The 56,076-nt window shown below is 69.3% G+C and carries 44 protein-coding genes; 21 read left to right on the top strand and 23 right to left on the bottom strand.

Features of this window, described 5'->3' with window-relative positions; all coding sequences use genetic code 11:
- Positions 1-188 precede the first annotated feature (188 nt).
- The gene (efp, locus tag ENSA7_RS26145; RefSeq protein WP_106092073.1) at positions 189-749 is read right to left on the bottom strand and encodes an elongation factor P; all 561 of its coding nucleotides are present in this window, start codon (positions 747-749) and stop codon (positions 189-191) included.
- A 195-nt stretch (positions 750-944) separates the two neighbouring features.
- Between efp and ENSA7_RS26140 the strand changes: the two genes are divergently transcribed.
- The 7 genes from ENSA7_RS26140 to ENSA7_RS26110 all read left to right on the top strand — a co-directional run bounded on the left by ENSA7_RS26140 (position 945) and on the right by ENSA7_RS26110 (position 5,633).
- On the top strand, positions 945-1,355 hold the full coding sequence (locus tag ENSA7_RS26140) for an RrF2 family transcriptional regulator (protein WP_106092072.1): 411 nt from the start codon (positions 945-947) through the stop codon (positions 1,353-1,355).
- 16 nt (positions 1,356-1,371) lie between these two features.
- Positions 1,372-2,379: a cysteine synthase A gene (gene cysK, locus ENSA7_RS26135; protein WP_106092071.1), complete on the top strand. Its 1,008-nt coding sequence runs from the start codon at positions 1,372-1,374 to the stop codon at positions 2,377-2,379.
- 67 nt (positions 2,380-2,446) lie between these two features.
- A complete protein-coding gene (locus ENSA7_RS26130) occupies positions 2,447-3,235 on the top strand; it encodes a HesA/MoeB/ThiF family protein (protein WP_181234117.1) in 789 nt (262 codons plus the stop codon).
- A gap of 13 nt (positions 3,236-3,248) precedes the next feature.
- A complete protein-coding gene (locus tag ENSA7_RS26125) occupies positions 3,249-3,527 on the top strand; it encodes a MoaD/ThiS family protein (RefSeq protein WP_106092069.1) in 279 nt (92 codons plus the stop codon).
- A gap of 18 nt (positions 3,528-3,545) precedes the next feature.
- Complete coding sequence (locus tag ENSA7_RS26120) at positions 3,546-4,571, top strand: PLP-dependent cysteine synthase family protein (RefSeq protein ID WP_106092068.1); 1,026 nt, start codon at positions 3,546-3,548, stop codon at positions 4,569-4,571.
- On the top strand, positions 4,561-5,031 hold the full coding sequence (locus ENSA7_RS26115) for a M67 family metallopeptidase (protein ID WP_106092067.1): 471 nt from the start codon (positions 4,561-4,563) through the stop codon (positions 5,029-5,031). Before ENSA7_RS26120 ends, ENSA7_RS26115 begins: the two co-directional genes overlap by 11 nt.
- A gap of 23 nt (positions 5,032-5,054) precedes the next feature.
- The gene (locus ENSA7_RS26110; protein ID WP_106092066.1) at positions 5,055-5,633 is read left to right on the top strand and encodes a YcbK family protein; all 579 of its coding nucleotides are present in this window, start codon (positions 5,055-5,057) and stop codon (positions 5,631-5,633) included.
- Positions 5,634-5,811: 178 nt separating this feature from the next.
- Here the strand turns inward: ENSA7_RS26110 and ENSA7_RS26105 are convergent, their stop codons facing one another.
- Positions 5,812-6,294: an NUDIX domain-containing protein gene (locus ENSA7_RS26105; protein WP_181234116.1), complete on the bottom strand. Its 483-nt coding sequence runs from the start codon at positions 6,292-6,294 to the stop codon at positions 5,812-5,814.
- Positions 6,295-6,355: 61 nt separating this feature from the next.
- Between ENSA7_RS26105 and ENSA7_RS26100 the strand changes: the two genes are divergently transcribed.
- The 6 genes from ENSA7_RS26100 to ENSA7_RS26075 all read left to right on the top strand — a co-directional run bounded on the left by ENSA7_RS26100 (position 6,356) and on the right by ENSA7_RS26075 (position 12,387).
- Positions 6,356-6,868: a DUF507 family protein gene (locus tag ENSA7_RS26100; RefSeq protein WP_106092065.1), complete on the top strand. Its 513-nt coding sequence runs from the start codon at positions 6,356-6,358 to the stop codon at positions 6,866-6,868.
- Positions 6,868-7,743, top strand: a complete 876-nt coding sequence (locus tag ENSA7_RS26095; RefSeq protein WP_106092064.1) for a hypothetical protein — start codon at positions 6,868-6,870, stop codon at positions 7,741-7,743. Before ENSA7_RS26100 ends, ENSA7_RS26095 begins: the two co-directional genes overlap by 1 nt.
- A gap of 114 nt (positions 7,744-7,857) precedes the next feature.
- Positions 7,858-9,561 (top strand): acetate--CoA ligase family protein, encoded by a 1,704-nt coding sequence (locus ENSA7_RS26090; protein ID WP_181234115.1) that lies wholly within the window; start codon positions 7,858-7,860, stop codon positions 9,559-9,561.
- A gap of 367 nt (positions 9,562-9,928) precedes the next feature.
- Positions 9,929-11,125 carry a tryptophan dimethylallyltransferase family protein gene (locus ENSA7_RS26085; protein ID WP_106092062.1) on the top strand — a complete coding sequence of 399 codons (1,197 nt, stop codon included), beginning with the start codon at positions 9,929-9,931 and terminating at the stop codon, positions 11,123-11,125.
- A 92-nt stretch (positions 11,126-11,217) separates the two neighbouring features.
- The gene (locus ENSA7_RS26080; protein WP_181234113.1) at positions 11,218-11,682 is read left to right on the top strand and encodes a hypothetical protein; all 465 of its coding nucleotides are present in this window, start codon (positions 11,218-11,220) and stop codon (positions 11,680-11,682) included.
- Positions 11,683-11,709: 27 nt separating this feature from the next.
- Positions 11,710-12,387 carry a heme oxygenase-like domain-containing protein gene (locus tag ENSA7_RS26075; protein WP_106092060.1) on the top strand — a complete coding sequence of 226 codons (678 nt, stop codon included), beginning with the start codon at positions 11,710-11,712 and terminating at the stop codon, positions 12,385-12,387.
- A 4-nt stretch (positions 12,388-12,391) separates the two neighbouring features.
- On the opposite strand, the gene ENSA7_RS26070 is transcribed toward ENSA7_RS26075, so the two are convergent.
- From ENSA7_RS26070 to ENSA7_RS26055, 4 genes are all read right to left on the bottom strand, one after another.
- A complete protein-coding gene (locus tag ENSA7_RS26070) occupies positions 12,392-13,699 on the bottom strand; it encodes an FAD-binding protein (RefSeq protein WP_106092059.1) in 1,308 nt (435 codons plus the stop codon).
- A 55-nt stretch (positions 13,700-13,754) separates the two neighbouring features.
- Positions 13,755-16,082 carry a 2OG-Fe(II) oxygenase gene (locus tag ENSA7_RS26065; protein WP_106092058.1) on the bottom strand — a complete coding sequence of 776 codons (2,328 nt, stop codon included), beginning with the start codon at positions 16,080-16,082 and terminating at the stop codon, positions 13,755-13,757.
- A 96-nt stretch (positions 16,083-16,178) separates the two neighbouring features.
- Positions 16,179-17,465 carry a CCA tRNA nucleotidyltransferase gene (locus ENSA7_RS26060; RefSeq protein ID WP_106092057.1) on the bottom strand — a complete coding sequence of 429 codons (1,287 nt, stop codon included), beginning with the start codon at positions 17,463-17,465 and terminating at the stop codon, positions 16,179-16,181.
- A gap of 57 nt (positions 17,466-17,522) precedes the next feature.
- Positions 17,523-18,401 carry a PorT family protein gene (locus tag ENSA7_RS26055; RefSeq protein WP_146158139.1) on the bottom strand — a complete coding sequence of 293 codons (879 nt, stop codon included), beginning with the start codon at positions 18,399-18,401 and terminating at the stop codon, positions 17,523-17,525.
- 114 nt (positions 18,402-18,515) lie between these two features.
- Here ENSA7_RS26055 and ENSA7_RS26050 point away from each other — a divergent pair, with 114 nt between their 5' ends.
- The gene (locus ENSA7_RS26050; RefSeq protein WP_106092055.1) at positions 18,516-19,460 is read left to right on the top strand and encodes a hypothetical protein; all 945 of its coding nucleotides are present in this window, start codon (positions 18,516-18,518) and stop codon (positions 19,458-19,460) included.
- Here the strand turns inward: ENSA7_RS26050 and ENSA7_RS26045 are convergent.
- Positions 19,417-20,415, bottom strand: a complete 999-nt coding sequence (locus ENSA7_RS26045) for a COX15/CtaA family protein (RefSeq protein WP_106092054.1) — start codon at positions 20,413-20,415, stop codon at positions 19,417-19,419. The two genes, ENSA7_RS26050 and ENSA7_RS26045, sit on opposite strands and share 44 nt — an antisense overlap.
- A 2-nt stretch (positions 20,416-20,417) precedes the next feature.
- Positions 20,418-21,494 carry a ribonuclease H-like domain-containing protein gene (locus tag ENSA7_RS26040; RefSeq protein ID WP_106092053.1) on the bottom strand — a complete coding sequence of 359 codons (1,077 nt, stop codon included), beginning with the start codon at positions 21,492-21,494 and terminating at the stop codon, positions 20,418-20,420.
- A gap of 107 nt (positions 21,495-21,601) precedes the next feature.
- Here ENSA7_RS26040 and ENSA7_RS26035 point away from each other — a divergent pair, with 107 nt between their 5' ends.
- Positions 21,602-22,456 carry an immunity protein Imm33 domain-containing protein gene (locus ENSA7_RS26035; protein WP_106092052.1) on the top strand — a complete coding sequence of 285 codons (855 nt, stop codon included), beginning with the start codon at positions 21,602-21,604 and terminating at the stop codon, positions 22,454-22,456.
- Positions 22,457-22,782: 326 nt separating this feature from the next.
- Positions 22,783-23,445 carry a nucleotide-binding protein gene (locus ENSA7_RS26030; protein WP_106092051.1) on the top strand — a complete coding sequence of 221 codons (663 nt, stop codon included), beginning with the start codon at positions 22,783-22,785 and terminating at the stop codon, positions 23,443-23,445.
- 174 nt (positions 23,446-23,619) lie between these two features.
- On the opposite strand, the gene ENSA7_RS26025 is transcribed toward ENSA7_RS26030, so the two are convergent.
- The 3 genes from ENSA7_RS26025 to ENSA7_RS26015 form a co-directional block, all read right to left on the bottom strand.
- Positions 23,620-25,473: a metallophosphoesterase family protein gene (locus ENSA7_RS26025; RefSeq protein WP_181234112.1), complete on the bottom strand. Its 1,854-nt coding sequence runs from the start codon at positions 25,471-25,473 to the stop codon at positions 23,620-23,622.
- Positions 25,474-25,678: 205 nt separating this feature from the next.
- Entirely contained in the window at positions 25,679-29,623 is a 3,945-nt protein-coding gene (locus ENSA7_RS26020; protein ID WP_106092049.1) for an AAA family ATPase, read from the bottom strand.
- A gap of 7 nt (positions 29,624-29,630) precedes the next feature.
- Positions 29,631-31,025 (bottom strand): exonuclease SbcCD subunit D C-terminal domain-containing protein, encoded by a 1,395-nt coding sequence (locus tag ENSA7_RS26015; protein WP_106092048.1) that lies wholly within the window; start codon positions 31,023-31,025, stop codon positions 29,631-29,633.
- Positions 31,026-31,313: 288 nt separating this feature from the next.
- On the opposite strand from ENSA7_RS26015, the gene ENSA7_RS26010 reads away from it, so the two are divergent.
- The gene (locus tag ENSA7_RS26010; protein ID WP_181234111.1) at positions 31,314-32,375 is read left to right on the top strand and encodes a M28 family peptidase; all 1,062 of its coding nucleotides are present in this window, start codon (positions 31,314-31,316) and stop codon (positions 32,373-32,375) included.
- Between the two features lie 10 nt (positions 32,376-32,385).
- Here ENSA7_RS26010 and ENSA7_RS26005 read toward each other — a convergent pair whose 3' ends face one another.
- The 7 genes from ENSA7_RS26005 to ENSA7_RS25970 form a co-directional block, all read right to left on the bottom strand.
- On the bottom strand, positions 32,386-33,294 hold the full coding sequence (locus tag ENSA7_RS26005; protein ID WP_106092046.1) for a LysR family transcriptional regulator: 909 nt from the start codon (positions 33,292-33,294) through the stop codon (positions 32,386-32,388).
- A 70-nt stretch (positions 33,295-33,364) separates the two neighbouring features.
- The gene (locus ENSA7_RS26000) at positions 33,365-35,824 is read right to left on the bottom strand and encodes a YncE family protein (protein ID WP_181234110.1); all 2,460 of its coding nucleotides are present in this window, start codon (positions 35,822-35,824) and stop codon (positions 33,365-33,367) included.
- A gap of 151 nt (positions 35,825-35,975) precedes the next feature.
- Positions 35,976-36,215 (bottom strand): (Na+)-NQR maturation NqrM, encoded by a 240-nt coding sequence (gene nqrM, locus ENSA7_RS25990; protein WP_106092043.1) that lies wholly within the window; start codon positions 36,213-36,215, stop codon positions 35,976-35,978.
- Positions 36,216-36,267: 52 nt separating this feature from the next.
- A complete protein-coding gene (locus tag ENSA7_RS25985; RefSeq protein ID WP_219908056.1) occupies positions 36,268-37,395 on the bottom strand; it encodes an FAD:protein FMN transferase in 1,128 nt (375 codons plus the stop codon).
- A 31-nt stretch (positions 37,396-37,426) separates the two neighbouring features.
- Positions 37,427-38,185 (bottom strand): SpoIIAA family protein, encoded by a 759-nt coding sequence (locus tag ENSA7_RS25980; protein ID WP_106092042.1) that lies wholly within the window; start codon positions 38,183-38,185, stop codon positions 37,427-37,429.
- A 102-nt stretch (positions 38,186-38,287) separates the two neighbouring features.
- Positions 38,288-43,513 carry a translocation/assembly module TamB domain-containing protein gene (locus ENSA7_RS25975; RefSeq protein ID WP_106092041.1) on the bottom strand — a complete coding sequence of 1,742 codons (5,226 nt, stop codon included), beginning with the start codon at positions 43,511-43,513 and terminating at the stop codon, positions 38,288-38,290.
- Complete coding sequence (locus tag ENSA7_RS25970) at positions 43,510-45,597, bottom strand: BamA/OMP85 family outer membrane protein (RefSeq protein ID WP_106092040.1); 2,088 nt, start codon at positions 45,595-45,597, stop codon at positions 43,510-43,512. The genes ENSA7_RS25975 and ENSA7_RS25970 overlap by 4 nt, the downstream gene beginning before the upstream one ends.
- Positions 45,598-45,754: 157 nt before the next feature.
- Here ENSA7_RS25970 and ENSA7_RS25965 point away from each other — a divergent pair, with 157 nt between their 5' ends.
- Complete coding sequence (locus ENSA7_RS25965) at positions 45,755-46,744, top strand: YihY/virulence factor BrkB family protein (protein WP_181234109.1); 990 nt, start codon at positions 45,755-45,757, stop codon at positions 46,742-46,744.
- Positions 46,745-46,833: 89 nt separating this feature from the next.
- On the opposite strand, the gene ENSA7_RS25960 is transcribed toward ENSA7_RS25965, so the two are convergent.
- From ENSA7_RS25960 to ENSA7_RS25950, 3 genes are read right to left on the bottom strand one after another with little or no spacing between them, the layout of a single operon-like run.
- Positions 46,834-47,214, bottom strand: coding sequence for a VOC family protein (locus ENSA7_RS25960; protein ID WP_244923910.1), 381 nt, complete (start codon positions 47,212-47,214; stop codon positions 46,834-46,836).
- Positions 47,195-47,587, bottom strand: coding sequence for a DUF1398 domain-containing protein (locus ENSA7_RS25955; RefSeq protein ID WP_106092075.1), 393 nt, complete (start codon positions 47,585-47,587; stop codon positions 47,195-47,197). The genes ENSA7_RS25960 and ENSA7_RS25955 overlap by 20 nt, the downstream gene beginning before the upstream one ends.
- 31 nt (positions 47,588-47,618) lie before the next feature.
- On the bottom strand, positions 47,619-48,080 hold the full coding sequence (locus ENSA7_RS25950) for a MarR family winged helix-turn-helix transcriptional regulator (protein WP_106092037.1): 462 nt from the start codon (positions 48,078-48,080) through the stop codon (positions 47,619-47,621).
- Positions 48,081-48,427: 347 nt separating this feature from the next.
- Here ENSA7_RS25950 and ENSA7_RS25945 point away from each other — a divergent pair, with 347 nt between their 5' ends.
- The gene (locus tag ENSA7_RS25945; protein ID WP_181234108.1) at positions 48,428-51,691 is read left to right on the top strand and encodes a WD40 repeat domain-containing serine/threonine protein kinase; all 3,264 of its coding nucleotides are present in this window, start codon (positions 48,428-48,430) and stop codon (positions 51,689-51,691) included.
- The gene (locus ENSA7_RS25940; protein ID WP_106092035.1) at positions 51,688-52,476 is read left to right on the top strand and encodes a sigma-70 family RNA polymerase sigma factor; all 789 of its coding nucleotides are present in this window, start codon (positions 51,688-51,690) and stop codon (positions 52,474-52,476) included. The genes ENSA7_RS25945 and ENSA7_RS25940 overlap by 4 nt, the downstream gene beginning before the upstream one ends.
- 21 nt (positions 52,477-52,497) lie before the next feature.
- Here ENSA7_RS25940 and ENSA7_RS25935 read toward each other — a convergent pair whose 3' ends face one another.
- Positions 52,498-53,631, bottom strand: coding sequence for a HEAT repeat domain-containing protein (locus tag ENSA7_RS25935; RefSeq protein WP_146158138.1), 1,134 nt, complete (start codon positions 53,629-53,631; stop codon positions 52,498-52,500).
- Positions 53,624-55,300, bottom strand: coding sequence for a sigma-54-dependent Fis family transcriptional regulator (locus tag ENSA7_RS25930; RefSeq protein ID WP_106092074.1), 1,677 nt, complete (start codon positions 55,298-55,300; stop codon positions 53,624-53,626). The genes ENSA7_RS25935 and ENSA7_RS25930 overlap by 8 nt, the downstream gene beginning before the upstream one ends.
- Positions 55,301-55,437: 137 nt before the next feature.
- On the opposite strand from ENSA7_RS25930, the gene ENSA7_RS25925 reads away from it, so the two are divergent.
- Positions 55,438-56,076, top strand: a 639-nt coding sequence (locus ENSA7_RS25925) for a pirin family protein (RefSeq protein WP_106092033.1), incomplete at its 3' end; no start/stop codon positions are given.

Here is a 56,076-nt window from a genome sequence, read left to right as displayed (position 1 = left end):
GGAGCGAGCGAAGCGAGTGACCGCGCAGTGCGAAACCGCCTGTGGGGGTCATATCAAGCCCCCTTCCAGGGGGCCACACATGCGGTCGCAAACAGCCAGCCCGATGGGAGCGAGCGAAGCGAGTGACCGCGCAGTGCGAAACCGCCTGTGGGGGTCATGAAACCGCCTGTGGGGGTCATTGAAACGCACTACTCGTTGACGCGCTCGACGTAGGCGCCGGTCCGCGTGTCGATCTTGAGCTTGTCCCCGACCTTGATGAACAGGGGCACCTGAACCTCGTAGCCGGTCTGCAAGGTCGCGCCCTTGGTCGCGCCGGTCGCAGTGTCACCCTTGACGCCAGGCTCGCACTCGGCGACCTCCATGGTCACGTGGCTCGGCAGCGTGAGCCCGACCGGCCGACCGTTGTAAAACAGGATGTCGACGGCGAGGTTGTCCATCAAGAACTTGGCCTCGTCCCCGGCGAGATCGGCCTGCAGCTCGACCTGCTCGTAGGTCGCGCTGTCCATGAAGGTGTACGCCTCGCCCGTGGAGAACAAGAACTCGAACTTGCGCGACTCGACGTCGGCGTCGGTGAGCCTCTCACCCGAGCGCCAGGTCCGGTCGATGACCGCGCCTGTGATCATGTTCTTGATCTTGCACTTGTAGAGGCCCTGCCCCTTGCCGGGCTTGACGAACTGAAAGTCCGTCACCACCCAGGGCTGACCATCTATCTCCAGCTTGGAGTTCTTTTTGAGATCAGAGACGTCCATCGGCGCTGGCTCCCTAACGCTGACGGCCGAAACAATCAAGCAGCCGCCGTCGCCGCGCCTGCGCCGATCCCAGGCTGTGGGCTCCGGATTACACGGTAACATATCGTAGTAAATGTTCGTGTGGGCCCGAGGGCTGGCGCGAACCGGCTTCGTGTGGCAGGCTCGCCGGAGATTTCCAGCGAGGGTTCCCGGTAAATGCGACTGTCGACCAAAGTCCGATACGGCCTGCGAGCGCTGACCCATGTGGCCTACAGAGGCTACGCCAGCGCCCACGTGATCGCGGAGCAACAAGCCATTCCCTCGCGCTACCTCGAAGAGATCATCGGCGAGCTCCGAAAAGCCGGGTTAGTTGTGGGAAAAAGGGGCCCCCGCGGCGGCTACCGGCTCGCCAAACCCGCGGCGGAGATCGCCGTCGCCGAGGTCATCAGCGTGCTGAGCACGGCATCCACCAACGACACAGGCCACCCCCAAGACGAGATCACCCGCCTGGTCGAGGACTCGGTCGACCAGCGGTTCGAGTCGGCGGTGGGTGAGCTCAACCTCGAGCAGCTGATCGGCGAGGCGCGCGAGCGCTATCGCCGACAAGCAGCCGACTACGTGATCTGATTCGATCGGGACCATCATGCAGCGACCCACACTGGTCGAGAACATCCTGGGCCTGATCGGCAACACGCCGCTGGTCCGCATCAACCGTCTGACCGAGCACCCTGATCATGGCGAGGGTCATGGCAAGGGTCATGGCGAGGGTCATGGCGAGCCCGATCGCGCCGCCACCGTGTGGGGCAAGTGCGAGATGATGAACCCCGGCGGCTCGGTCAAAGATCGGATCGCGCTCGCCATGATCGAGGCGGCCGAGCGCGACGGGCTGATCTACCCGGGCAAGAGCACGCTGGTCGAGCCGACCTCGGGCAACACCGGGATCGGGCTCGCGCTGGTCAGCGCGGTCAAGGGCTACCGGTTGATCCTGACCATGCCCGAGAGCATGAGCCTCGAGCGCCGCAACTTGCTCAAGGCCTACGGCGCCGAGATCGTGCTGACGCCCGAAGATCGCACGATGGAGGGCGCGGTCTCGCTGGCCCAGGAGCTGTGCAGCGCGCCCGACCACGTGATGCTGCAGCAGTTTCAAAACCCGGCGAATCCGCTGATCCACAAGCTCACCACCGGGCCCGAGATCATCGAGCAAATGGACGGGTTGAGCATCGACGGCTTCGTCGCAGGCGTAGGCACCGGCGGGACGGTGACCGGAGTCGGCCTGGCCCTGCGCGCCCACAACCCCCACGTGCAGATCGTCGCCGTCGAGCCCGACAACAGCGCGGTGCTGTCGGGCGATGACCCCGGGCCGCACAAGATCCAGGGGATCGGCGCTGGCTTCGTCCCCGACGTGCTCGACACCACGATCTACAATCGGGTCGCGCGGGTCCGTGATGACGACGCCTACCGCATGCGCCAGCGCCTGGCCCACGAAGAGGGGCTGCTGGTCGGGATCTCGGCGGGCGCGGCCATGGTCGCCGCCCTCGAGCTCGCGCGCGAGCTCGGCCCCGGCAAGAACGTCGTCACCGTGCTGTGCGACACCGGCGAGCGCTACTTCAGCCTCGACGCCTTCTTCACGCCCGAGGGGGATCGGCGCTGACATGTTCGCGCCGCCGCCACGACCGCGAGCGAGCGCTGCTCGTCGGTCACGGCCCGTGGCGCCAGCCGTGAAGTCGCACGCCGTCATGATCTCGCCCATGCAGTTTCTGGTGATCGGCGCGGGTGGGCTGGGCTGCCCCGCTCTGCTGGGCCTGCAGGCGGGCGGCGCTCGACGCATCACGATCGTCGACGACGATCACGTGGATCTCAGCAACCTCGCCCGCCAGGTGCTGTTCAGCGGCGCGGACGTGGGGGTGAGCAAGGTCGACGCCGCGCGCCAGGCCCTGCTCGGGCGCTGCCGCGACAGCCCCCCGCCAGCCGAGATCACGCCGCTGCGCCGACGTTTGCGGGCGGACGACCTCGACGGCTTGCTCGCCGAGCTCACCGCCGGCTCACCGCGCTCGTGGGTGGTGCTCGAGTGCAGCGACTCCCCTGCCCTCAAGTTCGCCGTGCACGACGCGTGCGTGCGCGCGGGCCTGCGCGTGGTCGTTGGTGGTGTGGTCGGCTGGCACGGGCAAGCCATGGCGGTCGATCCAGGCCAGCGCGAGGCCGCGTGCTACCGCTGCCTGTTCGAGGCGCCGCCGCCACCCGAGCTCGCGCCCGCCTGCGCGACCGTCGGGGTCGCCGGCCCGGTCGCCGGGGCGGTCGGTCACGCGATGGCGGGTCTGGCGATCGGCCTCGCCGGTCCCCACGCGCTCGACCGGTCCCCCGCCGGGGTCTGCCTCCACTTTGATCTGCTCCGCGGGGGCGTGCGGCGACTCGCGCCCACCCCCCGACCCAGCTGCGTAACTTGTTCGACCGCGATCGAACTACACGGCGGCGCTCCGTCGCCAGACCACTCGCCCCAAGACCGCTAGGAACACACCCACCATGGCAACCGTTCGGATCCCCACCCCGCTGCGCAAGTACACCGAAGGCAAAGGTGAAGTCACCGTCTCCGGCGCCAACATCCGCGAGCTGCTCGACAACCTCGAGGGCAGCCACGCTGGGATTGGCGAGCGGATCCGCGACGACACCGGGGCCGTGCGCCGGTTCGTCAACATCTTCGTCGCCGGCGAAGACATTCGCTTCCAGGACGGGCTCGACACCCCGATCGCGGACAGCGACGAGGTCTCGATCATCCCGGCGATCGCGGGCGGGCTCGGCTGAGATGCGCCGGAGCCCGACATGAGCGCCCGACACGTGCGAGACCAGCTCCGCGACACGGGCGGGGTCAGTGGCGCCGAGCAGCTCGCCGCCCAGCGCCTGGTCCGACCGCTGCGCGTCGATCGGATCACCGATCTGATCGGCCGCACGCCGCTGGTCCGACTCCACGGGATCGAGGCCGACTGCCCCGGCGTCGAGCTGTGGGCCAAGTGCGAGTTCACCAACCCGGCGGGCTCGGTCAAAGATCGGCCCGCGCTGCGGATCATCGAGGACGCGCTCGCCCGCGGCGATTTGGCCGGCAAGCGGCTGATCGACAGCACCAGCGGCAACACCGGGATCGCCTATTCGATGGTCGGCGCCGCGCTCGGGATCCCGATCACCCTGGTCATGCCCAGCAACGTCTCGGCCCCGCGCAAGCAGGTCAGCGGCGTGTACGGAGCCGAGATCATCTACTCGGACCCCATGGAGGGCAGCGACGGGGCGATCATGCTCGCGCGCGAGCTAATGACCGCGCACCCGGATCGCTACTACTACCCCAACCAGTACGCCAACCCGAGCAACCCCCTGGCCCACTATCACGGGACCGCGCCCGAGATCTGGCAGCAGACCCAGGGCCGGGTGACCCACTTCGTGACCGGGATCGGGACCAGCGGCACGATCGTCGGGACCTCGCGGCGGCTCCACGAGCTCGGTCGCGCGTGTGGTCGCGACGTGACGTGCGTGGCGATGCAGCCCGAGGACGGGATGCACGGGCTCGAGGGCCTCAAGCACCTGCCGAGCAGCCTGGTGCCCGAGATCTACGACGAGTCAGCGCTCGACGCGACGATCTGGATGCCGACCGAAGAAGGCTGGGACATGGCCGAGCGGCTGGCCGAGCGCGAGGGCCTGTTCGTCGGGCACTCGAGCGGAGCCAACGTCGCGGCCGCGCTGCGTGTCGGTCGTGAGCTGAGCCAGGCCGACACGCCCGGGGTCGTCGTCACCGTGCTGTGTGATCGCGGCGACCGCTACTTCGCGCCGCTCGAGTGGGAGAAGCACTATGTCTGGTGACGCGGCGGTACCCCAGCTGCCTGCGGCGGTCCTCCACGCGATCTATCGCCACGCCCGCGCCGTGTTCCCCAGCGAGTGCTGTGGCTTCGTGATCGGCAGCGGCGAGGGTGCCCAGCTGATCGAGTGCGAGAACATGCAAGACCGCTACCACGCGGTCGATCCGGAGACCTACCCGCGGACCGCCGCGACCGCCTACACCTTCGGGGGCAAGCACCTCCAGATGCTCGCGGACAGCCTGGACTCGGACGCGCCCGCGACGATCGTCTACCACTCACACCCGCGCGTGGGCGCGTACTTCTCGGCGGAAGACGCCCGCGCGGCGCTCGGCGCCGGGTGGCCCGTGGACTACCTGGTGGTCGACTGTCAGGACCATGAAATCCGCGAGGCGCTGCTGTTTCGCAAGCACCCGACCGACGAGGCCTTCGTGGAGATCGCCCGCTTTGACGGGGCGAAGATCTGAGCCGGCTGGAGTAGCATCCACCCGTGCTCACCCTCGCGCTCGCGGCCGTGCTCGCCCAGGCCCCCCAGGCCCAGGTGAGCTCCAAGAAGGAGGCCTACCTCGCCGACAAGCAGGCGGCGCGGACCGGTCGGCCCGCCCGGGCCGGGCAGCGGGCCGATCAGCCCGTGTGGGCCAACAACCTGCGCACCCACGAGATCCGGGCGCTGACCGGTCCAGCCGGGGTCGCCGACGGTCCGGCCGGCCAGGCCGATCGCAGCGGGTTCTTCCGGTGCTGGTTCACCCACGGCCAGGGCCCGATCCCCGCCGCGCTCGTCGCCAGGATCAACGCCGCCGCCGCCCACTTCGACGTCCGCGAGGTCAGGATCATCTCGGGCTACCGCGCGCCCAAGTACAACCTGCTGCTGGCGAAGAAGGGCCACGAGGTCGCCAACAACAGCCAGCACACCGACGCCAACGCGATCGACTTCTTCTTGCCCGGCGTCGAGACCCGCGCGCTCTACGACTGGCTGCTCGCCGTCCACCCTGGCGGGGTCGGCTTCTACCCGGTCAGCGAGTTCGTGCACATCGACCTCGGCCGCAAGCGGACCTGGCGAGGCACCTAGGAAGTACATGACCCCCACACAGACCGGTGCACTTCGCCGACTGCAGCCGCTGGCGCGTCTGGTCGCTTCGCTCCTCGGGGCTGTTTGTTCGCAGGCGCATGTGTGGCCCCCTCGGAGGGGGCTCTGAACACATTTCCTGTGTCCATGGGTCGCACGACGTGCGGAAAAATCTAGGAGCCTACCCGCGCTGGAGCGCGGCCAGGAACGGTCGGTCCGCGGCCAAGAACTGGTCGAGCGGCAGCTCGGCGAGCTCGAAGGCCAGCACCTCGACGCCCGGCTCCGGCTCGATCTGCTCGCGCCACGATGCCGACCACCTGCGCGCGTCGACGTCCAACACGATCAAGATCACCTCGGGGCCCGGCGGCGGATACACGTGATGCAGGACATCCGCGACCGCCCCGATCTCGAGCTCGCGCGCTCGCGGGCCCCACTCTTCGACGAGCTCCCGCGCGAGTGCGGCCCGCGGCCCCTCGCCTGGCTCGAGCTTGCCGCCCGGCAGCTCGAGGGCTCCAGCCCCGTGCCTGGCGGTCGCTGGCCGACGCTGGACCAACAGCCGTGAACCCTGCCACACCAGCCCCGCAGCCACGACCAGGCGCTGCTGGGCCGGGCCTGCGGTCGCGGCGTGCCTGGTCACCCGATCGGCCAGCGTAGATCCCGTCACGGGCCGATGTTGCCCGAGCCTGGACGCGGTGCAACCCAGCGCCTATCCTCGGCTTTGACTCATGCGTCTGTACGCCAGCAAAATCCCGGCGATCCTCGACTCGATCCTGCAAGCGCTCGTGGAGCCGGGTGACATCGAGACGAGCAACCGCGAGGAATTTCAGAACGACGTCGAGTCGATCCTGAAGGAGTACCTGCGACTCAACCGCGAGATCTCGGAGCGGTCCAAGGACATCCTCGAGCAGCGCGGCCTCCCCTACTCGGAGCTCTATCGGATCCGGCGGCAGCAAGCGGAGCTGCTCGACTTCGGGATCGGTGACGACTCGATCACCTGGATCGCCAACCAGATGGTCGAGCTGTTCATGCGCTCGCAGTTCGTCGACGAGATCTACGTCGACGACGCGACGCTGCGACGCAAGATCAAAGACATCCTCCGCCGGCACATGCAGCACGACGAGGACCTCGACCGCGAGGTTCGGCGCCATCTCAAGCACCTGCAAGACGGCACCGACAGCTTCGAGATCGAGTATCAAAAGCAGCTCGATCTGGTGAAACGCAAGCATGGTCTGAGCTGATGGCCCACGTCGTCGTCTATCTTCAACGAACAACCCGCGGGCCGCACCCTGGCAGCCTGGTTGCCCTGTGTCTCGCGCGCGACGTCGCCAACGCCCGCGGCGCCTCGGTCTTGACCTTGTGCCTGGGCGACGCGGGTGGGTTCGACGACCGCCTGATCGTGGAGGCCAGCCGCTGCGGCGCCGATCAGATCGTGTTTCTCGGGCCAGAGGGCATCCAGAAGCTGTTTCGGAGGCTGTCCCCTCGCCACGTGTTCGCGCCCTACACCCGCGAGGCTGGATCGGTGCTGGCCCAGGCCGGGATCGGGCCCATGGTCGGCCGCTGGATCGGCGGCCCGGCCGACAATCCCAACAAGCTCGAGCCCGTGATCGGTACGATCGCGGGCACCTTGCCGTGGCACCAGGCGCCGCTCCACATCGAGCCCGAGTACGAGGCCGACGTGACCCAGGTCGAGCTCGAAGATTGGCTGGTCACCGCCGCCGAGCAGGCCGCCGATCTGTCGACGACGGCCGAGCAACCGCCACTAATTTATCTGCACGCGCATGGCGGGCCGGACGCCGATGGCGGGTCGGAGACCACCCTCGACGCCGAGACCAAGGCGGCGCTCGACAGCATCGGCGCGCACCCGGTCTCGGCCGACGAGTACGCCACGTACCAGGAGGGCACGCTGGTGTGGCTGGACGCATCCGGTGAGGGGCTGCCGCTGACCCTGGTCGAGCGCAGCCCGGGCCTGCGCGTGATCCTGTTGATCGGCGAGCGCGAGATCAGCGGGCCGCTCGATCCCAGCTGGGGCCTGGCCGACTTCGTGTTGCCGGGCAAGTGGAGCGAGGTGATCGGGCGGTTCGGCGACACGCCGTGGAAGAGCACCTTTGTCTGACGAGCCGGGTCTGAAGCTAGAACTGAAGCTGGGACAGGGGCGCCGGCTCATGCGGCCGCATTCATGACGGGCAGGCAGCAACGCAACCGCCGAACGGACGGCCCGCTTGCTGCCTTGCTCGGGCCCGTCGACGCGGCTCAACAGTCGGTGCTGGTCGCCCGCTCGGTGGCCGAAGATCCGAGCGTGTGGACGAGCGGACCGGACCACGCCCGCGGCCGGGTCGTCGATGATGCCCAGCTCGGGCGGGTGGTCCGCGAGCTCGGCGATCGAGTCGAGCTGGTCGCCACGCGCGACGTGGATCCCAGCTTGCTGCGGGCGCTCACCGATCGGCTCCCGGCGCTGTTGGTCGTGACCGGTGAGCCGGAGCCCTCGCTGCTCGCCGAGCTGCGTCAGCTGTCGCTGCGTCAGCGCACCACGATCCTCGGGCCCGCGGCCGCGCTGTGGGTCGGGGCGCGCGAGCTCGAGGACGGCCAGGCCGCGCCGCTCGCCTGCGCCGCCCACCGCGACGAGCTCGCGCCGCTGTGTCACGCGATCGGACCCACGCGCCTGGCGATCGCGCCCACGCCCAGCTGGCTGCCGCGCTGGCTCGCCGGGCCGATCTTGCTCGCGCACGACGTCGTCGGCTACGTCCCCGCTGCCGCGCTGGAGCTCGGGTGGCTCGACTGGATCGACTGGATCTCGAGCCTCGGCCCTCGCGAGCTGCGCCAGCTGCTGGTCCCGCTCGGGGTCCCGCGCGTCGAGCTCGAGCCCCACGCGCCGATGCTCGAGGCCGCGACAGTGGCCCACACCCTCGAGCGGCTCTCGGGCCCGACCTACCCGGCGCCGCAGGTGCTGGCGCTGCTGCGCGAGGGCGTTCGACGCCAGCTCGAGCCCCACGCCGAGGCCCTCGCTGACGTCGGACACGACGTCGAGGCCGCCCGCGCGCTGTGGGATCAAGCTCGGCGGGCGCTCCCCCGGGTCGGCGAGCTCGTCGGCATGCAGGCGCCCGATCCCGCGCTGTCGCTGCGGGTCCCGACCGCGGCGTTCTTGGCTCAGCGCGGGCTGCTGCGGTTTCGCGCCAGCGAGGCGCTGCTGGCCAGCGCGTTCGAGGCCCCCGAGCTGCCCGAGCCCGAGCTGCTCGAGCGCGCCGACGCGGTGCTCGAGGGCGCGAGCGAGGTCCTCTCGGATCAAGAGAGCAAGGTGGTCTTGCGCGGCCACGGCATCGAGGTCACCCGCCAGGCGTTCGCCAACTCGGCCAGCGGCGCGGCCAGCTTCGCCGACAAGATTGGCTACCCCGTCGTGCTCAAGGCCCTCAGCCCCGAGCTTCGACGCAAGCGCGAGCTCGGGGCGGTCGAGCTCGACGTCGCCAACGCGGCCGCGGTCAAGCGCGCCTACGCGAACATCGTCAACAACGTGGAAGAGCGGGCCCCCACCGTGCAGCTCGACGGGGTCGTGGTCGCCGAGATGATCGAGCCCGGCCTCGACCTGCACTGCGGCGCGCTGCGGCTGCACAGCGGCTCGGGCGTGGTGTTCGTGCGGGCGCTGCTCGACGTCCCGGCCGAGCCAGTGTTGGCCGCTTCACCGCTGTCGAACGCCGACGCGCTGCTGCTCGCCGAGGCCGCCTTGTCTGCCGTGCCGCTCCCCGCCCGACGCCGCGCGAGTGACCCCGACGTCAACGTGCTCGCCGGGTTGCTGCTGCGGATCGACGGGTTGTTTCGGCACACGGGGGAGCGGTTGTTGTCGGTTGATCTGAGCCCGGTTCGGCTCGTGGACTCGGATCGGCAGTACGTCACCCTCGACGCGCGCATTGTCCAGCGGCCCCACCTCGAAGGTGCCTAGGGCATGTGTGGCCTTCGATGGAGTGGGCTGCTTATCAAACGAAATTTAAAGTAATGAGAATAACGTTCTAAGGGAAAGACCACGGAGTAGCACCGGACCGGTGGCTTCATGCCGAGCCACGTTGCCGCCAAGGATGAGCGAAATCGACCTCCACGGTACCTGGGGGCCGCCTGCTTCGATCCTGGAGCGCAGATGCAGATGGTTTTGCCACCGATTGCGATTGGTGCTTTATGCCCCAAATACGCCGTATGTCGATCTAAAGACCCATATTCATGAAAAAAATCCAGTCATACTATAAAAATTCTGTTGCATTTCGCCCCAGGCACGCAGAAACTTCCGGTGTCACTGGAATTTCGAGGTGCCGGCCATGCTTAGTCTCCACTCATCCATCGTCTCCGATACCGCGCAAAACCTTCAATTCAAACGCGAGGTGTCGCGTCCGAGGCGGGATCCCAACCAGACCTATGTCCAGTTGGCGGCAGCAACCCTTCGCGCGTTGTGCGACAATTTGGGATTCGTCGCGGATGAGCGCGACCGCGCGATTGAGCTGGCCACCGAGTTGTTGTCTCCCTGGGGCCACCAACGGATCGGCCGCCGGCCCGTGGGCGAGTCCGACATCACGGACGAGCACTTCCCGATCGAGTTCTCGCTCGCAGTCGAGCACGGCAAACCAGAGATCCGGATGTTGTTCGAGGCTCAGGCGGACGTGTTCGAGCAGAGCGCCCTGTGGGCGGCCGGGTGGGAGTTGAGCGAGCGGATTGCCAGCGAGCATGACGGGGTCTGCCTCGAGCGCCTGCGCTCGATCGCCGATCTGTTCGAGCCGAGCAGCGCGACGTGCCGCTACGCGATGTGGCACTGCGTGAGCTTCACGCCGGGCGCCAAGTCGAAGTTCAAGGTCTACCTCAACCCGCTGGCGCAGGGTCGTGAGCGGGCGCCAGTCGTCATCCACGACGCACTGCGACGACTGGGATTTGCGACCGCCGTGACGGACATGCTCGACGGCACGGATGAGCGATGCGAGTTCCGCTTCTTCTCCCTCGACCTCGCCCGGACCGAGGATGCGCGGGTCAAGGTCTACCGTGTCCATCACAACTCGACTCGATCGCAGATTGAGTCGTGGCTCCGCTGCATCCCTGGCTACCCCGCGGAGATGATCGAGGAATTTTGGGACACGCTCGCGGGGTCGCAACAGCGCTTTACGGGTCTGCCGATCAGCTCGTATCTTTCGCTCGATTCGCGTAGCGAGCGCCCGAGTAGCGGGACCATCCATTTCCCCGTGCGGAGCTACGTTGCGGATGACTTGGAGGTCAACCATCGTCTGCGGTGGTTCTTGAACGAGGACGAGTTCGACATCTACGATCGCGCGCTGTCCGATTTTGCTACCCGGCCGCTCGCTGACGGCTCGGGCTTGCACTCGTACGTGGCGCTGCGCATTCACCCCGGGCCCCGGCACGTGACGATCTACCTGTCGCCCGAGGCCTACGAGGTCGCGCCCCCCAACCGGTCGACGGACCGGGAGATCTCTGGACGGGTCAGCGTCGAGCAGGTGCAGTTGAGCGCGTAGGAGGAACTTCGAGGGCTGCGCGAGTGCGAGCCGACCCGTTTGTGTGTTAGCCTGGCGCCATCCTGAGCGGGCCAGAACCAAACATGGAGATGGTGATCTCGATCCTGCAGCTAGGTGACCTGTATCTCGTGTTGTGGCTTCACACCACGCGGGACCCACCAACGGAAGAGTGGGACCCGGCGCTGCAAAAAATTCGAGACCTCAAGGACCTCGTCGACGGCGACGTGGGGCGCATCCGTTCGTTCGTTTTCTCAGATGGTGGGGCACCCAACGCGGTCCAGCGCAAGGAGCTGTTCACCAACCTCCTCGACAACCGGGTCCGGTCGGCGGTGGTGACCAACGCGTTGACCAACCCGATCAAGCGGGGGGTCGCAACTGCTCTACTGTGGCTCAACCCAAATTTCCGAGCCTTCGGTCCCAACCAAGTGGAGCACGCGATCGAGCACCTCGAGCTGACCGCGCACACCCACAAGATCGTCACGCAGCTCGTCAAGATGCAAGAGACGCTGGGACCCAACACCACGGTCGAGCTGGTGGTCGATCACCTGGCGAGGTAGGCGCGCATGCAACCGCAACATCGATCGATGGCTGAAGTCCAGGGCGTCATCCAAAAGCGGACCGACGCGCTGGCAACCATGCCGCTGTTCCGCTCGCTCGCAGCCTCATCGCACCTCGATGATCTGCGTGCGATCGCCCATCACGGCTACTTCTACGTCTTGGGCTTTCAGGACATGCTCCGGCTCACCCACGAGCAAATCCAAGATCCCGAGCTTGGCAGCATCGCGCTGTCCATGCGCCAGGACGATCTCGGTCACGACGCCTGGTTCTTGGCGGACACCGAGACCCTGGGTGTCTCACGCGATGTGGCATGGGTGTTCGGGGACGTCCATCGACCGATTCGAGACATGGTCTACCGGCTGATGTCGGAGCTGCTAGGAGCGAGCGATGACCGGGTCAAGATCGTCTTCCCGCTCGTGCTCGAGGCCGCCGGTTCGATCTTCTTCGCCAGCATGGTCGACCTCGTCAAGCGCGCGGACTATGACCACGCGCTGCGATACTTTGCCAGGTCCCACCAGGCCGCAGAGGAAGCGCATGAGGTGTTCTCGGAGTCGGGGCAGGAAGTGCTCGACCGCGTGAACTTTGACCTGCCCCTCTACGACGAGGCCATTGGTCTGGTCGAACGATGCTTCGATTGCTTCGAACAGTTCGCGGAGCGCCTCGAGCAGCACCGCATCCAGGCGCGCGCCGGTGCCACGTCGTGACGGTCTAAAATAGTCGGCACTGGCCGCCGATTCGCCCGTCTGGATCATACCGCCGCTTCGCCGCGGCCCACGGTTGCCACTGCGCGCCGAAGTGCCGCTCCCAGTCGGTCGTCGACATCTCGACTGCGCTGATCGGGTACAGGGATCCTCCCAGCTTCAGCGCGCGCTCGTAGATGGTCCGATTTGCCACGAGCAGCTCGTCGACACGCTCGGCGGACGCACCGGGGTTGCAGCGCAACACGTCGAACAAGTAGGCGGGCCCCGAACCAGACGAGATCGGCAGCAGCGGGGTCTGCGAGCTCGTCGCGCAGATCGGATAGATGAGCAGCATCGCCCCATCCACTCCGAGATCGAGAGGGTCGAGCGACGCGACCACCGACCGGCCAAAGCCCCGCAGATGTTGGGCAGGCACGAAGACATCCACCCAGGGGTGCGGCGCCTTCCACAAGCCCGACGCCCGCCAAGATGCGATCACCGGGTCGAGACGGGTGACGTACTCCAGTGTCGGCCAGTCGGCGATCTCCAACCCAGACTCCTGGCTGGCCCAGCCATCGAGCAGCGGCCGATCTCGCGTCGGTGCGAGACCCGAGAAGGGCTCGACGATGTCGATGTGGAAGTGCCACTGCCCGTCGGGGTCCACCGTCCCCACGGCGCTGAGCTGGCCTTGGCGGCCTTCGGCGACCATCCGCTCGAGATCGATGATCCACGCATCGAGGGTCTGATAATGGGCGCGTAGGTGGCGAGCGTGTGTGTGCGCGGCGATCAATTTGAGCTTGGCGGCCACAATGATGCCGACCTGCCCAAGGCCGCCCCGCATCGCGTCAAATAGCTCGACCTCGTGGTTTGCAGCGCAGTGGATGAGCTCGCCGTTGGCGACGAGGACCGACAACTCGATCACCTGATCCGTCTGCGCTCCATGGACGACGCTCCCTGCCCCGATACCGCCGACGGACAAGGTGCCACCGATCGATAGCCCCGCGTAGTCGGTGAGCACTGGCGGGATCATGCCGTGCTCGAGGCTGTGTTGCGTGAGCTCGGCCCAGGTCGCTCCGGCGCCGACCACAGCTACGTCGCCCTCGATCGCGACATGTCGGATCGCCCGCATGTCGACGACGCAGCCATCTTGCACCTGGCTCTGGCCGAACACGCTGTGTCCGCTGCCGCGCGCGACGATCCGCGTGTTCGCTCGTCCGCTGTCACGGATGATCTGCTGCAGCTGCCCGACGCTGTCCGGCCGCACGACACAACCCGCTCGACGATGAATGATGTGGCCGAAATCGTCACTTGGGTCGAACGCCTCGGCTCCGCTCATTGTCCGCACGATAGCATCAGCGGCCGAGTACGAGGGCGCGAGCTCGCTGGGCCACTCAGCCGAGCTTTGCAAGCGCGCGCAGCATCTCCGTCTCTGCCGTGCGACGCTGCTGCTCCAGTGCGAACAGCTCCACCCGCTTGGTCAGCACCAGTTGGTATGGGCTGCCGCGGCGCTCGGTCACGTGACTGACCGGCAAGCTCGCGCGGTCGATGACTTGGTGAATGTGCTGCCGCCGGGCCTTGGCCAGCGGCATGATCGTGCCGACCTCGCTCGCCCCGAGGAACGCGTGCAAGGTCGCACAGTCGGCGCATTCGCAGCTTCGAGGGACGACGATCCGCCAGTCCTCGTCGCCGCGCGCTGGCCTGGCGAGCGCGGCCGAGAGCGAGCGCTTGGCATGAACCAGGAGCCGCTCGGTGCCCCAGCTGCGCCAGCGCTTCGCGTCGATCCGTCGGTGAACATCGAGGACCACGGACGCGAGCTCCAGGCCCGACAGGCTCGAGTCCGCCGACGTCAGCTGAGCCACGATCGCGCCATGAACCTCCCGCGCCCCAGCCAGCGCGCTCGCGCTGAGCAAGTCCACGGACGAGGTGAGGCCCGCGGTCGTTGCGCCCTTGGCGAAAGGCGAGCGCGCCTGGGCTGCCGTCGCCCGAACCTGCTGCGCCTCGTCCCACTGCTTGGCGACGATGAAGGCCGCGAGCCGCGAGCCCAGCTCCGCGTCAGCATCGATCAACGCGGCGAGCCAGGCGTGCGGATAGCTCTCGCGCCACTGGCTCGAGCGTGACCACCCGCGCCCGCGCGAATCGGGATGCCAGCGGCTCAGCAGCGCCTCGCACCAGCTCGGACCGTGGCGCCGGGTCGCGTGCAGCAGCGGTGTGATCACGCCGATGCCCATCTGCACGGGCTTGACCGGCACGAGCAAGGCGTTGGCGAGCTCGGGATCGTCGAGCATCGTCGCGAGGCGAAACACGTCGGCGACCAACGCCTTGCTCGGCTCGGAACCGACGCAGTCAGGCCAGATCGCGATCAGGGAATTTAGCCTCGGATCTGGTTTGGAATTCGGTTTGGAATTTGGCTTGGAATTTGGCTCACCGTCGCGCTGCCCCGCGATCATTTGACGGATCGCCGCGTGAGGATCGAGCCGGGCCTCCACGAGCAGCGCGTTGACCCTTGGCCACATCACGATCGCCGCGCGGTGGTACCAACGATCGAGGGTCTCGCCGTAGTTGCCCATGTAGCCCTCATAGTCGGTCTCGAACGGCTCGTGCGCGTCGTTGCCAGTCGTGAAGCACAGCTCGCGCTCATCGACGGGGAGATCGTCGTAGTTGGCAGGGGCGTCGGACCGAGTTCGCCAGTGACGCAGCGTGACGCTCGAGTCGTACATGTGCTCGAGGGTGTACTCATTATCATCGTCATCGTCATCGTCGTCGTCGTGTTCGTCGTACCTGCGCGACCACATCGATCGAGCGCGCGAGACCGAGGGAGAGCACTGCCAGGCCTCATGCATGTTGGCCAGCGCGAGATGAACGTCGAGGTCGAGCGTCTCCGCGACCGTGGCCAGGCTCGCAGCCCGGACGGCGTCTGCGTGCTTGAGCCGTGACCACCCGAGGTTGCGTGGCGTGTACTCGTGGTCGAGCAGCACGACGAGCTTCTCTCCGCCAGACTCGAAGTGCTCGGCGATCGCTCGCTCGAGCTGTTCGATCGCAGGTCCCTCGGCTCGCGCCAGCGTGGCCCGATCCTCGTCGGACTCGAAGCCGAGTCGGTAGACGAGCGCGAGCCGATGGCCCGACTTGACGGGTCGAATCTCGTGTTGGCAGTCGCTGTAGAAGGCGATCAGCTCGAGCTGCTCGGCGCCTCGCGCTGTCCGGCGAAACTCCACCCGCTGGTCCCCACGCGCGCAGCGGAGCATGCCCCCCGTGAACCTCGAGGGCAGCAACACCACGAGCGTGGCGATCATGTCGTCGTCCTTCTCCGTGTCTTGGTGGGGGACGAAGAACTCTCCCGGCCCGTAGATCGTGAGCTTGTCGAGGCTCGCACGCAGCCGGCCCGTCTCCGGGAGGCCCAGCTGCTCGCGGATGTTGCGGAGGTGCTCGCGCAGGACCGGCGCCCACCGCCGTTTGTCGATCTTGATCCGAGCCTTGCTCAGCTCCCAGCCGCTGCGCACCGTCGGATCGATGATCGTGTGCTCGCCCCAGCCAAATGGGGAGCGGGTCGCGAGGGCGCAGATCCGCGACGTCGTCGCCGGGCTGATCGGAAACTCGATCGGTCCGACCTTGCGCAGGTGCAGCTGCAGATCATCGGCGGACGCGCGCAGGCGGACGGCGAAGCTGCCGGGCGCGTCGAGGGCGAGCAGGGCTTCGGCGATGTCGTAGGTCTCGTCGAGCATCGCTGTACAATTCGCGAGTCTCGCTGGAATTGGCCAGGACGGAGCTCCCGGCACATATGCATGGTCGCAACCAGAAAATATGCGCTACGGTTCGAGCTAGCCGAGCAGCTCGCGGGCTCGCTCGAGCAGCGCGACCTCGTTGTTGCGGCTTGGATCCTCGATCACCGCGTCGAGCAGCTGGGCCAGCAACACGCCAAGCTGAGGTCCAGGGGCGGCGAGGCCGGCGGCGATCAGATCGCCACCCTTGATCGCAAGCTGCTTGGTGGTCAGGGCGGCGCCCGTGATCGCGGCTTCGATCGTGGCGACAGCCTGCGCGTCGAGCTCGAGCAGCGCGGACGCGTCGCTCGCGTAGGCCGGATCGAGCTCGGCGAAGATCCTGCGAATTATCGCAGCACGCCCAGGCTCGGGCAGCTCGACCGCGAGCGCGAGCTCGTCCACGAGCTCACTGGTCAGCCGCACCAGCGAGTTTCGCTCGTCGTTGCTCGGTCGCAGGGCGTCGACGATGGTCTCGACTTGCGTGCGATCGTAGCGAACCGGCCACAGCAGCCGGGCCAACCGCAGGATCGGCCGCGCGGGCAGCCGATCGCAGGCCTCGATCGCCTGGTCCCGGGCAAGCGGCTCGAGCGGGGCGAGCACGCGATCCCACAGGCCGGTGCTGGCCATGGGGTGCAGGCCCAGCGAAGGTCGGACCGACGTGAGCAGCTTGACGAGCTCGACGCGGACCCGCTCGCGGCTGACCTTGTCGAACACCTCGAGCGCGCCCGCGATCGCGGCCTCGGTCTCCGGCGCCAAACGAAACCTCATCGTGGCGGCGAACCGGACGGCTCGCATGGCCCGCAGGCCGTCTTCGGCGAACCGGGCGGCCGGGTCGCCGACGGCTCGGATCAAGCCCGCGCGCAGATCCTCGAGCCCACCGAACGCGTCGGTCAAGACGGCCGCGAGCGGGTCCCAGGCGAACGCGTTGATCGTGAGGTCGCGACGGGCGAGGTCGTCCTCGAGGGCGCGCAGGAACACGACCTCGCTCGGGCGTCGACCGTCGTGATACACGCCCTCGCCCCGAAACGTGGTCAGCTCGACGGCGTGGCGCTGCTCGCCGGAGCCCGACAACACCGTGACCGTGCCGTGCTCGATCCCGGTTGGGATCGTGCGCGGGAACAGCTCGATGACCTCTTGGGGCGTGGCGTCGCTGGCCACGTCCCAGTCGCCCCCGTCGGCGCCGAGCAGCGCGTCCCGGACCGCGCCGCCGACCACCACGCCATGGAAGCCGGCGCGGGCGAGGGTCTCGAGCACGGCCATGATCGCCGACGGGATCACGACGCCGCGCATGCGTTCGCGCGCTTCGTCGCAATCCCGCGGGGCTGTCTGACGCTCGCGCTCGGTCATGGCCCGCGATGGTAGTCGCTGGCGGTGACCGAGACCACCCGAGCCGACACGGTCGACCTAGAACGCGTAGAGCAAGCTGGCGCCGCCGAACAAGCCGACGTTGTCGGTGATCTCGAAGCCGAAGCCCGGACCGCTCATGTCGCCCGCTTCGAACCGGCCGTTGGATCCAAAGCCGGGGTTGCTGTCACCTGGATCCGGCGGCATCTCGGTCGGGCCCTGCAGGCGCGAGCCCGGGTTCCAGCGGAACACGGCTCCGAACTCGGGGGCGATCGAGAAGTTCTCGCCGAGGCTGAGCATGATGATCAGCGGGACCTCGGCGGTCAGCTGAAGCGGGTCATCGAGGTCGTTGCCGACGTCCGTGCTGTTGACGTAGTGCTGAAACCCGAGCCGACCACCGATCCCGAAGTCAGCCTGGAACGGCCAGTTGCCTGCGGGCTTGCCGAGGATCCAGTACACACCCTCGACGCTCGATCCGATGTACGCGAGCGTGCGGGTGTTCTTGGTGCACGAGGCGTCTTTTTGATCGGTGCCACAGTCGATTGGATCACCCGTGAAGTCGGGCTCCCGGTAGCTGAAGGTTGCGACGCCGAGGTTGAGGCCAATGTGGAAGTGATCGGTGAGGTAGTAGCGGACGTTGACGCCGGTCAGGCCCGCGAGCGTCCGCGCAGCGCCGAGCGACAGGCGGCCGCCGTGACTCAGACGCTCCATCTCGCCGAGCTCGGCGGAGGCGGCGACTTCGTTCTCGAGCGTGACCGGAGCAGTTGCCTCGACCTGTTTGACGGCCTCGTCGTTGACCTCGGCGGATGCGTCACTCGCTTCCGCGGCTTCGACGGCTTCGGCCGCGGGCTCGCTCGCCGGAACTTCGCCGGCCAACGCAATGGACGAGATCGAGAGCGCAGCCAGGGCGCACGCGGGAGCGATCAGCTTGTGCAGCATGGGGTGCATCTAACCGGGCCTCGGGGTTGGCGGCAAGCCCGGCGATGCAATCGAGCGCCAAAGATCACGGCTGGACCCCGGCACCTGGCGCAAAGGTGAGGCATGATACGACCAGTGAGTCTGCCCCCTGCCCCATCGCCTGGACCCTCGCTGGAGATCGACGAGGTTGAGCATCAGGCCCTGGACCTGCTCGATGAGCTTCGCTGCGGAGCTGCCTGGATCGCCGCTCAGCGGGCTCAGGACGAGGTTCTGCCCGAGCCCCCGGCGGATCCCCAGGCGGATCCCCAGGCACCGTTCGACGACCGGGATCGGGGCCACGGAGCCACGGCCCTCGCAGCGGCGATCGTCGAGGCCGGCGAGGATCCTGGCCGGGTCGCCGCGGCCGAGCCGATCGCGGCCGCCCTGCTCATGCGGCTCGTCACTGAGGTCGCGGCGAGCTTGGTCGATGCAGCGCACGCGCTCGCACAGTCCGAGTCGCGCGGGGATCTGACTCCAGGCGAGCTGTCCGAGGTCGCGGCGCTGCTGAACGAGCGCCCCACGCTGAGCCCGGCGATCGCCCCGGCGGTCGAGACCACGGGCGTGGTCTTGGGGCTCGATCGGGCCTCGATCGCGTGGGCGATGCTGATCAGTCTGGGCGAGCGGGCGGACATCGCTGCGCCGCCGCAGCTGCGAGCCTGTTCGACGGCGATCGCCGACCGCCTGCAGGCCGCCCACCCGAGCGGCTCGACGTTGGGTTCGAGCTCGATCCCGACGCCGCTGCGAGTGTTTCGAAGCGCGGCCGTGATCGCGGCCGGGCCCTCGGTCCGCGCGCGGGTGCTCGCGGCGGATCACCCCGAGCTGCTCGCGCTCGCCGGCCGACTCGTGGAGACGCACTCCGATCCCGTCGAGCTCGTCGGGGCGTTCGACGCGGCTCGGACCGCGCTCGCGGACGCCAGCCGTGAACGAGCGGCACCGACCGAGCCCGCTGCCGAGCGCCCCAAGCGACGCTTTACGGTGGTTCACCTGAGCTTGGCGCTCATCGTGCTGGGTCTGACCCTGTGGCACTACCTGTGGCGCTGACTGTGGCGCTGACTGTGGCGCTGAGGACCTCGAGCCACAGCAGCACGAGGGCGACCCACAAGCAGGTCGCGAGCGCGAGGTGGACGAGCTGCATCCAGCCCGGCGCCGAGAGCATGATGTTGACGACGCCCGCACACAGCTGGGCGACGACCAGGCCGGCGACGATGTTGCCCACGCGCCGCACCGCTGGCGGCGCGGGCAGGCCCGGCAGCGCGATCGCCAGCCACAGGAGATACAGCCCAACCGCGCAGGCCAGCAGCGGATGCACGATCCGCATGCGCTGCAAGAAGTGGCCGGTCGTCGATCCATCGACCGAGCGGAGCGACTCACCCGCGCTGACCGGATACAGCGTGTCGCCCAGCGCCGTGACGGCGCCGCTCATCGACACCAGCAGCACGGCCGCGAGCCCACCCGCCACCAGCCACCAGCTCGCCCCGTGCCGAGCCGGCGCGAACGCGTGCAGACGCCGGGGCCGATCGTCGACGCTGGCCCACGCGGCAGCCCCGAGCGCGCCCATCAGCAGGCAGGTGTTGGTCAGGTGGATCGCCATGACCACCGCGCGCGCGACCGAGTCGTCGTCTTCGACCAGACCAAAACCGACCAACCCGGCGCCGAGCAGCGCTTCGAGCAGCAAGAACGCGACGGCCAGCACGGTCCCCGAGCGAGCGGGATGCGGGGCCGAGAACCGACGCCGGGCCCACACCATGAGACCCCCAGCGAACAGCAAGGACAGGCCCGAGGTCACCCGGTGGGTCAGCTCGATCACGGTCTCGATGCTCTGGGGTCGGTGCACGACCTCGCCGTGGCAGGTCGGCCAGTGCTGGCCACAGCCCGCGCCCGAGCCGGTGATCCGGACCCAGGCGCCGAACACGATCACGGCCAGGGTGTACGCCAGCACGACCCACGCCACGCGCGAGAAGCTCGAGTTGGCGGAGTGGGCTGAGGCTGCGGGCATCGTCACCAGTCGTTGCGAAATGGGAGCAGGTGCTCGCGCAGGTGCCGGAACACGGCCGCGGTCGCGCGCACGTCGGCAGCGTTGTAGGCCGCAATTGCCTCGATGTCACCGCGCGCGTAGGTCGGCGCCACCATGGATCCGTCGAGCTCGCCCTTGGGGCTCTCGACCCCGAGCGCCCAGCAGATCACGTCGAGCGACGCGCCCCCCAGGCTCGAGCGACCGTGGCCCAGCAGCCGATACAGATCCAGGTGCGGCCGCAGCGAGAACGGGCTGGACAGCAGGTCGACGCGGGCCGGCACGCCCAGGATCAGGCTGCGCGTGACCAGAAATGGGACGTCGAAGCCGCGCCCGTTGAAGCTGACCACCAGCTCGGCGGCGTCGGCGAGGTGCCAGAAGCTGCGCAGCAGGTCGGCCTCGGTCATGGCCCGGACGCGCTCGGGGTACGGGTCTTGCTCGCGGCCCTCCGGCGGCACGACCAGGGTCGTGACGGCGTCGCTGTCGGCGTCGCTGAACGCGAGCGAGACGACCTTGCCGTAGTAGGGCGAGAGGCTCATGACCTTGCCCTCGTCGCCGTCGTTGCGCTCGGCCGCGCGGGCCACGGCCTTGACGACGGCCTCGGGCACGGCGCCGAGATCGATCGCAGGCACGGTCTCGATGTCGAACACCAAGATCTCACAGCGCAGGCCCTCGACCAGCTCCCAGCCGGGGCCCCAGATCGCCTCGGGCTCCCAGCTGTCGTCGTCGCCGAGCACGCGGATGCGGGTGACGTTGAGCTGCACGACGTCGCGGAAGCTGGCCACGGTGAACAGCAGCTTGACGACCGCGCCCGGCTTGACCACGGCGCCCGGGTTCGGCGGCGTGGCTTCAGGGTTGGCCTCACGGTAGGCCCGGGTGTCGCCCCAGATCTTGCCCGCCAGCTTGGCGCTGGCGTCTGCGAGCACGAGATCATAGTAGCCGTCGCCCGAGCGGCTCAGGCCGTGGCGAATGCTGCGGACCGCGACGAACGCGGTAGCGACCGTACCCACCGGCAGCTCGTGAACGTCGACGAGTCGGTGGATGTGGGGAGGGGCGGCGCTCATGGGTTCGGGCCGCACTCTACGGGGATCGTCGCGCAGTGGTCCAGCGCGACGAAGGGTCTGAATCCAGGCTGGTTGTGCGGTGTGGAGCGTGGCTCGATACTCTGGGGGTGCGATCTTCGTTTGGCCGGAGGCTCGGTGCGCTGGGCATCGTCGTGTTGGGGTTGGGGTCGGGCTGCAAGGCCGAGCCCTCGGTCGAGCCGGCGGCGGCGGGTGAGCAGCCCGAGTCAGCGAGTGAAGGCGCGCGCCCAGGCGAGTGGGTGATGGCTTACGGTGCCCAGACGATCTACGTGCACGCCGATCCGGCGCTCGGCGGCGAGGTCGAGCGGCTGCTCTTGCTGTTTGGAGATCTGCTGGCGGAGTCGGTGCCGCTGACGGCGAAGACCCGGCTGCCGATCGGCTGGACCACGCTGACCTTCGCCGCGGATCAGGATCGCCTGGTCGTCGAGGAGCCTGACTACGACAACGATCCCGAGGCCAACACGCGGCCAGACATCTCGGTCTCGCTGGCGACTCTGGCCCGGCAGCGGGCGGTGCTCGAGCAGGTCGGGGTGCCCGGCGAGGCGATCGACTTCGATCAACACGTCCTCACGGTCACCGGTGTGCTCGAGCGCGATGAGGTCATGTTGGTCCGGGTCGAGAGCCCCGGCGGGCGCCTGACCGGCTGGCGCTTGACCCCCGCCGAAGGGCTCGAGGAAGCCGACGAGGTCGAGTCGGTGCCGGTTCACGTGATCTTCAACGCGCGGCCCGAGCTGCTCGACGCGATGCTGCTGCCGCCCGGATACCTGGCGCTGTACGGCGGCGGGCGGCTGACCACGATCGTCAACGAAGCCAACGAGATCGTGTGGGACTGGGCGACCGACGGAGATCTGCCGCGCGACCGCGCGAGCGAGCTGGGGTCGTTGATCGGCGCCGGGGCGTTCGTACCCAAGCCGCGCCCGAAGCCGCTGCTCGAGCCGCTCTAGATCCGAGATCACTCGCGAGATCGTGTCGTGGATCGTGTCGCGCTCGAGCGCGCCGCGGGATGCCACCCACTCGCGAGATCGCGGACAGGATCACGCGGTAGATCGCTGAGGCGATCCACATCATCGCAAAGATCATTGCGGCGTCACGCCGTGATCGAGCAGACCGGCGAGACGTCAGATCGTCGACAGGGTCGCCTCGTCGCACGAGCACGACGATCGCAACGCGATCGAGTCGGACCGGCCGCGAGCCGATCACATGTGTTGCAGTTCGGGGCCGAATACGCCAGAAACTGGACTGCATCGATCTGATCGCTAACGTGCCGCCCATGCTCCTCGCGCTCGCAGGCTTAAAGGGTGGGACCGGACGAACGACGCTCGCCGTGGCTCTGGCTGCCGAGGCGCGCGCGCGCGGACGCCGGACCCTACTCGTCGACCTCGACCCCCGTGGCGATGCCCACGCCTGGTCGCTGAGCGCTAATTCCCAGGCTCCGACCACCCTGCGGCTCCCCGGCGCCAGCCCAGGCCAGGCCGAGCGGATCCGCGGGCTGGCGTTCGGCCACGACCTGACCGTGATCGACACCCCCAGCGATCCCGAGGTCCTGGCCGTGGTCGCCGAGATCGCCGAGCTGACCCTGGTCCCCTGCCGACCCAGCCCGATGGACGCGTGGGCGGCCGTCGACACCGTCGAGACCTGCCTGCGCGGCCGCGGGGCGCTCAACTTCCGGATGCAGGTCGCCGTGGTGCCCAACGCCGTCGAGCTGCGCTCGACGATCGGCGCGGCGCTGCCCAATGATCTGCGCGCGCTCGGGCTGCCCGTGCTCGAGTGCGCCGTCGCCCGCCGCGTCGCCCACCAAGAGGCGATGGCGCACGGCTCGACCGCCAGCCTCGACGCCCCCGCGAGCGCGGCGGCCCGCGACATCAATGAGCTGCTCGATGCGATCGAGGCGCTGCAGGCCCGCTACGGCGACATGCGGCACCTGCATCACTAGTCGGGCACGAACGACAGGCCGTCGAAGCTCAGCGCCCAGGTCCCGTAGCGCGAGCGTGCAGTCGCCGGCGAGCGTTGGTGATGGGCGGCGCAGATCCGAGAACCACGGCCGACGCGGGCCGGAAGTCGCGGGTCGTGCTGGGCCGCGACTGCTCTGCGCTCGCCCGGTCTCGACTCACTGCCGGATCATCAGCCTGTCGTAGCGCATGTCTGCCATGCCCGCGGTCACCATGGCGACCGCGCCGCTGTCGGTGGTCGGGAAGGTGTCGTCGTTGGCGTCGAGCAGCAGGGCGCCGCCGAGGTAGATCTTGTGGTTGCTGCCGCTGCGCACGATCTTCAGGTCCGTCCACTGGCCCTGAACGTCGCCGTTCCACGTGTTCGACGCGATCTCGCTGAACTGCCCGCCCTCGACGGCGACGAGGCGGGCGTAGCTGAACTGATGGTTGATCAGCACGCGATAGTAGTTGTCCTCGTCGGTGATCGCGTACATCAGGCCAAAGGCGTCATCGTCCTCGACTTTGATCTGCACGGACAGCTCGCCGGCGCCGAACCGTGTGCTCGGATCCACCATCCACGTCCCCCACGTCGCCACGTCCTGGCCGGTGTGGCCGGCGACCGTGCTGTGCGCGTTGCCGGTCGCCCGAAGCACGTTGCCGTGGTTGTTGCCGTCCTCGTTGTAGATCGCCCAGTTGGCCGCGCCCTCGTTGGTCTGCGCGTGCTGGTCCCAGTGAGAGAAGGACGCGTTGTTGTGGAAGCGCTCGACGAAGTCGGCCGTCCCGTTGGTCGGGATCTTCATCCGGAAGCTGGCGATCTCGCTCATCGTGCTCTGGCCGGCGTCGAGGCGCTTGGCCTCGAAGTACTCGTCGGTGACGTGAAACACCCAGGCGCCGACATGGTTGAAGAAGGCTCCGCCCTTGTAGTCGCGCAGCTCGAAGAACTGCTCCGCGCCGCCGTTGTTGAACTCGACGCGCCCGGGATCGTTGGTCCACACGCCGAGGCTCGCGCCGGGGTCGTGGGCGGAGGGCTGACGCAGCGCGCCGTCATCGTCCACGCCCGAGTGCATGTGGCCGCTGAGGATCGCCACCACGTTGTGGTCGTCGAGGGCCTCGAGATAGTCCTCCCGCTCAGCGTCGCTCCACCAGCTCTCGCTGAAGGCGTCGAAGCCGAAGTGCTGGAAGATGACGACGGGCTCCTCGGGCCCGACCTGGTTGAGGCGGTTGGTCAAGAAGGTGATGGACTTGGCGATCACGTCTTGGTCGCTGTTGTCGGCGACGTCGAGGCCGACGAAGTACACGCCCTGCGTCTCGAAGGCGAAGGAGATGTCCTGGTTGTAGTCCGTGACCGCGGCCTGCGAGGGCTTGGCGAGGTAGCCGTGGCGCCCGATCGAGGGGTGCCGGCCCTGGTTCTCGCGGATGTACTGGCGCTGTTGGTTCTTGGTCTGGTGCCAGGCCGTGCCGCCGATGTACATGACCTCGGAGGGGCAATAGTTGGTCGAGTAGTGATCGTGGTTGCCGGGGACCTGGTAGACACTGAAGTCGATGTCGGGATTGCGTCCGGGCTTGAACAGATCCTTGTAGTCGCGCCACTCGTCGCACTCGAGCTGGTTGGTCAGATCGCCGCCGACGAGCAGAAACTCCATCTGCTTCTGATCGCCGTCGATCCAGTCTAGCTCGGGGACCTCGGCCTGGATGTCGAGCAGCAGCTGCTCCTTGCCGCCCTTGTCGGCGACGTCGCCGTGCAGCTGCGGGTCGGCGACGAAGGCGAAGGTCAGATCTCGATTGCTGACGACCGGGGCCGTGCTCGCCTCGGGAGCCTGCAGCGAGCCCACGTCGGGCTCGCCCAGGTCCTCGAGTTCGCCGTCGGGCTCGTCGCCGATATCATCGTCGAGTTGGTCCTCGACCAGCAGCGCGTCCGGGTCGTTCTCGCCGAGATCGGCGCACGCCGGCGTGATGCCGGCGAGCAACACCGCGACGCAGGTGGTCAGCAGTTGCGGGTGGGGACAGCTGTTGGGGTTGGTGTCGGTGCTCATGATGTCGTCCTCATGTCGGCGTGTTGCCTTCCATGGACTCACCATGAGCCGCGCTGCTCCGAGTGGCGATGACGGCCGCTTGTCCCCGCTTGCACCCGCTGCTGCAATCGCCCGCGTCGATCGTAGTCCGTCGGCGAGCGCGAGGGTCACGTCGTTGTAGGAGGGCTGGCGCGCTCGGGCGACGCGACGCCAACTGCTCGGCGATCTAGACCACGCGAGGCCCAACGACGCGGACACGACTGCGGCCAGACGCGACCGGCTCGACCCGAATCTCCACACCGATCCGCTCGGCGAGCCCGGGCACGTGGGAGATGACGCCGATCTGTCGCCCCTCGGCCTGCAGCGCGTCCAGAGTGCTCACCGCGACATCGAGGCTGTGGGCGTCCAGCGTGCCAAAGCCCTCGTCGATGAACAGCGAGTCAATCCGGCAGTCGTCCGCCGAGAGGCTCGCCAGCGCCAGCGCCAGCGCCAGCGAGACCAGAAATTTCTCGCCCCCCGAGAGCCCACGAATACTCCGGACCTCGTCGCCGAGATCATGATCGACGAGCTGCAGCTCGAGATCGTGATTCGGCACGCGACCCAGCGCGTAGCGAGGCTTGAGCTCGCGCAGCTGCGCGTTGGCCTGGGTCAGCAACAGCTCGAGCGTGAGGCTCTGGGCGAACTTCTGGAATTTGTCCCCGGTCGCGCTGCCGATCGCGTCGCGCAGGCGACCCCACACCCGGGCGGTGTGTTCGAGCTCGCGCAGGCGGGGGGCCAGCTGATCGGCCAGCGACCGATCTTCACGATCGCGGCGCAGCTGGTGCTCGACCTCGAACAGCTGGCGGCGCAGTTGCTCGTCCTGGGCTTCGAGCTGGGTGCGGCGAAGCTGCGCGCGATCCCGGGCCAGCGGCGGTGGACCCTGCTCGGCGTGCGCGGCCACGACCCGCTCGCGCTCACCGACGACGGCCCGACGGCGCTCGAGCTCGGCCCGGGCCTGGTCGATGACCCGACGGGTCCGCGCGGCCCAGCCCTCGGACCACAGCTCGTCGCGCGCGAGCAGCTGCTCGAGGGCCTCGGGGTCGACGCCAGCCTCGGCCAGCGCCGCGTCGACGCTGGTCTGGGCCTCCACGCTGCGGGCCCGCAAGGCCACGACCTGCTCGGTGAGGGTGTGGGCGCGGGTCCGCTGGGCTTGCAGCTCGCGCTCGACCCTCGCGCGGGCGTCCTTGCTGGCCTCTCGATCCTGGCTGGCGAGCTCGACGCTGGCCTCGAGCTCGCGCACGACCTCGGCCGCCGGCCGACCCTCGAGCAGCGTGGCCCGCTCGTCTCGGAGCTGCGCGAGCAGCTCGTCGAGCTCGCGCAGCTCGAGCTCGAGGGCGTCGCACGCCTCAGCCCGGGCCTGGCGCTGGGAGCTGAGCTCGGCCCGCCGGGTCTCGAGCGCGCGCTGGCCCTCCACGGCTTGCTCGCAGGCTTGGCGCTGGGCAGAGAACGCCTGGGCCCCGGCGTCGAGCCGCGCGAGCAGCTCGGGGCCAGCGCTGTGCAGGCGCGCACGGAACCCTATCGAGTCGCCTGGCCCGTCCCCCGCCCCATCGACATTGACGTCGACCTCGAGGGCTGCGAGCGCGGCTGGCCCGACATCCTCGAGCTCGGCCCAGCTGGCGTCGAGCTCGGCGTCGAGCTGGCGACCGCGGGCGTGGGCCTCGTCGAGCTCTCGGGTCATGGCGTCGTGCTCACGCTCGCTGGCGTCGACCCGCGCGCGGCGATCTTCGTGGGCGCGCTCCGCCTCCTCGCGCCGGGCCTGCCGATCGCGCTGGCGATCGAGCAGGTCCTCGACATCGGCGCGCTGGCTGGCCAGCGCGCGGGTCCGCTGCTCGAGCTCTTCGCCGATCGACCACAGCGCGGCCCCGAGCTCGGGGACGTCGAGGCGCTCGGGCAGCGCGAGCCCCCCACCCGCCTCGCTGCGTGGGACCGCGAGCAGCGACAGCTGCTGGTCGTGGGCGGCAGCCAGCTCGGACAGGTCCTCATCGACGGCGGCCGCCCCGAGCTCGGTGTCCGGCAGCAGCGGACCCGCGGCCAGGCCCTCGCCCCACGCGTCCTGCAGCGCGGCGTGATCGCGTGCGAGCTCGCTCGCACGCCGGGCGAGCGCGGCCAGTCGCGCGGCGGCGATCTGCTCACGGCCGAGCTGCTCGCCCTGCTCGCGCTGCAGCTCGTCGCGCTCGCGCATCAGGGCCTGCACGCGGGCGCGCTGCTCGGCGACCACGGCGTCGACGGGGCCGTGCTCGTCGGCGGCTGGGTGTTCGTGCGCGCCACACAGCGGGCAGGCCTCGCCGGGCCGCAGCTCGGCGCGATGCTGGATCAGATCGCGGACCGCCTCGAGCTGGCGTAGGCCCCGCTGCGCCTCGACGAAGCCCTGCTCGGTCTGGGCCAGGGCCGCCTCGACCCGACGGCGCTCGGCGGCCCGATGGTCGCGCTCGAGCGCTTGCTCGGCCCGCTCGAGACCCAGCTCGGCCTGCGCGCTCGCCAGCCGCTGGAATTCCTCGTGCACGACCCGCAGCACCGAGAATCGCTCCCGGCACCGATCCAGCACAGCCTGCCGATGGCGCAGCTCGGCGAGCGGCGGGTGAGCGTCGAGGTCTCGCTCGACCTTGTGGAGCCGCGAGCGGGCCTGCGTCCGCAGCTTGCGGGCGCCCTCGAGCTCGCGCTTGGCCTCCGCGCGCTCGCGCTCACACCGATCGCGGCGCGGACCCAGCTCGGCGACCCGCTGAGCCACGCCCGCGCGGGCGTCGATCCAGCGTAGCTGCTGCTGCAAGAGTGAGCGGTAGTGGGGCCAGTGCTCGGCCAGCGGCGCGAGGGCCCGGTGTTGATCCAGCCAGCCGCGGGCGCCCGCGAGCCTCGCCTCGGCCTGGGCGATCCCCGAGTCGATGTGCTCGAGCTGCGCCTCGCTGGCCGCGCGGGCCTTGCGAGCGAGCTCGAGCTTGGCCGCGACCCGGGGCCGGTCGGTTTCCGCCGTGGAGATCTTGGTGTCGAGCTGGCGCGCACGATCGACCTCGCCGCCCTCGCCCATGAGCCGACGCCTGCGCTCGCGGGCCCGGGCCAGCTGCTGCTCGTGGTCCTCGAGCGCAGCGCCGAGCTCGGCCAGCTGGGTGACGATCAGCGGCAGCTCGCCGGTGACGAACGCGAGGTCGCGCTCACACGCCTCGAGCTCGCCAGCGCGGCGCTCGCGGGTCAGCAGCCGCTCGCGCACGGCCGCGACCCGCTCCACCCGCCCCAGCAGCGCCTCGGTCTGGGCGAGCTCGGCCTGCCCCTGATCGAGCTCGGCCAGGTTCGCGCGCGCGGCCGTGAGCGCCTGGGCGAGCTGGTCCGTCTGTTGGTACCAGCGAAGGGCCGCGTCGGCGGCGATCCGCTCTTGCTCGAGCGCACGCCGCTTGGTGCCCGTGGCCTCGGCGTCGGCCTCGAGCTCGCGGCGGCGCGGCTCGGGCAAGATCCGCAGCTGCTCGCGCTCACGGGCGACGAGCTCGAGCTCGCGCTCGGCTTGCTTGGCCCGCTCGAACGCGCCCTGGCCGAGCTCGCGGTACAGCCAGGTGCCCGTCATCCGCTCGAGCAGCTCGGCCCGCTCGCCCCCGCTGGCCTCGAGAAACGCCGCGAACTCGCCCTGAGCCAGCAGCACCGAGCGCCGAAATTGATCGAAGTCGAGGCCGAGCCGGGCCTCGATCGCCGCGAGCGTGTCGCCCTTGCGATCGGCCGCGATCACCCGGCCATCGACGGCGTCGATCAGCTGCATCTGCTGGTGTTGAAGCCGCCCGTCGGCCCGGCCCCGCGCGCGCCGAAGCTCCCAGCGGGCCCGCCAGCGCCGCTCGTCGATGCCCAGAAACTCGACCTCGGCCCAGCCCTCGGTCGCGCCGTGACGGAGGATCCCGCGGACGTCGGTGGCCCGGACCCCGGCGCCGGGATCTTCGCCCGGGTTTGTGATCACCACGCCGCCGCGATTGGCGAAGCGCGGGGTCCGATCGAACAGCGCCAGGCACATTGCGTCGAGCAGCGTGGTCTTGCCTGCGCCGGTCGGACCAGTGATCGCAATCAGCCCAGCGTGCTGAAGCGGAGGCGCGGAGAAGTCGACCTCGAAGTGCCCGGCCATGCTCGCCAGGTTCTTGCCGCGTACGGCCAAGATCCTCATGGAGCCCTCATGGAGCCTGCTCACCCACCGGCGCCGCTTCAGCCGACCGCGCCGGATCGCGGGGCGTCGCTGGCAGCGGGCTCAGCTGGGCCTCGCTCGCGTCGCCCCGCTCGACCGCTTCGCGCAGCTCGTGAAACGCGGCGAGCAGCTCGGCGTCGGGCGGCGAGCCATACCCGCGCTCGTAGCAGTCGATGAACACCTGCTGGGGATCGATGCGCTCGAGCTCGCGCCGGTTCGGGAAGTCGGCCAGGCTGCCCCCGACCCCGACGTGCTCGACGGAGATCTTGAGCAGCCGGACTGGCCGCGAGCGCAGCACCCGATCCACGCGGGTTCGCAGATCCGGCTGCGGCTCGTCGAGCGCCACGCGGACCTCGAGCCAGGGCCACCGCTCGCGGTCGAGCGTGGCGTCGAGGCTCATGTGCTGCAGCTCGAACAACACGTCGTCGAGCGGCTTGGGCTGCTCGGCGGGGACCCGCAGGACCTCGACCGCGCGCGGGATCGCCAGGGTCTGGCAGACCGCGAGCTCGGCCCCGTCGAAGCTCGCGAGCAGGACTTGATGCGGGTAGTCAGCCTCGGTCAGCGACAGCGGGATCGGCGAGCCGCAGTAGCGCACCAGCTCCGACTGCTCGACCGCCTGGGCCAGGTGCAGGTGGCCGAGCCCGACGTAGCTCCAGTCGGCGAAGATCGACGTGGGGATCGCGTGTTGGTTGCCGCCGAGGATCTTGCGCTCGCTGAGCTCGGAGACGGCGGTGCCGCGCATGTAGAGGTGGCCAGTGGCGATCACCGCGTGGTGGTCGGAGGCCCGGGCCTGGGCGGCCTCGAGCAGCTCGGCGTAGATCGCCGCGACGCCCCCGATCAGCGGATCGTGCGACCGCGGGGTCTCGTCGCCAGTCTCATCGCCAGTCTCATCGCCCGACTCATCTGGGTCCGGGTCCGGCGCGGGCGCGGGCAGATCCGAGACCCGCAAGAACGGCACCGCGGCCAGCCACGCTGCGACCTCGCCGGACGCGTCGCGCAGCGGAAACAGCAGGCGATCGTGATCGAGGCTGCCGTCGTGCTCGTGACGCGGGAGCGTGCCGACCACGTGGATGTCGGCGAAGCTCAACAGCGGACTCATCGCGTCGAGCCGCAGGGCCGAGTCGTGGTTGCCCGCGATCACGACCACGTCGAGCTTGGGCAGCCGCCGCCGGGCCGCGGCCAAAAACTCGCCAAAATCGCTCAACGCCGTGGCCGGGGGGTTGGCGGTCTCGAACACGTCACCCGCGATCAGCAGGGCGTCGGCGCGGGCGTCGACGAGCGCGTCGAGCAGCCAGGCCAAGAAGCGCTGGTGCTCGAACCGGCGATCTCGGCCGTGGAGCGTGTGGCCGAGGTGCCAGTCGCTGGTGTGGAGCAGCCGAAGCATGATGACGCGGGGCCCATTGACGCCGAGCCCCAGGCGCCAGGCAAGGCTGGACTGTCTTCAGCTCGGGCGAGGCTCCTCGCCCGCTTGCGGGCGACTCAGCGTACTGGACGGTTGGACTGCAGCGAAGGCTCCACAGCCACGTTGTCTGATCGAGACCATGAAAACCCGGGAGATCTCACCTACTTGGGCGGCGCGGTCCACAGGTTTGGACGCGGGATCCCAGGGCTGTGGACAACCGCTGGCAACCGTCGACAATGCACGATGCTCTGTGAGTCTCGCTCCCCCGTCATGATCTTGGGCCTCAGCGTCGCGCTGGCGTCGCTGTCGACTGGCTGCAAGGACGATCCGCTGGGGGACGAGGCCGCCAGCGCGTCAACCGGTGACAGCGGAAGCGCCGACACCCACGCGGACACGGGGACCGAGACTGGCGACGCCCAGTGTTCCAGCGGCACCCCGCAAGAGCTCGCCGACTGTGTCGATCGCGATCGCTACGTCGCCGACCTCGAGTTCATCGCGCAGCCGCGGGATCCTGGATCGGCGCACTGGCAGGAGGTCCAAGATCTGTGCTTCGACCGGTTCACCGAGTACGGCTTCGACGTCGAGCTGCACACCTACGCGACCGGGGTCAACGTGATCGGCACCAAGCTCGGGACCGAGAATCCCGAGCAGCGGATCGTCGTCGCGGGCCACTACGATCACATCCCCGGCTGCAACGGCGCCGACGACAACGCCAGCGGCACCGCGGCCGCGCTCGAGGCCGCGCGGGTGCTGTCTCAGCGCGACTACCCGCGGACCCTGGTCGTCGCGTGCTGGGACGAGGAGGAGCTCGGGCTGGTCGGGGCCGAGGCCTACGTCGACGCCGCGGTGGTCGGCGCGGGCGACCAGATCCTGTTCAACTGGAACTTCGAGATGATCGGGTTCACCGACGACGCGCCCGACAGCCAGACGGTGCCCGACGGGTTCGAGCTATTGTTCCCCGATCAGGTTCAGGAGCTCGAGGCCAATCAGTACCGCGGCGACTTCGTGGCGGTGGTCGTCGACGAGGACGGGATGGCGATGATCCAGCCGTTCATGACCTACGCCGAGGGCTACGGGCTGCCGGCCGTGCTGCTGCCGGTCCCCGCCGATCTCAAGAATTCGCCGCTGCTCGCTGATCTGCGCCGCTCGGACCACGCCGCGTTCTGGGAGCTCGATGTCCCGGCGGTGATGCTGACCGACACCTCGGAATTCCGCTACGCGAACTACCACTGCGCGACCGGTGAGGACGCGGTCGAGCTGCTCGATCACGAGTTCTCGGCCAAGGTCATCGCGTCGACCGTCGGCGCGGCCGCCGAGTCGCTGGGCCTCTAGTCCTGCTCAGTCACCGCTCCCCGGGGATCGGCGCGATGCGCTCCGCGTGGGCCAGCAGCGCCTGCTTGGTGCGTCGCCACGCCGCGGTCCGGTGGGCGTCGGCGCGAAAGCACAGGAGGATGCGATCGGGCACCTGCGGCAGCGAGGGATGCAGGATCGCAAGCTCGCCCTCATGGCCATAGTCGGCGACCCGGCGGGGCAAAATACCAACGCCCAACCCGGCCAGCACGAGGGTCTTGGTCAGCTCGAGATCGCCGGTGGTGAGCAGCCGCGCGGGCGCGAGATCAAGGCCAGTCAGGGCGTTGACGATCTGCTGGCACTGCTCGACGCGCGCGGCGTAGATCAGCGGCACCCCGCGCAGCCGGGCTTCGATGTCCTCGCGGCTGCCCGCTCGAGCCAGGTCATCGCGGCGGCCCATGATCGCGACCGCGTCGCGAAACGCCTCGATCATGACCAGCTCGCCGTGCGGCAGCGGATTGACCACCAGACCAAAGTGCACCTCACGGGCGAGCACCGCCTCGCGCACGGCGGCGGAGGTCCCGTTCCACACCCCGATCTCGATGCCGGGGCGCGCGTCCAGGAATCCGCGCATGAACGCCGGCAAGAAGTAGGCACCGAGCGACTCGTGACAGCCGATCACGAACTGGCCGGCGTCCTCACACTCGAGCCCGCGGATCCGCTGCTCGGTCTCGTCGACCATCGCGAGGATCTCGCAGGCCGAGGTCGCCAGCGCCTGGCCCGTGGGCGTGACGGTCACCCCCCGAGGGTTGCGCAGCAGCAGCTTGCTCCCGAGGTGCTCCTCGAGCTTCTTGACCGTGGCGGTGAGCGTGGACTGGGCGACCCCCAGCTTCTTCGCCGCAGCGGTCAGGTTGCCGGCTTCCGCGATCGCGCGGAAATAACGCAGGTGCGCCAGATCCATGACCCATGATGCCCAACGACGCGGACCGGCGCGAACGCACCGGTCCGTCGTCGCTCGTGCGACCGCTGGGCTACTGCTGCTGGGGCACGTTGCTCGCGCAAAAATCCTGCGCGGGATCGATCGCAAACGGCACCGTGTCGTCGTCGATCGTCTTGACAAACGCGATCAGGTCGGCCTGCTGCTGGGGCGTGGGCGAGAACACCTGGTTGCCCGCGCGCAGGTGGTTGGTGAACTCGCCGCTGGGGTCGAACAGCTCCTCCAGCGTCTCCGCAGCGCCGTTGTGGAGGAACGGCGCGCCCCGGCCAACCCCGAGCAGCGACGGGACGTTGTACCCGTCCACGCCCTGAGCCGGCCCGCCGCTCTGGCGCAGCTCCTCGGCCCCGTGGCTGCTGGGGCCGTCGTTGTCGAAGGTGCCGACGATCCGGGCCACGCAGGTGTGCCGCGCGGGCGCCCCGTTGGCGTCGTTGGACAGCACGGTCAAGACCCCAGGATCGGTGCTCGTCACCTGATCCGCCCGGACCTCGCCGAGCGTGTCGACGCCCGCCGCGAGCAGCGTCATCTGCCGCTCGTCGAGATCGGATCCGTCGTCGAGGTTGAAGGCCGGGGTGTAGGTCCGCCGCGACAGGGTCCACAGCGATCCGCCGTGGCAACTGTCGCAGCCGGCCTCCTCGAACACCGCGCGCCCGGCCAGCGGATCGCCGCCTGGACGCGTGGTTCCATACGTTGAACGCAAGCTGGCGACGTAGGCCTCGATCGCGTCCCAGTCGTCGGGTGTGGCCCCGGTCAGCGCGGCGCCCCGGGCTGAGCCGCGGTTGAACGCGTTGATCGGATCGGGCACGCCGCCGGGCCCCACGATGTTGATCTGGACCGCCGCGTTGGCGGTGCCGTTGTCGTTGAGCGCCGTGTCGGACACGATCGCCCCGGTCCCGCCTGCGACCCCGCGGGTGTTGAGCTCGAAGTCGTGGATCTCGTCGAAGATCGCGGTCCAGTTCAAGATCCGCTGCTCGGTGGCAGCAGCGTTGAACGTGGCCGAGGTGTCGCTCGTCTGGCGCGGGCCGGCGGGGAACGACCACGTCACGTTGTCGGTGGTCCCGAACGGGTGGCAGCCCGCGCAGCTGACCCAGCCGTTGGTCGACCAGCGACCCAGCCCGGTGTTGAAGAACCGCTGCCCCTGCAATTGTTCGATCCCCGCCGCGGTCCCGGGACCGGTGGCCGACTCGATGTCGGCGGTGACCGTCACCTGCTGGGCCAGGTTCATGTGCGAGATGCTGTGCCCGACCTCGTTGGCCACGAACATGTCGGTGCCCGCGATCGCGACCCCCGAGGGCGAGCGGCTCGCGGCCAGAAAGCTCGCGCCCGACGGCGATCCGGCCGTCGGCGGGCTCACGGAGAAGTCGACACGCAGCACGCTGTCCGACGTCAGCGAGGCGATGTACGCAAACTCGCTGTTGGGCGCGAACGCGATGTCGATCGGCACGGGCACGAACCGCTTGGGCGCGGCCAGGCCGTCGATGAGACCGTTGAGATCGGTCGGCTGGGCGTCCGCGGTCAGGGTGGCCAGATCGACGCGGTGGACCAGGCCCTGAAGGTTCTGGTGGAAGTCGGTCGCGCCGTTGAACGCAGCCGGCGAGGCGCCCACGGACGTCACGTAGAGCACGTCCTGGTTGATCGCGCACGAGTACAGCTGGTTGGGGTAGGCCCCCGTCGCCTCGAACCCCGCGGTGCCCGAGCTCGTCAGCGCGGGCAGGATCACCTGGTCGAGCGCGCCGTCGGACCCGATCGTGAACACGCGGCCCTCACGGGCGCCGTCGGTCGCCTCCCGGCCACCGGCGGCCACGCCGTAGAAGTCGGTGACGAACACGGTCTCGTCGTCCTCGTCGAGATCGAGGTCATTGGTGATGCACGCCGCGTACGGCGATCCTCCGGTCTCGACCTCGCTGACGATCGCCATGGCCTCGGTGTCGACCGCGACCACGTAGCCCTCACCCCACAGCGGGACCCACAGCCGCCCGCCCGTGGACGACAGCGCGGCGCGACCGGGCTCGGCCCCGACCGCCAAGGTGGCGTCGATCGCTGGGCTGGTCCCGATCTCGGCGATCCGCACGATGGCGCCGTCGCCTCGCAGGACCACGTAGATCTCGTCGCCGGTCGGCGAGAACGCGACAGACTCGGGCTCACCGCCAAGGTCCACCCGCGCTTGCTCCTCGAGCGCGGGCAGCGAAAAGATCGTGAGCTCGCCGCTGCGGGCGTTGACCACCGCCAGCCGGGTGTTGTCCGGCGACGCAGCGATCGGTCCGCCCTTGGTCGGCCCCGGGAACGCGAGGGCAGGATCGCCGTCGGTGTCTCCAGTCTCGTCGGTGCCGGTCTCGGTGTCGGTGTCGGTCTCGGCGTCAGTGTCGGTGGCGTCCGTCGTGGAGCCATCGGTGCCGGTGCTCGAGCCGTCGTCCGCGGGGCCGTCGTCGCCCCCGCAGGCCGGCAGGAGGGTGGATAAGACAAGTAGGGTCAGGGTCGAGTCGATCAAGCGACGCATGGCCTGCAGTGTTCACGACGCCGACCCGCCAACCACTCGACCGAACGCATCGCTGCCATCGACGCGACGAATACCGAGCGCCACCAGACCGCGGCGAGCCGAATATCGGCCGGGTATCGGCTCAGCCGATGGCAGCGATTCGCAGGCCCGCTCAGCCCTTGCGCAGGCTCATCAGCTCGCCTGGAGCCTTGAACTCGACCGGGGTGGCGGCCGCTCCGCCAGCTTCGATCTTGCACGCGTTCGGGGTCCCGGCCTCTTCGCACGCGCAGCTACCCGCTCCGCCCACGCCCCCGCACGACCCCCGCAGCGGCTTGTTCGAGAAGATCACGCCGACGGCCATACCGGCCATGAGCGCGGCCGTGATGCCGATGGTCAAGACGATGATCTGCATGGCTGCGGGGCGAGTGTACGGCGAAACGCCCCGACGACAAACCCGCCGGGGTTCACGGCGAAAACACTGCGTAGGCCGAGCTGGTCCGGACCTCGAAGCCCTGGTCGGTGCGGACCAGAAAGTACGCCGCGAGGCCCAGCTGCTCGGCCAGCGCGAGCCCCTGCTCGGGACCCAGCACGTTGAGGGCGGTCGCCCAGCCGTCGGCGAGGGCGGCCGACTCCGGGTGCACGACGGTCACGCTGGCCAGGCGGTGGGTGATCGGCCGACCTGTCCGCGGGTCGATCGTGTGTGAGTAGCGCACGCCGTCTCGCTCCCAGTAGTTGCGATAGTCGCCGCTGGTCGCCACCGCCACGTCGCGGACCGGGAGGATCGCCTGCACGGCCCGAGACCCAGCCGCGTCCGCCGTCGGCCGCTCGATCCCCACCCGCCACGGCTCACCCGCTGGGTTCGAGCCGCGGACCCGGACCTCGCCGCCGACCTCGATCATGTAGTCGCTGTAGCCCGCCGCCTCGACCTGTGCCGCGACCCGATCGGCGCCGTGGCCCTTGGCGATCGCCGACAGATCCACGTGCAGCCCGTCGACGGTCTTGCGCAAGGTCTGGGCGGTGGGGTCGAGCTCGAGCTTGGTGTCCCCCACCCGCTCGCGCAGCGCGGCGATCTGCACGTCACTCAGCTCGGTTCGGGTGCCGGGATCCGGACCAAACCCCCACGCGTCGACCAGCGGACCGACCGTCACGTCGAACGCCCCGCCGCTGGCGTGGTTGATCTGCTTGGCCACGCCCACGACCTCGAGCAGGTGTGCGCTGGCGTGGAACGGCTCGCGTGCGCTCGCGGCGTTGAAGCGGCTCAGCTCCGAGTCCGGGAGGTAGGTCGACATCTCGGCGTTGACGGCCTGCAGCTCGGCGTCGATCTGTGCCTGCAGCCGCTCGAGCGGGGCGAGCTTCAGCGAGTCTCCCGCGATCACCACGCTGAACGTGGTCCCCATCGTGACGCCGCCGAGCACCGCCTTGTCGGCCCGCAGCTCCCACGCGGAGCCGGCGTCGCTGACCGCCCCCCGCTCGACCGCCGGCTGCCTCGGCCAGATCAGGTAGATCATGCCGGCCAGACCGAGCAGCCCGATCAGCACGATCGACGCCGGACTCCGGGCGCCCTTGGCCCTCGCGGTGCTCTGCTCGCTCACCGCCCGGGACTATCACACCGATCCCCGAGATCTACGAGGGGGAGCGCTCGCCGGCCGCCCAGGCGATCGCGTCGTCGATGTCGCCGTGCTCGAAGTGGCGGTACTCGGCGTGGATGAAGTGGTCGGCGATCGGGGCGGCGAGGTCGGCGAACTTGCTGTCGGCCGCGGCCGCGACCGCGACCCGCTCGATGTGGCGGTGGTGATCACGCACGAATCGCAGGTGGCGCAGGAAGCTGCCGAGGTTCTCCCAGCCGGGAAATTCGCGGGCGTGGACCACGAGGCCGTCGAGCTTGCCGTGGGCCTCGATCCAGGGGTCGACCATGAGCGCGAGCTCGTCGAAGTCCTGGGCGCGCAGCGGGCCCTTGGGCTCGACGACGAGGACGCCGCGGTCAGCGAGGAGCCGGTGCGACAGGTTGTCGCTGCGCGGCAGCGACTCGAGCCAGGCGGCCGCGGCGTCGAGCTGGGAATTCTCGAACACACGGACTGGGAACGGAACCATGAACCGGGTGATGTCCACGGACTGACGGATCCACTCGACGTCGGTGACGATCGCACAGGCGTCGAGCAGGCGCAGCGCGCTGAGCCCGATCCGCACGTCTTCCCAGACGCCGCCGCCAGTGAAGCGATCGAACTCCGGCCCAAATTGGTAGAGCAAGCGAATCCGCCGGTTCTCGTGCCGGGCCTGATCGAGGATCGGCTCCACCACCTCCTGATAGTCGGCTTTGGTGACCGTCCCGATCGCCTTGATCGCCGTGACGTTGGGAGACAGGCGCGGAATCTGTTCGAGCATGCGCTTGGGGCTACCAGCTCCGTGTTGAGCTGTCGCACGCAGGATCTGCCCACGCAGGCGATTCGCTGCGAAGGTGCAGTTTCTGCGACACGCCTGACCCGTCTACTCGCGGTCGGCTTCGGCTTCGGCTTTGGCTTCTGCTTTGGCTTTGGCTTTGGGGGGCGCTGGGGGGGCCCGCCACGGCGCCGCCCCGAAGCTGCGCGTCCAGTACAGACCCACGCCGCCGATCGCGGCGTCGCCGAAGAAGGTCTCCAGCGTCCAGCGCCGCGTAAAGTTGTACTGAACTTCGATCTCGGCCGTGTTCTTGTCTTCCGGCGCGTTGTGGCGATAGGTCGTCTCGACCCACAGATCGTCGGTCACGCGCTTGCCGATGCTCAGGATCGGCTGGTCGATGCCCGCGCCGAACCCGAGCGCGACGCGATCGATCCCCAAGCTGCGGTTGAGCTGGCGCTGCAGCTCGGGGCTGCTCACGGCCGCGAGCAGCGACGCCGCCTTGGCCTCGACGCTGCCCTCCCCCTCGCCGACCTCGGTCGATCCGGTCACCAGCAAGGTCACGATCTGCATCTCGCTGAGCGCGGGGGTCGAGTGAAAGTGCAGCTCGGGTCGGCTCGCGCGCCCGCGGATCGTGACGGTGACCTCGACCTCGGGCATCTGCGTGACCGCGACGATGTCGAGGTAGGGATCGAGCGATCCGTCGGCCGCCATGGTCACCGTCCCGGTCTGCAGCTCGAAGCGACGGCCCAGCAGATAGAAGCGACCGCGGCGCGCCTCGAGCTGGCCGAGCAGGTCTACGCTCGGGCCGCGACGATCGACGCCCAGCGTGCCGGTCCAGGCCATGTCGATCGTCGGGCCGCTGATCTGCAGCGGGTCGAGCAGGCGCAGCCGCAGCGCGAGCTCGGGGGTGTCAATCACCTCGGCGTCGCCCGCTGTCTCGTCGACACCCGTCGCTGGGTCTCGGGTTGTCGCGTCCGCTGCAACGAACTCGACGGCGTCGCTGGTCGGCACCGGCTCGGGTGGGCTGGGGTTGACCCCCGCCACGGTCACCTCGGTCTGCGCCAGGGCCACGCGCAGCTTCGCCGCGTCAGCGTCGAGCCTCAGGTTCAGATCGACGTCGGAGTTTATGGTCATGGCCGGGAGCCCGGGGCGGATCAGCGGGAAGCCCTGGACCTCGAGATCGATCCCCGCCTCGAACAGGTCGGCGGGCCCAAACTCGCCGCGGCCCCGGGCGCTCGCGTGACCGGCCCCCGCGACCACCGCGAGCTCGCGCAGCTCGACCACGCGATCGTCGAGCCTGAGATCGAGCTCGATGTCCCGCAGCCGCTGACGCAGCGCCAGAGGCGTCAGCGCACCGTCGTGGACCTCGACCTGTCCGTGCAGATGCGGCGCGGCCAGGGTCCCACGGGCGACCAACTCGGCGCGGAGGGTCCCGCGTGGATCGTGGATCACGGTGGCCAGCAGCGGCGCGATCGTGTCGAGCTCGAAGTCGGGTGCGTCCACGCTCACCCGGAACGGGACCTCGCTGGACCGCTGCGCGCCCGCGAGCAGCCGCGCGACGTCAGCCCCGAGCTCACCGCGAACCACGAGCGCGTCGCAGCTGCTGGGCGCGAGGTCCAGGCTCACGCGCTGACGCAGCTCATCGAGGTCGAGGGTGGCGTCGAGCGTCAGGGTCTGCTCGCCGTCAGCCGTGACCCGACCGTGGACCTCACCCACGAGCGAGAAGTCCGAGCTGCGACCACCACCGACGAGATCGAAGTCCAGCTCGGTGTTGACCTCGGCGATCCCGAACGCGCGCCCCGACCCGCTCGGATCGACGGCCGTCAGCCGGGCCCGACCGCCGCTCAGCGCGGCGAGCAGCTCGTCGTCGATCCCCCGGCCGGTCGCGAGCACGCGGTGGTGGCCCGTGTGATCCCAGGCGATCTGCGGCGCGCCGAGGTCATCGAGGTTCACCGCCAGCGGGACCACGACCGCGGCCGACATCACGTGCTCGCCCCCGCGGACCAGGTCACTGTGGATCTGGGCCCGCTCGCGGCTCGCCGTGGCGTGGACGCTCAGATCCCCGACCCGATCGTCCCCGAGGCTCAGCGCGTCGACCCGCCCGCGCAGCTCGAGCGTGGGCGTGGACAGGCTCCCGTCGACGCGGAGCTCGAGATCACCGCGACCGGCGATCACGGCCGATCCTCGCAGGTGCTGGGTGATCTTAGCGAGCTCGGCCCCCCGCGCGTGGACCTCGGCGCGCAGCGGCGCCGCAGCGTCGAGCTCGACCGACGGCGTGCGATCGAGGGCCAGCCGCAGCGGCACCACGAGGCGGGCGTCGAGTCGGCGCGCGAGCGGGCCGCGGAGCGCAACGATCGCGTCGGTCGTGACGCCCTCGTGCTCGACCCCGACCGACGCGTGGCCCAGGGCCTCGCCGCGGTGCGTGAGGCCGTGGGCGCGCAGCTGGGCGGCGAGCCGGGGCGCGCTCGCGGGGCCCTCGGCGCGGATCGAGGCCGAGACCAGACCGCCGAGCTCAGCCGCGTCGAGGGCAGCCGCGAGCGCCGGGATCTTGGGGCCCAGGACCCGCTCGAGGGCGTCGAGCGAGAGCCTGCGCAGCTCGAGCGAGAGCGTGTGGGCGGCCTCGCGGTCCCAGTCCCACGCCACCCGCGCGAGGTCGAGCGCGAGCGGCAGCTTGGCGTCGAGCGAGAGCGTGGCGATCCCCGGCTTGGCGTCGAGCGAGACGCCGAGGCCGGTGTCGTCGAGGGTGGCCCGGACCGCCAGCGAGCCCAGCGCGGTGTGATCGACGACGAGCTCGCGGGCGACCGCGGCCAGATCGATCTGGGGACGGTCGCTGGGGCCGGACACCGCCAGGTCCAGATCGACGCGGCCCTCGGGGATCAGCCGCGGGTCGCCCGGGGGGGCCGCCGCGTCCGGCGGGACCTGCCGCCACCAGCTCGGCGTCCGCGGCATCACGGCGCCGAGCTCCACCAGGCTGAGCCCCTCGAGCTGCAGGCGGACCGCGAGTGGGCGCGCGCGCGACAGGGCCACGCCGTCGTCGAGGCGCAGGGGCACGCGCGCGGCCAGCTCGATCCGATCGGCGATCGGACCGCGGAGGTCAGCCCACAGCTGCAGATCTCCGCGCGCGGCGCTCGTGCACGGCTCGCCCTTCGATCGCAGGCGCCCCCGCGGAGCGGCTGGCGGCGCGTCCAGGGGCTCGCAGAACCGGGCCGCCAGCTCGAGGTCGCCGAGGACCAGCTGTCCGATCGCCAGCGCCTGGGCGTCGAACTCCACCCAGCCCTGCGGCCGCGCGAGGCTGCCCGCGAGCCGGCCCTGCGCGTCGACCCGGCCGCGCAGCGCCGGACCGGGGACCAGCGGATCCACGCGGCCAAGCTCGACCGCGGCCAGCTCGAACCGAAGGTCGCTGGGCTGCTCCGCGCGACCCAGCTGGCCGTCGACATATATTCGCCCACCAGCGGCACGCAGCGCCAGCGCTTCGACCCCAACCCGCTCGGGCGCGATCACGATCCGGGTCGGCTCGACCAGCGCGACATGGATCGGGGCCGCCCCGCGGCGACTGTCCACGACGAGCTGGTCGAGTCCGATGATCGTCGTCTGTGCGCGGCGATCGACGCTGGCGGCCAGCTCGACACGCTCTCGCGGTCCCCGGCCCAGCGCCCAGAGCGAGAAGCTCGCGGGGGTCCCTTCTGCGCGGAGCCTGGCCATGTCGAGGACCAGCTCGTCCCGGCGCAGATCCTCGACCCCGAGTCGAGCGCGGAACCGAAGTGGCTCCCGCAGCGGAGCCAGCTCGGCGTCGAGCGAGGCGTGGGCGACGTGGGTGTCGAACCCATCGAGCTCGTCGAGCGCGACCGACATCGGACAGCGCAGCGTTTCGAGCTCGGCGTGGGGATCCGTGCGGCAGCTGCCCGTCAGCGCGAGTCGGCCCCGCACCGTGGCGAGCCGGGGTTCGTCGAGCAGTCGGGCAACGATCGACAGGGGCGCGTGCAGCTCGTCGACCACCACGGCTCCGCGGGCGCTCAGCGTTCGCGCGGCCGAGGCCGCGAGCTCGATCCGACCCGCGAGCGCCGGACCTCGAAGCTCGAGGCCGAGCTGGCCCCGCGGCGGTGACACCCCGGTGCCGATCCCCCCGAGGTCGAGCGCGAGCTGCTCGCCGCTGTCGACGTCGGTCACGCGCAGCTCGGCGCCCAGCTCGAGCTGCCCTGGCGTGGTCACGACCTCCGCGAGTTCAGGGCACCCAGGCGCGGGCGCGTGACGGCTCGTGATCACGGTCGAGAGCGACACCGTCAGCGGCCCCTGGCGACTGTGCAACAGCCCGGCGGCGACGCGCCCGTCGAGCTCGACGCCGAGCAGGCGCCGACACTCGGACGCCACCGGCTCGGGCGTGAGCGCGGCGCTCAGCGAGAATACGGTACCGGGGCCGAGTTCGGCCTCGCTGCGCAGCTCGATCCGCGTCGGTCCACCGTGGCCGCGCACCCGCACGCGGGCCTGATCGAGACCTGGCGGCGCGTCGACCCCAAGGCGCTCGGCCAGCTCGTGGACCTCACCCTTGAGCTCGATCGCGACCGCCCCGCTGCGGGTCGAGACGTCGAAGCGCGACGGCTCGAGCAGCCGCAGCGTCGCGTCCGGTGACTGGACCCGAAGTCGCTCGAGCGTGGCGACCGGGGCGTCCCAGCGGCCTCCGAGCGCGAGGCTGTCCACATGTAGCTGCTGGCCCGGCAGCTCGACGCCGCGCAGCTCGAGCTCGACCTGCGCGCGGCGACCGACCCCCGCCGCGTCGAGCCTGAGGTGCTCGAGCTGAGCCAGAGTCTGGGCGTCAGCCACCACCTCACCCGCCTCGATCTCGATCACGGCGTCGATCTCGACCGGCAGATCGGGCCCCCACCCTTCGCGCGGCGCGGGCGGACCGGCGTCGCTCGAGCCCAGCGACGACCAGTCGTGATCGGCCCACACCGTGGCGTCGCGCACCCACGCGCGCTCGATCGAGATCCCACCGGCGAACAGCCGGACCATGTCGAGATCGAGCTCGACGCGGCCAGCGCGGACCAGCGGGCGCCCGTCGGCGTCGCGCAGCTCGAGTCCGTCGATCGTCAGCCCACCGCCGATGCTCCCCGCGATGTCGCCATGGACGACCTCCCCGGGGATCGAGGCGTCCCAGCGCGAGAGCGCGGCGCGGATGACCGGCTGCGAGACCGCGGGGACCCACGCGATCACGAGCACGGCGGCGAGGACCAGCGTGACGAGCCCGAACAGGACGCCGACCGACCACCGCAGCCATGCGCGCAGCCGACCCGAGCGACGCCGACGCCGCCCCCGAGGCGCGGTCTCGGGATCGCTCAAAAGCTCTCCCCCAGGCCCAGGTGCACCGCCCAGATCCGCTCGCCCTCGGACAGCAGCGTGGCGTTGAGTCGGACCCCGACATCGAGCCGAAACTTGCCGATCGGGCTGTCGTAGCGCAGCCCGCCGCCCGCGCTGTAGTTCCACTGCGCGGGCACGAACGCAGCGACCTCCGACTGCACGTCGCCGCCGTCGACAAACCCCGCGACCCACAGCTGCTTGTAGGTCCGCACCCGGAGCTCGAAGTTGCCCAGCACCGACGTGTTGCCGCCGATCGGGATCGACTCGCACGCACCGGTCCGCGGATCCTGGCCAGGCTCGCAGTCGTCGATCCGCGGCGCGAGCCGCCGCAGGCCCCAACCCCGGACCGTGTCGCCGCCGCCCAGATAGCGCCGCATGTCGATCGGCGCGCCAGGCTGATCGCCGAACGGAAAGATCAGCCCGAGCCGGACGCGCGCGGCCAGCTGCAGCCGCTCGATGGGTCGCCAGTAGCCACGCACGACCGGCGTCAGCTCCTGAAAGTCGTACTGCCCGCCGAGCGGCCCGCCGGCCACCCGATATTCCAGCTCGAGCACCGCGCCGTTGGTCGGCGCCGCGATCGTGTCGACGGCGAACAGCGTCGCCGTGGCCCCGAGGTAGCTGATGATGTACGGGTCGCGAAAGTCGAGACCCAGGAAGGTCTGCCCCTCGGTCTCACCGCGCAGGGTCGAGGACACCGAGAAGAAGTCGACGTAGCGCAGCGTGTGGCTGAGCCTGAGCTGAAACCACCGCGTGAAGAAGCGCGAGACCCCAAACCGATGCTCGCCCGTCCAAAATTGATAGCCCTGCTCGATCCCCAGCTCGATCCGGGGATCGAGGGTCCAGACCAGGTACTTCTCGAGCAGGCCCTGTTTCTCGACGTGGAGGTCGAGCTCCGCGGTCGGGCCGTGGGCGAGCGGATTGAACAGGTTGGGAAGCTCGGCGTACCCGGCTCGGCCGGTCAGCCTGATCTGATACAGCTGACGAAACAGGTTCTGGTGGATGTAGCGAGCGCTGACGCGCTGGGTCCAGCGATTCGGCTCGAAGCCGAGCGCGAAGCCCAGGCGAACCCGCTGCGGATCACTCTCGCGGACCGCGACCTCGAGATCGACGGTGCCGGTCCCCGCTGCGACCTCAGCGGGCTGCGTGGCGATCGAGACCGTCGAGAACACCCCGAGTCCGTAAGCCCGCTGCTCGAGCCCCTCGATCAGCGCGGGCGAGTAGGGCTTGCCGATCGCGCTCTCGAGCTGGGCCCGCACTGGCCGCTCGGGCACGGTCGAGAGCCCGGTGATCGAGATCGTCCCGATCCGCATGAACGGCCCCGGTCGGACCTCGAATTCGACATTGGCGGTCTGCGCCGCCCTATCGACCAGGGCGTGGTCCTCGACCGCCGCGAAGGGGTGCCCGATCCCGCGCAGGTGGTCGCGCAGCGCGGCCCTCGACGCGTTCATGCGCTCGACCTCGAACGCCTCGCCCGCCGCGATCACGACCTGGTCGGACACCCGCTCGGGGTCGACTGCCGGCGCGCGGCGAAGCGGGGCGCCTCGCTGCGAGCGGGGCGGCCCGGGCGGGGGACCTTCAGGCCAGCGGACCACGACCTCGCCAACCCGGGTCAGCGGACCCTCGTCGATCACGAACACCAGATCGACGAGGTCCTGCCGCCGACGCTCGATCCGCTGCACACGAACATCGACGACCTGGGCCTCGTAGTAGCCGTGGGCGTGATAGACCGACTCCAGGCGCGCGACGTCGCTGGGGATCAGGCCTTCGTAGAACCAATAGCGGCGCGGCGGCAGCCATTGCCGGGGCCGAAGCTCGAGGTACGCGTGCAGCTCGGCCGGCTTGAACCGCTCGACACCCACGAACTCGACGTTGCGGATCATGTATTGGGCGCCCCGCAATTCCGCCGCGCTCGGGCCGTGCTTGCAGGCCGCGAGGCACAGGCTGCAACCGGCGATGATCCCGATGCAGAGGAACCGCTTCGACCTTCGGCGCTGGTTCTGCCGCGCGGCCGAGCGCCGCGCCCTCATCTCGCTGGGCTCGCCCCGCGTCGCGTCAACCTCGAGCATGCGCGATCGACAGTGGCGCACGCCCGCCCAGCCGGCACCGCCAACGGGCTCGCAAAGGCTGCGGTTGCGATGAGCTCACGACGTCGAGACAAACTGACTCACCCACGCAATCGCCACGAGCGAGCGAGCCTGGGTCTGCAGCGCGAGGATCTACATGATGAACACCAGCGACCCCGACCCACTGCGGCCCGACGAGCCGCCCCCACGCGGGCGTCGAGCCACCCACGCGTTCCAGATCCCCTGGCGCGGCTGGTTCGACGTGCTCACCCGCGTCAGGCGTGAGGTTCGCCGTGACAACCTCGACATCGTCGCCGCAGGGGTCACGTTCTACGCCGCGCTCGCCCTCGGCCCAGCCTTCGTCGCGCTCGTCTCGATCTACGGCCTGTTTGCGACCCCCTCCGACGTCGAGGCCCTGCTCGAGCCAGTGTTCGCCATGGTCCCCGCGGGCGGCGGACGGCAGATGATCCAGGCCCTGCTGCGCCGCGCCGTCGCGGTCGCGCCGACCTCGCTGACGCTGCGGGCGATCGGTGCGATCGCCCTGAGCCTGTGGAGCGCCAACCGAGGGATGAAGGCGTTGGTCTCCGCGGTCAGCCTGGCCTACAACCAGCCGCCGCGTCGTGGTGTCATCGCGGCCAACCTGCTGAGCGCGAGCTTCGTCGTGGTCGCGACGCTGGCGCTGGCGCTGACCTCCGTCGCGCTCATTGCCCTGCCGCACGCGCTCGCTGGCGGGTGGGTTGGCAACGGCGTGGCGTGGCTGCTGACCGTGCTGCGCTGGCCCCTGCTGTTTGGCGTGGTCGTGCTCGGGCTCGCCGCGCTGTACCACTGGGGGCCCAACCGCCGGCCTCCGCGCTGGCGCTGGGTCTCCGTCGGCGCGGTGGTCGCTACGGTGTGCTGGTTGCTGTTCTCCGCCGCGTTCTCGGTCTACTCACGACACACCGGGGATGCCCGCACTGGCCTCGAGGCGCTCGACAACGTGATCGCGCTGCTGCTGTGGCTGTACGTCTCGGCCTGGGCGATCCTGCTGGGGGCGGAGCTCAACGCCGAGCTCGAGCACCAGACCAGCTGCGACTCCACAGTAGGCCCGCCCCGCCCGCTCGGTCTGCGCGGCGCGTATGTGGCCGATCACGTCGGCGAGGCGCGCGACTGACTCGGACGCAGCAGCGCGTGCCGGCTTCCTACCCGAGGGACTGACGTTTACTGCGTCAGCAGTTGTCCCGACCTGCGTCGACCCCCGGCCTATAATCGATTCGCGGCGGCAGCCTCGAGGGTGGCAATGTCGATCTTCGTCATCTTCATCTTCATCATCGCCTCGAAGGCGCGGTTGGCCGTGTCGCGGTCGGAAGACGTCGTCAGGTCGAGCAACAACCGCGGCGTGATCTGCCAGGAGACGCCCCAGCGGTCCTTGCACCAGCCACAGGCGCTCTCGGCCCCGCCATTGCCGACGATGGCGTTCCAGTAGCGGTCGGTCTCCTCCTGGTCTTCGGTGACGACCATGAAGCTCACCGCTTCGTCCGTTTTGCAGTTGGGGCCGCCGTCGAGCCCGAGAAATTGGCGCCCGAGCACGGTGAAGTCGACGGTCAGGTCGTTCCAAAGCCGTTCATGAAAAATGCTCCACATGTGATTCCCCATTGCGCCCAAAATAGATCACCCGACGGCCCGTAATCTGGACAAAGTAGCCCACACAACCTGCGGTCATCGTTTTTCGGATGAAATCGAGGTAGGAGTGCTCGTTCCGCTGGCTCTGACGAACGGCGGCTTCAACGGCCAACGCTGAAAACTCGGCTGCTGTAGCGTGAAAAGGGTGAGGCGTGGCCACGACGAGCGAGTCACCGTCCGATAGGTAGTAGGTGATTTCCTGGCGGCTGTAGTCCGCATGATACCGCTCCACGCTGATTTGGGCGAGCCGGCCGATGATCTCAGGAAAGGTAAATTTCCCGGTCAATGCGCCTCGCGCACAGTCTTGTATGACCTGTATTTGTCCTGCGTTCATGATCTCTCCTTCGTCGCTCGTGAGTCTGGATTCAATCAACCGGTAAGTCTTTCCAACCGTGCCGACGGACGATGTCCTGAAGCAAGGTCACGAGCCTGCTTCTGTCGTCCGGCTTCAGGTGGCCAAAGAATTCGCGATCATTCTCGTCGGCGAGCCGAGCCAAGACTGGCACCAACCGCCTTCCCGCCGCCGTGAGCTCGACTGTTTGATAGCGTCGGTCGCCTTCCGACGACGAACGCACCGCCAGCTTCTTTCGGGAGAGCCGTTCGACAAGCTTGGAAACCGTGCCACGCGTCATGCCCACGGTATCCGCAATCACACTCGGATTGGCAGCCCCGGCCTCCAGCATTGCCCGCAGGAGCACCCACTCCGCTACCGTGACACCTCGAGCCTCGACCTTCCGCGCGAACGCGTGTGTGACGTGGTTGGAGACGTACCGCAGCCAGTAGCCCGCGTGATCTTCCAGTGTGCTCGGTGCCTTCCCTGCAACCACTTCGATATAGTCTCCTAGGAAACTATATCGGCAAGCCAAGACGGTGTCAACGATTGAACCCGGGGCAAGTGGAACTCCAGGCCCGCTCGCTTCGGTGGCGGAGAACGCAGCTCGGCCTGGGCTCGGTCGAGGATGCGCTGTTTGGCGCGGTCCCCCTCATCCGGCGCGACCACCCAGGAGGTCCGGGCCCGGTTGATCCCCGGAGCGCGCACTCACGCGATCGAAGAGGTGGTTGAGCGAGCGATCTCCCGGGCCGTCGACCAGGCGCAGCGTCGTGCGAACGTCATCACGACGTTGCCGTGCTGGTTGCCACAGAGCCCATACCGGATGCTACGTTCCGGCTCGACGTGCAGTGTCCTCCCCTCGACGAGCTCGCGGCATTTCTCGACGGGCGCGCCAGCGATCAGGATCGCGTCAGCGCCCACTTGCGGACCTGTTCACGCTGCAGTGACGTCGTGGCCGTCGCCTCGACCCAGGCCGGTGCAACCGTGTCGGAGATCTGGTCGGACCCAGACACGGCGCCACCCCAGACACCGGGTCGCTACAATCTCGAGCGGATCGTGGGCCGCGGCGGACAGGCGCTGGTCTGGGCTGCGCACGACACCTCGATCGGTCGTGAGGTCGCGTTCAAGGAGCTCAAGTTAAACGCGCAGACCCAGCTCGCAGCTGCGCGCGCGCGGTTCTTGCACTCCGCACGGATCAGCGCGCGGCTGTCCCACCCGGTGATCCTTCCGGTCCACGACCTGGGCGTGCGCGAGTCGGGTGCGGCGTTCTACACGATGCCGCTGGTCGAGGGTGAGACGCTCGCGGCCTCGATTGTGTCGCGCCCGACCCTCGCGTCGCGGCTCGAGCTGTTGCCCCACGTCGTGGACGTGTGCAACGCGATCGCGTTCGCCCACAGCCGCGGCGTGATCCATCGCGACATCAACCCGGCCAACGTCATGGTCGGGCGCTTCGGTGAGACCGCCCTGATCGACTGGGGGCTCGCGGCCCAGGGCCACGGCGATGCGTCGACGACAGGTCAGCGCGACGCCAAGTTGACCGCCGCAGGGCAGGTCAACGGGACCCCGAGCTACATGAGCCCCGAGCAAGCCGACGCGCGGCCGACCGACGTGCGCACGGACGTGTGGGGGATCGGCGGGCTGTTGTTCGCGCTCGCCACCGGGCGTGCGCTGTACGCCGAGCCCAGCTCGCAGCTGGCGATCGCGCGAGCGCGCACGGGCACGCGCCCAGCCGTCGGCGACCTCGAGCGGCACACACCCGAGGAGCTCGTGGCGATCATCGACGTGGCGTTGGCGTTCGAGCCGGCGCGGCGCTACCCGACGGCGGCGGCGCTCGGCGCTGATCTGCGCGCGTTCATTGCCGGTCGCGAGGTGTCGGTGTTTCGCTACTCGCGGGTTCGCAGGCTGAGCCGGTTCGTCGCGCGTCATCGCGGGCTCGTGACCGCGGGCGCGCTGACCTTCAGCAGCATGGCGGCGGCGCTGGCGGTCAGCACCGCCGCGTACCAGGACGAGCGGGCCGCGAGCATGGCCTGGCAGGCCGCCGCCGATCGAGCCGATCAGGCCGAGCAGCTCGCGGTCGCGGCCTCCGACGAGAGCGAGCTCAACCTCGCGATCGCCCACGACAACTCAGCGGAGCGGCTGCGCGCGGACGGGTTCGTGATCGAGGGCGCCCTGCACTCGTTGGCCGCGCTGCGCTCGCTCGCGCGGGCTGGTCCGCCGAGCCCCGAGCACGACCTGATCGAGGCCAGGGCGATCAGCGTGATCGAGGGTGCCCAGCGGCGGCCGCTGCGGCGGGTCGAGTGGCGGGTGCGAAGCGACAAGCTCCCGAGCGGCGCGCGGATCGTGTCCGCGGTGTCGCCTGACACGGGCGAGATCGCGGTGGGCGGTCTGCCTGGTGTCGTGCGGGTGTTCGCGGCCGAGAGCGGACGGGAGCTTCGACGGGTACCGACCGCGTCAGACCAGGTCCACGACTTGGTGTGGCTGCCGGGTGGCGAGCTGGCGATCGCTGGCCCGGATGGGATCGAGCTCCACGACGGACAGGGCGCGATGTCGGGCCGCGCGACGCCGGGCGAGGAGGGACGCCGCTGGCTGTTCACGACCCCGATCCCGGGCGCGCTGCTGGTCGTCCACGAGCGCGGTCGGGTCGAGCTCATCGATGACGCCAACCCGGGCCTCGCCGGGCCGCGCGGCGAGGTGGCGCCGCAGATCGAGGGGGCCGCCTTGCTCGCGGACGGGCACACCCTGGTGGTCAGCACGCCAAACCCCGAGCTGCTGGTCTGGGACGTGGACACCCGACGGCTGCTGCGACGGATCCCCCTCACTCGCCCGGCGCAGCTGCTCGAGCCGGCGCCCGACGGCGTCCACGTCCTCGTCGGGGCCGAGGGCTGGCTATATCGGGTCAACGTCGCGGACAGTGAAGAGTCGAGGTTTCCGCAGCCCTTCCCGGACGGGTTCGCCGCGATCGCGTGGCTCGGGGACCGGGAGGCGATCATCGTCGACAAGTCCGGCCTCGTCGATGTGGTCAACACCCGTTCGGGCGACTCTCAGTTCAAGTCCCAGCACGGCCCGGTCGGCAGCAGCGCGAGCCTGGTCGTCGATCGCGGGCGCGTGACCGTGATCGGCGACGACATGCTGACGCAGTGGACCTTCGATCCAGCGTGGGACGGCGAGGTGAGCTTCTCGATCACAGACTTTGTCTCGATCCCAGAGATCGTCTCGACGACGTGTGTGTCCGACGGGCTCAACTTCATGATCGGCACGCACGAGGGCGTCTGGGCGCTCGGTCCGCCGGAGACCGGGCGCGCCCGATATTTGGCGACCGACGGCCACGCGGTCTTCTCACCCGAGCGCGGACCCGCGGGCGAGGTCATCGCGGCGGCGGGCGACGAGCTGTGGATCTGGGCCGCCGATGATGCGCTGGTCCGTCGCCACGCGCTGGACGGACCGAGCAGGGCCGCGCGTTTCTCCGCTGACGGTCGTCGCTACGCGGCGCTGAGCTTGCCCGATCAGCTGATTGTGTGGGACGCGAGCGATGGGACCCGCCTGCGCGAGTGGACCCTCGAATCCCCTGGGTTTCGGATCGCCTTGACGCATGACGGGAGCGAGGTCGCGGTCGTCGGGAAGCAAGGTTCGGTGTCGGTGTACGATGTCGCCTCGGGCGAACGTGTCGCGCAGCTGGCAGTCGCCGAGCGCTGGTCAAATCTCGAGTTCATGCCCGATGGTCGATTGCTCGCCGCGGGCGATCGCGGCGTGTTCTCCTGGTCGCCCCACGACCCGCTCCCCGCGCGCCTGCTGCACCCGCTGGGCGACACCTATGTGCGGCTGTCGGCCTCGGACAGCGGCCGTCTGGCGCTCGCGGATGGGGCCACCCAATCGGTGCTCATCAACATGGACACGGCGCAGGTCGTTCCCCTCCCAGACGCACCAGGGTATTGTCTACTCGCCGACGAGGACATGCTGGTCCTCGACGGGGAGCTCAGCTTGCGGCGTCGTGCCACCACCTTTGCGACGGTCCCGCTCGACGCCGACTCGCGCCGGGCGGAGCTCGAGCGTGACTTGCGAGCGCGGCTGGTGGGCTTCGAGATCCTGCCGGAGGTCACGGAACCGTGAATTTCGATGAGCACCTCGAGGCCGCAGCGCAAGCGCTCGCGCGCCAGCAACCACCGGTGCGCATCGACCTGGCGAGCTTTCGAGCGCACATCGCCGCCCGAGCTGGGCCCGACTCCGCAGAGCTCGTCGAGGCCGGCCAGCTCGAGCAGCTCATGCACAGCTTCGCGTGCATGCGGGGTGACCGGTCCGCGCTCGCGTTGTTCTATGCTCGCTACGAAGGTCCCTTGCGCCGCGTCATCGCGCGGACTTGCAAGGACACCGACGAAGTCGATGACGTGTTTCACGACGTGATCATCAAGCTCACGGTCGCCCGGGCGCACGCCCCCGCTGGCCTGGAAGGCTACGAGGGGCGGGGAAAGCTGCTGACGTGGCTGCGTGTCGTCGCGGCCCGCGCGGCCATCGATCACGCGCGGAAGGGTACGTCAGCGCGCGTGACCGAGAGCATGGTCGAGCAACTCGAAGCCCTCGAGATCGACAGCGAGGTGGTCGAGCGCTACCGCCATGACTTCAAAGTGGCGGTCGCGCTCGCGGTGTCTCGGCTCGAGCCACGTCAGCGCCAGATCCTCCGCTACCACCTCGCGGGCGTGAGCGTCGGCGACATCGCGGATCTGCTCGGGCACCACCGCGTGACCGTCAGCCGGTGGTTGAGCGCGACCCGAGACGAGCTGCGCGAGCACACCTTGCGGGTGCTCGCGGATACGGACACTTCGCTGACCAGCCTCGCGCTTGGCGATCTGCTCGCGCACGTGTCGGCCAGCTTTGATCGTCTGTTGGCGACCGGCTGAACCCGGCCGCCTCCCCCGGGCTCAATTCGCGAGCTTGGTCTTGCCGAGCGCGTCGCGGCACGCATCGCGCACGTAGTAGGTCTGAACCAGACCATTTGTCGTGTAGGCCGAGTCAGACTCGGCCACGACCCGCAGCTTGTCGGCATAGGCCGGATCGGTGAGGCGGCCGAGCGCCTGGCAGGCCCGCACGCGCACCTCCGGATCCTCGCTCGACAGGTGCGAGGCGATCGCCCCAGCAGCCGGGCTGCACTTGGCGAGGCCGAGAAATTCGATGAAGGTCTTGACCGAGGTACGGTGCGGAGATCCGAGCGCGGCCACATAGCTGGCGCAGGTGTCGAACGATGAGCTCTCGAGCAACCACGACGAGATCGCTCCAGCGGAGACCCAGCTCGCCTCGAAGCTGAAGCTGTCCGCGTTGGCCACCTCTGCGATGTGGGTCGCAAGCGAGGCATCGGACTCGCCAATGGTATTGAGCAAGCGTTTGCCCATGGACTCGGGCGGCGCCACGCCCTCGAGCTTGGCGAGCGGCAGCAGCTCCGTGACCAGGCCGGCGTAGTCCTGACATTCGGCGACCTTGGCCCCAACGCTGTGGAAACTCCGCGCATAGTCGTGCTCGTCGGGTTTCTCGGCCCCGTACGCGCGCAGCGACTCGATGGCGTTGTCGCAGGTCAGCGTGGCCTCAAACTCGGCGAGGGATTGTGCGCGAGCGTCTTTGTCGTTCGCGCCGCGCACGTCCGAGGCCAGGGTGCAGGCGCGATCCTCCTGGTCGGACGCGCTGCCGCGCATGAAGTCGCGGCTTTCGCGATCCCTGCCTTTGGCGCAGACATTCTCGAGGTAGTCGAGGTCGCGCTGTTCGAACGCACGATCCAGATCGGCGCTCGAAGGGCCGGCGACGCTGCCGAGCACCGAACAGCCCGACACAGCGGTGAGCGCGAGCGCGCCGGTGAAGATCCAATGATGAGCGGTCCGTTGGCTGTGCAGTCGCATCGTGCTTTCTCGCGGGGGGCACGAGCGCCGGCGGCCGATGTAGTCAGATTTCTTCGAACTTTTTCTGGCGACGCGCGCGCGTGGCGGGAAGCCGGGAGCCCGTGGCGATCTCGACTCAGGCTGACGGCGCGACGTTTGAGATCGACGAGGTGCTGGCCTGCTAGCCAATGCCCTCTAGGTTGCGATACTGGCGAAGTCGACGAAACAGCGTCGCCGTGCCGATCCCGAGCCGCCGGGCCGCCTCGGTCTTGTTGTTGCCGCTCGCCGACAGCACGCTCTGAATGTGCTCGCGCTCGACCTCGGCGAGGGTCCGATCGGGCTGGGGTTCGGGTGAAGCTCGCACCTGAGCTTCGCTGGCCCGCGGCCTCGCGGCCCGCCGCTCGAGCTGCGGGAGATCCTTGGCCTCGACCATCCGGCCGCGAGCCAGCGCGACGGCGTGCTCGATCGCGTTTTGCAGCTCGCGCACGTTGCCGGGCCAGGTGTGGGCCAGCAGCGCTTCACAGGCGCCCGGGGCGAGGCCGTCCAGCGTGCGACCGAGCCGGGTGCCCGCGCTGGCGAGCAAGCTGCGCGACAGCGGCAAGATGTCTTCGGGTCGATCGCGCAGGGGCGGGACATGCAGCTCGACGACACGCAGACGATAGTAGAGATCCTCGCGGAACCGACCGCTCTCGACGTCGGCGAGCAGGTCGCGGTGGGTCGCGGCGAGGATCCGGACGTCGACGCTGCGCGGGAGATTTTCGCCGATGCGACGGACCTCGCGCTCTTGCAGGACCCGCAGCAGCCGGGTCTGGGTCGCAGGCGCGAGCTCGCCGATCTCGTCGAGCAGCAAGGTCCCGGTGTGGGCCGCCTCGAACAGGCCGATGCGATCGCGGGTCGCCCCCGTGAAGGCGCCCTTGGTGTGGCCAAACAGCTCGCTCTCGAGCAGCTGCTCGGGCATCGCGGCGCAGTTGATCGCGATGAAGGGGCCGCCCACACGGGCCGAGTGGTCGTGGACGAAGTGAGCGACGCGCTCCTTGCCGGCGCCGGTTGGACCGGTGATCAACAGCGTCGAGTCGACGGGCGCGACGCGGCGGGCGAGGTCGAGCAGGGTCCGCATCATCGGGCTGCGGGCGACGAGCCCGGCCGCCTCGGCCTCGGCGTCGACGAGATCGTCATGATCATCGAGCGCGCGGCGGCGGGCCCGAAGCTTGCTCTCGAGCTTGCGCAAGATCCCGCGTACACGCAGCAACGAGTCGTCGAGCCCCTGCTGCTCGAAGTAGGCGAGCGCGTCCGCATGACCGTGCTCGACCACCGCATCGCGGGCGTCGCCCCACATTCGGCACAGGGCGTCGCCGCGGCCGCGGCACTGGGTCTCGACACAGAAGATCGGCCGGCCGTGCGCGCGGCTGAGGTAGCCGCTCGCAAACCCACACAGCGACCAGCACACAGGCTGCTCGTGGTCGCCAAAGTGCAAGAGGTGTTGCTCAGCCTCGTAGGAGTCGCGCCAGATCGCCTCGGCCAAGCCCGGCGGTGAGCTGAGCTTGCTCGGGTGGACGGGCTCGAACGTGACCATGCCCTGCAGGCGATGGAGGCGGCCGCCCGCGCGGCGCCACTCATCGCGGCTGGTCCACGGCAGGCTGTGCTCGAGGTTCTCCGCTGTCCGCCAGCCATGCGCGTAACCGAAGCGGGTCATGGCGCCGCGGGCTGCGTCGAAGCCGAGCAGCTCGACGAGCTCCTTGCGCAGCAGGCCCAGCGCGACCGCGTCGAGCAGCAGCGCGCGCTGGCCAGCGAAGCGCAGGATGCCGCCGTCTGGTTGGAAGTCGAGCAGCTCGTCGAGCGCGAGGTTGGCGGCCAGCATCAACATGAGCCTATCATTTTGACATGGATCAAATCAATATGAGTCATTCACGGCGCAGATGTGCCCGCGAGCCAGGAAGAGATGAGTAATTTCAACGGGTTGAGCATGGCATGGTTCCCGCTAAGTGGTGGGCCAAGATGAACACGCTAAACATCCGCCGCGCGAACGACCGAGGCCACGCGAACCACGGTTGGCTCGATTCGCACCACACCTTTTCGTTCGCCGACTACCACGACCCGGAGCACATGGGCTTTCGTGCGCTGCGAGTGATCAATGAGGATCGCGTGGCGCCTGGGCGCGGGTTTGGGACCCACCCGCACCAGGACATGGAGATCATTTCATATGTGCTTGGGGGCGGGCTCGAGCACCGAGACTCCATGGGCACGGGTTCGGTGATCCGTCCGGGGGACGTGCAGCGGATGAGCGCGGGGACGGGCGTGCGGCACAGCGAGTTCAACAACTCGCCGACCGATCCTGTGCACTTCATGCAGATCTGGATCTTGCCCGATCGGCGGGGGATCGAGCCGAGCTACGAACAGCGCTCGTTCTCGGATGAGGCCCGGCGCAATCAGCTGCGGTTGGTGGTTGATCCCGAGGGACGCGAAGGAGCGCTGAAGATCCACGCCGACGCACGGGTATATGCCGGGTTGATCGACGCTGGCGTCGGTGTGGAGTTTGTGGTCGCCGATGACCGGCATGTCTGGATTCAGGTGGCCCGGGGGCGGGTCGAGGTTGGCGGGCAAGTGCTCGAAGCGGGGGATGGAGCCGCGGGGGGT

Source organism: Enhygromyxa salina (assembly GCF_002994635.1).
Taxonomy (GTDB): domain Bacteria; phylum Myxococcota_A; class Polyangia; order Nannocystales; family Nannocystaceae; genus Plesiocystis; species Plesiocystis salina_B.
Note: the sequence above shows the minus strand (reverse complement) of the source record. Positions and strands in the feature narration are given on the sequence as shown.

Bases quoted from the DNA above. Each gene is read 5' to 3' on its own strand.
- efp (WP_106092073.1), bottom strand. From the start codon at position 749: ATGGACGTCTCTGATCTCAAAAAGAACTCCAAGCTGGAGATAGATGGT.
- ENSA7_RS26140 (WP_106092072.1), top strand. From the start codon at position 945: ATGCGACTGTCGACCAAAGTCCGATACGGCCTGCGAGCGCTGACCCAT.
- cysK (WP_106092071.1), top strand. From the start codon at position 1,372: ATGCAGCGACCCACACTGGTCGAGAACATCCTGGGCCTGATCGGCAAC.
- ENSA7_RS26125 (WP_106092069.1), top strand. From the start codon at position 3,249: ATGGCAACCGTTCGGATCCCCACCCCGCTGCGCAAGTACACCGAAGGC.
- ENSA7_RS26120 (WP_106092068.1), top strand. From the start codon at position 3,546: ATGAGCGCCCGACACGTGCGAGACCAGCTCCGCGACACGGGCGGGGTC.
- ENSA7_RS26115 (WP_106092067.1), top strand. From the start codon at position 4,561: ATGTCTGGTGACGCGGCGGTACCCCAGCTGCCTGCGGCGGTCCTCCAC.
- ENSA7_RS26100 (WP_106092065.1), top strand. From the start codon at position 6,356: ATGCGTCTGTACGCCAGCAAAATCCCGGCGATCCTCGACTCGATCCTG.
- ENSA7_RS26095 (WP_106092064.1), top strand. From the start codon at position 6,868: ATGGCCCACGTCGTCGTCTATCTTCAACGAACAACCCGCGGGCCGCAC.
- ENSA7_RS26085 (WP_106092062.1), top strand. From the start codon at position 9,929: ATGCTTAGTCTCCACTCATCCATCGTCTCCGATACCGCGCAAAACCTT.
- ENSA7_RS26075 (WP_106092060.1), top strand. From the start codon at position 11,710: ATGGCTGAAGTCCAGGGCGTCATCCAAAAGCGGACCGACGCGCTGGCA.
- ENSA7_RS26070 (WP_106092059.1), bottom strand. From the start codon at position 13,699: ATGAGCGGAGCCGAGGCGTTCGACCCAAGTGACGATTTCGGCCACATC.
- ENSA7_RS26065 (WP_106092058.1), bottom strand. From the start codon at position 16,082: ATGCTCGACGAGACCTACGACATCGCCGAAGCCCTGCTCGCCCTCGAC.
- ENSA7_RS26060 (WP_106092057.1), bottom strand. From the start codon at position 17,465: ATGACCGAGCGCGAGCGTCAGACAGCCCCGCGGGATTGCGACGAAGCG.
- ENSA7_RS26055 (WP_146158139.1), bottom strand. From the start codon at position 18,401: ATGCTGCACAAGCTGATCGCTCCCGCGTGCGCCCTGGCTGCGCTCTCG.
- ENSA7_RS26045 (WP_106092054.1), bottom strand. From the start codon at position 20,415: ATGCCCGCAGCCTCAGCCCACTCCGCCAACTCGAGCTTCTCGCGCGTG.
- ENSA7_RS26040 (WP_106092053.1), bottom strand. From the start codon at position 21,494: ATGAGCGCCGCCCCTCCCCACATCCACCGACTCGTCGACGTTCACGAG.
- ENSA7_RS26030 (WP_106092051.1), top strand. From the start codon at position 22,783: ATGCTCCTCGCGCTCGCAGGCTTAAAGGGTGGGACCGGACGAACGACG.
- ENSA7_RS26025 (WP_181234112.1), bottom strand. From the start codon at position 25,473: ATGAGCACCGACACCAACCCCAACAGCTGTCCCCACCCGCAACTGCTG.
- ENSA7_RS26020 (WP_106092049.1), bottom strand. From the start codon at position 29,623: ATGAGGATCTTGGCCGTACGCGGCAAGAACCTGGCGAGCATGGCCGGG.
- ENSA7_RS26015 (WP_106092048.1), bottom strand. From the start codon at position 31,025: ATGCTTCGGCTGCTCCACACCAGCGACTGGCACCTCGGCCACACGCTC.
- ENSA7_RS26010 (WP_181234111.1), top strand. From the start codon at position 31,314: ATGATCTTGGGCCTCAGCGTCGCGCTGGCGTCGCTGTCGACTGGCTGC.
- ENSA7_RS26005 (WP_106092046.1), bottom strand. From the start codon at position 33,294: ATGGATCTGGCGCACCTGCGTTATTTCCGCGCGATCGCGGAAGCCGGC.
- ENSA7_RS26000 (WP_181234110.1), bottom strand. From the start codon at position 35,824: ATGCGTCGCTTGATCGACTCGACCCTGACCCTACTTGTCTTATCCACC.
- nqrM (WP_106092043.1), bottom strand. From the start codon at position 36,215: ATGCAGATCATCGTCTTGACCATCGGCATCACGGCCGCGCTCATGGCC.
- ENSA7_RS25980 (WP_106092042.1), bottom strand. From the start codon at position 38,185: ATGCTCGAACAGATTCCGCGCCTGTCTCCCAACGTCACGGCGATCAAG.
- ENSA7_RS25970 (WP_106092040.1), bottom strand. From the start codon at position 45,597: ATGCTCGAGGTTGACGCGACGCGGGGCGAGCCCAGCGAGATGAGGGCG.
- ENSA7_RS25965 (WP_181234109.1), top strand. From the start codon at position 45,755: ATGAACACCAGCGACCCCGACCCACTGCGGCCCGACGAGCCGCCCCCA.
- ENSA7_RS25960 (WP_244923910.1), bottom strand. From the start codon at position 47,214: ATGTGGAGCATTTTTCATGAACGGCTTTGGAACGACCTGACCGTCGAC.
- ENSA7_RS25955 (WP_106092075.1), bottom strand. From the start codon at position 47,587: ATGAACGCAGGACAAATACAGGTCATACAAGACTGTGCGCGAGGCGCA.
- ENSA7_RS25930 (WP_106092074.1), bottom strand. From the start codon at position 55,300: ATGCTGGCCGCCAACCTCGCGCTCGACGAGCTGCTCGACTTCCAACCA.